The organism is Sinorhizobium garamanticum (assembly GCF_029892065.1).
GTDB classification, from domain to species: domain Bacteria; phylum Pseudomonadota; class Alphaproteobacteria; order Rhizobiales; family Rhizobiaceae; genus Sinorhizobium; species Sinorhizobium garamanticum.
The window spans coordinates 1-56970 of record NZ_CP120374.1 but is presented as its reverse complement, the minus strand read 5'-3'; the positions used below and the strand labels follow the sequence as shown (position 1 = coordinate 56970).

Sequence of the window (56970 nt, the reverse complement as noted above, 5' to 3'; positions counted from 1 at the left end):
GCGTCAAGAATGCAGGCAAGCAGCAAGGCGGCAGCCCACCTCGTTACTTGGACATCTCGCGGGAGCCTTGCCGCCGACCGCATGTCCGGCCCGGTTCCAGACGTCCGCGAAGGTCTACGCAACAGCGTTGCACTGAAACACACCATCAGCAAGACAACCCTTGAAAATCGGCGTGTGGCTTGCCAATTGGGGCAAACAATCAAGGAGGTCTGCAACGCGATGAGTGAAGTCGAAATGTCCGTCGAAAAACATGTCTTCGAAGCCGATGTGGCGCGGCTGCTCCATTTGATGGTGCACTCGGTCTACTCGGACAAGAACATCTTCCTTCGCGAACTGATTTCGAATGCGGCAGATGCCTGTGAGAAGCTGCGCTACGAGGCGATCGTCGCACCTGAGCTGCTCGCCAACGATCCCGCACCACGCATCACGTTGACGCTGGACGAAGACAAGGCGCGTCTCGCGGTCGAGGACAACGGCATCGGCATGAGCCGTGACGAACTGGTCGAATCCCTCGGCACCATTGCACGTTCCGGCACGCGCGCCTTCATGGAGCGGATCGAGGCAGCACAAGGCAAGGAAGGCGCACAGCTCATTGGCCAATTCGGTGTCGGTTTCTATTCCGCATTCATGGTGGCCGACAATGTCGACGTCATTTCCCGTCGTGCCGGCTCGGACAAGGCCTGGCATTGGGCGTCCGACGGCAAGGGTAGCTACACGGTTTCGGCGGTTGAACTCGCCGATGCTCCGGCGCGCGGCACGCGGATCACGCTGCACCTCATGGACGATGCCAAGACTTACACTTCGCGCTGGACGGTCGAGCGGATCGTCAGGGAGCAGTCCGGCCATGTGCCCGTACCGATCTCGATCGTCGAGAAGCCCGGCAGCGAACCCGCCCAGGTCGCGGACGGCACGGCTCTCTGGACAAAGCCGAAGAGCGAGATCTCCAAGGAAGATTATGCCGATTTCTACCGCAGCGTCGCCGGCCAGTATGATGAACCAGCCGTGACCGTTCACTTCCGGGCGGAAGGCCGCCACGAATATACCGCGCTCGCCTTCGTGCCGGGCTCCAAACCGTTCGATCTTTTCGATCCGGATCGCAAGGGGCGTATGAAACTCTACGTCAAGCGCGTCTTCATCACCGACGAGGCGGAATTGCTGCCCCGCTACCTGCGCTTCGTACGCGGCCTGATCGATACGGCCGATCTGCCCCTCAACGTCTCGCGCGAGATGATCCAGGAGAGCCCGCTCCTCGCCAGCATCCGGAAGGGGCTGACGAACCGGGTGCTGACCAGCATCGAGAAACTGGCGGAAAGCGAGCCGGAGGCCTTCGCCAAGGTCTGGGAAAACTTCGGCAGTGTCATCAAGGAAGGCATCTACGAGGATTTCGAGCGTCGTGCACAGCTCATCGCGCTTTCGCGCTTCCGCACCACCACGTCGGACGACAAGCCGCGCGCCTTGAGCGACTACGTCAAGGACATGAAGGAAGGGCAGACGGCGATCTACTACCTGGCTGGCGACAACCTTGCCCAATTGAAGGCCTCGCCGCAGCTCGAAGGTTTTCGTGCTCGCGGCATCGAAGTGTTGCTGCTCACCGATCCGGTCGACAGCTTCTGGGTGACCTCGGCGCCGGATTTCGAGGGCAAGCCGTTCAAGTCGATCACGCAAGGGGCGGCGGATCTTGCCGGTATCGCAAAGCAAGAGGCCGACGGGACGACGTCTGCGGAGACGAGCCAGACCGTCACCGAATTCGTGGCCTTCGCCAAGAGGGCGCTCGGCGAAGCGGTCTCCGATGTCAGGACCTCGGAGCGGTTGACGGAAAGCGCGGTCTGCCTCGTCGCGCCGGAGCACGGACCGGACCGGCAGCTCGAGAAGATGCTACAGGGTGCCGGTCGTATCGACAGCTCAGCAAAGCCGATCCTGGAGATCAATCCCGGCCACAGCCTCATCACCGCCATCGCTGCCTGCCCCGCCGAGGACGACGCATTCCGCGAGGACGCGGTGAAGCTCTTGCTCGACCAGGCGCGCGTCCTCGACGGCGACAAGCCGGAGGACCCGCGCGCTTTCGCCGAGCGGCTGTCGCGCGTCTTCAGCCGGGCTTTGAAGGGGTAAAGGTCGTCGCGGTTTTGCCCCTCATCCGACCTGCTGGCCACCTTCTCCCCGCAAGCGGGGCGAAGGGACGTGCGGCAGCGCCCGCGCCAAACTCCCCTAGGGTGAGGGGCAAAAGCGGCAAACTCGCAACGTGAAGCCTAGCCGATCTCACCCTTTTGCTTTCGGGGCCATTCCTATCTCGGCCAGCACTTCCGTCGTGTGCTCCCCAAGCCGGGGCACGCCGCGCTCAAGCGCGAGCGACGCGCCTGAGAACCGAAGCGGAGTCCTGACGCCCGGCGACGTACCGGCCGCGGCCCCGGTGTGCGGCGTGTCCACCCGCATCTGCCTATGAAGGATCTGCGGATCGGCGAAAACATCCGCCACCGTGTTGATCGGGCCGCCCGGGACACCCGCGGCTTCGAGTTTCGCCAGGAGCGCATCCCGCGCGAACTTCGCCGTTTCCGCGGCGAGTTCCGGCGTGAGGGTATCGCGATGCTGCACACGGCCGGCATTGGTCAGGTATCGCGCGTCTGACGCGAGATCCGCGCGACCGAGCACGTCGCAGAATTTGACGAACTGCCGGTCGTTTCCGACGGCGACGATCAAATGACCGTCAACGGTCGGAAAGACCTGGTAAGGCGCGATGTTCGGATGCGCATTGCCGAGACGCCGCGGCGCCTTGCCCGAGACGAGAAAATTCAGCGCCTGGTTGGCGAGCACGCCGGTCATGCAATCGAGCAGCGCCATGTCGATCTGCTGCCCCTCGCCGGTGCGCTCGCGCTGCGCAAGCGCCGCCTGCACGGCAATTACGCCGTAAAGCCCGGTAAAGATGTCTGCGAAGGCGACGCCGATCTTCTGCGGCTCGCGATCCGGTTCACCGGTCAGATCCATGATCCCGCTCATGCCCTGGACGATGTAGTCGTAGCCGGCGCGGTGGGCATACGGGCCGTCCTGGCCGAAGCCGGTTACGGAACAATAGATGAGCCGCGGGTTGATCTTCCTCAGGCTCTCATAGTCGAGCCCGTATTTGGCGAGACCGCCGACCTTGAAGTTTTCGAGGAGCACATCGGATTGTGCCGCCAGCCGCCGTACCGCCTCCTGCCCCTCCTCTGTCGTGAAGTCGAGCACGACCGAACGCTTGCCCCGATTGCAGGCGTGGAAATAGGCGGCGTCGAGCTTCTCGCCACTCTCGCCTTCCACGAAAGGTGGTCCCCAGGTTCGGGTATCGTCACCTGCCGGACTTTCGACCTTGATGACGTCGGCACCAAGATCGGCAAGTGTCTGGCCGATCCAGGGGCCGGCGAGGATGCGGGCGAGTTCGAGAACGCGAATACCTTTGAGCGGCGTTTCCATGACTGTAACGCTCAGAAGAACGCCTGCAGCCCGGTCTGGGCGCGGCCGAGGATCAGGGCATGAACGTCATGCGTACCCTCGTAAGTGTTGACGGTTTCCAGATTGAGCATGTGGCGCATCACCTGGTATTCCTCGGAGATGCCATTGCCGCCATGCATGTCGCGGGCCATCCGGGCAATATCAAGCGCTTTACCGCAATTGTTGCGCTTGACGATCGAGATCATTTCCGGAGCCATCCGGCCCTCGTCCATCAGCCGGCCGACACGGAGCGATCCCTGCAGGCCGAGCGTGATCTCGGTCTGCATGTCCGCAAGCTTCTTCTGGAAGAGCTGGGTCTGGGCGAGCGGACGGTTGAACTGCTTGCGATCGAGCCCGTATTGACGCGCGGCGTGCCAGCAGAATTCGGCCGCACCGAGCGCGCCCCAGGAGATGCCGTAGCGGGCGCGATTGAGGCAGCCGAAGGGACCCTTGAGCCCTTCGACATTCGGCAGCAGCGCATCCTCGCCAACCTCGACATTGTCGAGAACGATCTCGCCGGTGATCGATGCGCGCAGCGAAAGCTTGCCCGCGATCTTCGGCGCCGAAAGTCCCTTCATGCCCTTTTCCAACACGAAGCCGCGGATCGCGTTTCCATGGGCCTCCGACTTCGCCCAGACGACGAAGACATCGGCAAGCGGCGCGTTGGAGATCCACATCTTCGAGCCGATCAGCCGGTAACCACCGTCGGTCTTGATCGCCCGCGTCTTCATACCTGAGGGATCGGAGCCTGCGTCCGGCTCGGTGAGCCCGAAGCAGCCGATCCATTCACCGCTGATGAGCTTCGGAAGGTACCGCCGCTTTTGATCCTCGGAACCGTAAGCAAAGATCGGATAGATGACGAGCGACGACTGCACGCTCATCATCGAACGATAGCCGGAATCGACACGCTCGATTTCGCGGGCGACGAGGCCATAGGCGACATAGGACGCGCCGGCGCCGCCATAGCTTTCCGGCACGGTGACGCCGAGCAAGCCGAGATCGCCCATCTCGCGGAAGATCGTCGGGTCGGTCTTTTCCTCGCGATAAGCTTCGATCACGCGCGGCTGCAGCTTCTCCTGGGCGTAGGCGCGCGCCGTATCGCGGATCATCCGCTCGTCTTCGCTCAGTTGTTCCTCGAGCAGAAACGGATCGTCCCATTGGAACTGGATCTTTTCGGCCATGTCTCTCTCCCGTCATATTTTTCCGCCTGTCGTTATGGCAAGCGGGCTCAACGGTTTCAAACGAAATTGAGGCACTGCCTCATGCGTCCGGAGAATGGACCTTGCGCCCGAGGCGGTTCTTCTGATTATTCGCAAGCGCGATACAGAGATCGACACGCCCGCCGCCATGACCAACAATCGCCTCGAACGTTTTGCCCACAATCTCGACTGGAATCTGCTGCGCACCTTCGTCGTCGTCGTCGAGGAGGGCAGCATTACGGCAGCGGCCAACCGGCTGCTTCTGCAGCAGCCGGCCGTCAGCATGGCGTTGAAGCGGCTGGAGCAGACCGTCGGCCAGAAACTGATCGACCGGCGGCCGGGTCGGTTCAATCTCACCGAAGCGGGTGAGAAACTGCACGGCCAGTGCCGGGACATTTTCGCGGCGGTGGTTCGTCTGCCCAATGTGCTGGAGACCGCGGGCGAGGAGGTGACCGGCCATCTCAACATCCATTCGGTCAGCCATGCCCACAATCCGGCCTGGGACCGCAAGCTCGACGCTTTCTTCCGAATGCATCCGAAAGTGACGCTGTCGGTGACTGTCGCGACAACGGTTGATGTGCTCAGCGCCGTCGAGCGCAACATCGCCACGATGGGCCTTTGCGACGGCATCATTCCCGACGGATTGAACAAGAGCTTCCATATTCGCGAGCGATACGCACTTTATTGCGGGCGCGGCCATCCGCTGTTCGGTGTCGAAGGCGTCGATTTCAACGACCTGCGTGGCAACCCCTATATCGCCTTCATTGCCGACGTCCTTGGCGGGCAGCACATGAATTCGGTGACCGCCGTTCGCGCGATCGGCTCCTTCGGCCAGCAGGTCCGGGGCGTTTCCTGCAATGTCGAGGAGGTCATGCGGCTGATTTCCGCCAATGTCGGTATCGGCATGCTGCCCGATCATCTCGCGGGCCCGGCAGTCAAGGCCGGGCAGTTGTGGCAGTTGCCGCCCTACAGCGACCTTCCGACAACGGATGTCTTTCGAATCTCGAACCCGAACTCGATCCTCAATCCGGCCGAAGCCGCCTTTCTCGCGCATGTGGCGGACACGGAACCGCTGGATCATTGTCTCAGCCATAATCTGGATTGATAACGGCATTTCCAACTATAAATTTGAACGACGCTGATGGTCTCCTTATGGTCCGCGCGAGCGACCTAAGGAGCCCGGAATATGCGGAAATACGATGTGGTCATCATTGGCGGTGGAATTGCGGGCTTGTCGCTCGCCTATTTCCTCAGTCAGCACCGCTCGGTTGCCGTCATCGAACGGGAGGACGCGCTTGGTTACCACAGCACCGGCCGATCCGCCGCCGAGTTCGTCCTGAGGTACAACGCGCCGGAAGTGTGCGCGCTGGCGAGGATCGCCAAGGTTTTCTTCGATAAACCGCCGCAGGGCTTCAGCGATGTGCAGCTCTTGAAGCAGCGCGGCGGCGTGATGATTGCCAGCGACGATAAAATCGAACGGTTCGAAACGGCTCTGGCCGACGAACGCGCGTTCACGCCGGAGATCGAGCGTCTGACACCGGAACAGGCCGTGTCTCGCATTCCGATCCTCAAACCCGACTACGTTGCCGCCGCTTACCACGACCCGAATTTCTGGGACATCGAGGTGGAAAACCTGCTTCAAGGCTACACCAGGGGCGCCCGGCGGAACGGAAGCGAGATCCTGGAACGCCATGAGGTCTTGTCGGCCGAACGCGATGGAGCCGCCTGGATCCTGACGACGCCCGCCGGCGAGATCAGCGCGAAGGTCGTCGTTAACGCCGCCGGTGCCTGGGCCGATCCGGTCGCCACGCTCTTCGGGGTCGAACCGATCGGCATAGTTCCGCATCGCCGCACCGCCATTACCGTCGATCTCCCGGATGGGGTGGACGCGACAACCTTGCCGGAAATCAACGAGATAGACGAGGATTTTTACATGAAGCCGGAAGGCGGGCGACTGCTCGCCTCTCCGGCGGACGCCACGCCTTGCGAGCCGTCCGATGTCCAGCCGGAGGAGATCGATGTCGCCTGGGCTGCACATTACGTGGAAGAGGCCACCACCATCTCCGTGCGGAGGATCGCCAAGAGCTGGGCGGGCCTGCGCAGCTTCTCGGCCGACAAGCTGCCCGTCGTCGGCTTTGCGCCAGGGCGATCGGATTTCTTCTGGCTTGCCGGCCAGGGCGGCTACGGCATCCTCACGTCACCGTCGCTGGGGCAGCTTGCCGCAAGCCTCCTGATCGACACGCCCATGCCCAAGGCGTTTCGGAGCGAGGCGCTCGATCCCCGATCCTTCTCCCCTGCCCGCTTCCAAAAGTAGCAAGCGGGTCGACGCCGGCGCAGAGATACGACGGTGGCTTCGGCATCAGTCTCAGCTTTGCGCGGGAACATGATAAAGCCTTGAGCTGCGCGAACTGCTCTGACGCTCCGAACCTAGTTCGGTTCTAACCGCAGTAAGCGGTCAGTAGTCCCACCAGGCCGGGACCCAGCGATAGAGGTCGCCGGCGGCCGCCACACGGCCGACGGACGGGAACGGCATATGCGTGGAAACCAGCCACGAGCCGGTCTCCGCAAGCTCCCGCATAAGACGGAGCCGAACGCGGGTCGCCTCCTCCGGGTCGTGTTCGAAACCGTTGTGCCACTCGGGGTGGTCGAACGAAACCGGAAATATGGCGTCGCCGGCGAACATCAGCCGGTCGCCGCCAGACGCCAGGCGGACCACGCTGTGCCCAGGGGTGTGGCCGCCGGTGCGAGTGACGACCACGCCCGGTGCCACCTCGGACTGCTCATCAAAGGTCCGCAGATGGCTGCGATAAACGTCCAGGAACTGGATGGACGCTCGCCGGGCCAACTCCGCAAGCGCCGGCGGCATGGCCGTGCGGGAGAAATCGGGCGACTCCCAGAACTTGGTCTCTGCGGCGGACACGTGGACGCGAAGGTCCGGACGCAGCCGCTCCTTCACGCCTTCGACGAGGAGCCCGCCCACGTGGTCAAAGTGCATGTGCGTCAGCACCACGTCGGTCACGGACGCGAGATCGACGCCGGCGGCCTCCAGTCGATGAACAAACTGCCCGGCCCGCGGGAAGTCCGGGTACTCCTCCCCTAAACCACTGTCGATAAGTATCGTCTGGCCGCCGCTGCGCACTACGACCGCGTTCAGCGCCCAATCGAAGGCGTCCTTCGACAGGAACCTTTCGTCCAGCCAGGCCCCCCGGATTGCCGGGTCGGCGTTGGTGGCCATTGACTCGGCTGGCGGCGTTAGCACTCCATCGCTGATCACCAGCACGTCGATCTCGCCGACCCGCACCGCGTAGCGCGACGGAACCAGCTCATCAAGCCCCGGCCTATCGCGGTGTGAGGTGTTGTCCAAGCTCATGTTTGTCTTCTGCTGACCAATCGTGCGGGATTTTGTTTCTGCCTGTGACATGATGCGCTCCTATCTTGCGTGTCAGTTACGAGCCACGTCGCGGAATTTAAGTTGGAGCGTGTTGGCGGTCGAGCTACACCTAAGTTTGGGGCAGATTGTACTCGCGATGGACTGGGACGGCGGTTTCTCGCGCTTCGATATCACGTTGCCTGGCAGGCACTGACGCATGGTTTGATCATATCGCGAGCGTAGTTCAAACCGATGCCGTACCCACCACCATGTTCTTCAACGATCGACCGGGCGCCGTCGTAGGTTTCCTTGCGAGTCCAGTCGCGCTGCATTTCCAGCAAGATCTGTATCCACGATGTCATCTGAGCGCCGGACGCCTCCATGCGGCGGAGCGCGAGATCGTGGCTTACAGGGGTCAAACCACCGCACGCGTCCCCGACGACGAACACCTCGTAGCCTTCGACAAGGGCGGAAAGTACGAAAAACGATACGCAGGCTTCAGTAAGAATTCCGGACACAATGATGCGGCGACGTCCAGTAGCTTGAACCGCAACGCGAACCGCTTCGTCCTCCCAAGCGTTCATGCTTCGCCGGTCAATCACTGGCACGTCCGGGATGACAGCTTGGACAGCAGGCATAAGCGGTCCGCTGTAAACCTTCGTTGCAGACGTCGAGACAATGGTCGGCAGACCGAAGACCTGGGCTGTCTTCGCCAGGGCTATTGTGTTGTTCAAGAGCATCTGCCGGTCGATGGATTCCACGGCAAAAGCCAAGCCTGCCTGGTGATCGATCAGGACAAGCATGCATTCCTCGGGTGTCAAGAGGGGAGTTGCTGAGGTCATCGAAACGCTCTTTCCTGTGTGCCTATGCGTTGCTTGATCTTGCCGCGGCGCTTCCGTGACAAACGCTATCGACGCCCGGCATGAAGGCTGCGGCGGCAGCAACGTCCCTGGCCGTCAAGCAGCAACGTCGAGATCTCGAACGCCGGTTCATTTGAAGATGAGTCGATTGGCTCGACTAGATATGCCAAAGTTTGCCCCCGGAAGGGCTCCGAGCGTCTCGCGCCTCAAAAGCAGCTCGGTGGAATAAGTCCCCGGCCATCCCTCGTGCACCGTACCTCTCACGTCGCCGGCAAATGTGAAGGCCCAAACCTTTGTATACCTACCGCCGGGCCTTCGGGCTTTGTAGTTCTAGCGCCAAAGAGCCTCTTAGACGCTCCTCAAAAGGCTAAGGCATGCATATTGGCAGACGATACAAATCACTGACTTCCTCGCGTGGACAAGAAGAGAAACCGGCTGGATCTTTTTCTAGTCGTTCTCCGCGACGTTGCTCCTCGAAGTATCCGGATGGAGCTTTCTAACGATTCCAGGGCCGATCCTGACGATCGTAGCATCGGCACTCGCAATCAGCCTCGCGTTCAAGAATCAGCAGTGTTACGCGCGTTTATGACGGCTTATTCTATGCGGAGGACTCAGCACTGCCAGCTCTATTCTCGCAAACAAGCTTGCCTCGGCTCTGGGTGAATTGAATGAAGCAGGACAAGCGCGACCCGAACTGAAAGAGATATGTCAGTGGCATTAACTAAAGCCACTGGATTGGGCGGTCTCGGTTTGACCATTGTGCCGCACGTCGCGGCCGAAGCTCCCGGCAAGAATGGAGGTTTTCATGAATTCCCCGAAGAAGATCGCAAATTTCGGCGTGCCCTGGGAAAACGCATATGGCTACTCCCAGGCAGTGCAGGTCAAAGACATCATCTACGTTTCCGGCCAACTTAGTCACGATAAGGAGGGCAATCTCGTTGCACCCGCAAAGTTGGATTCGGCTGGCAGGCCGATAGATTTTTCGAGCATGGAAGCTCAGATGCGGCAGACCTACATCAATGCCGCAGCGGTTCTGGCCAAGTTCGGTGCTTCGCTCGACGAAGTTGTCGAAGAGACGCTATATGTACTCGACGTGGATGCCGCCTTTGCGGCCGCTGGCAAGGTCCGGAAAGAAATGTACGGAACCGAGATGCCACAATGCGCAAGCAACCTGATCGGCGTTTCCCGGCTGGCGTTTCCCGAACAACTGATCGAGGTCACGTTCCGGGCCGTGCTGCCGTCGTAGCCTGCTTCGCTCCGTCTGAGCCAACGCATCGACAAGTGTTCAGACGGATTGGGCTTTGAGCAGAACGGGATTATCAGTCGCGATGGTCAGGGCTGGGCACGCTGCGGGACGAGAGCAACTCTCCCCATAGTCGGCCGCCATGGGACTCGAAGTTCGAACCTAGATCCCGGCAAAGCCTTCTTCGTCCATGTCGCCGGCGCCCAAGGCCACGAACTGGTCCAAAAGCCACGAAGCGGCCGGCCCCGGCGGTGTGTCGCGCCGCCAAACGCCGGCGAAACGATAGATCCCGCCATTGTGGTCAGGGATGGCCAGTCGCATAAGCGTGCCGTCATCTAGATCGGGCTGGACCAAAGGCAGGGGCATGTTGCCCCAGCCGAGCCCCTGGCGCAGCAGCGCATGCTTCGCGCCGAGGTCGGCAAGCCTCCAGGTGCGGGGACTGAGTACGGCGAAGTCCTGCCCCTCGGTTAAGGGAGAGCGATCCGTCAGGACGAGTTGAACATGATTGCGCGCCTCTCCCGGCTCGATCCTCTCCATGCGTCCGAGCGGGTGGTCGGGCGCTGCCACCGGCACCATCGGCACCGACCCTGCCGCAACGCAGCGCACCCCTTCTACGGCCGTTGCCAGCGGGCCGGAAATGCCGATCACGGCCCTGCGTTCGAGCACCGCCGCGGTAACCGCGCCCAGGGATTCAACATGCAGGCACAGCGATACCGTCGGAAACGCCTCGGCGAAGGCACGCAGTGCCTTTCCGATCCTCTCCGCCGGCAGCATCACGTCGACGGCGACGTCCACCTCCGCCTCCAACCCGTCTATCAAACCCTTCACCTTGGCGCGTAGGCCATCGATTCCCTGGGCAAGCGCGCGCGCCTCCGCCAGCACCGTGCGTCCTGCGGCCGTCAGCTTGGGTTTGCGTGTACGGTCACGCTCGAACAACTCGAGCCCGAGTTGCGCTTCCAGATTGGAAATGCCGTAGCTGACGACGGAAACGGCCCGATTGAGCGTGCGGGCCGCTCCTGCAAAACTCCCGGCATCGACCACGGCCAGAAACACGCGAAGCTGCTCGAACGTTGGTGTGCCGGGATTTGCCATAGTTCAACTTTCTCGAACAAATACGTCACAATTATCTCACTTACTAAGAAAGCCGGCAAGCCGCTATACACGATCGAAACCGAGCCGTCAGGAACTGGCAAGTCGGAGACAAGGAGCGTTCGAACTGCCCGCGCTCGGGATCTGTGCTCGCCAAGGCGCGATCAGGTGAGCAAGGTTTCCAGATCCGGATCATCGCCACCCACAGAAAGAAAGTCCGTACTGGGTAAGCCGTTTCCAAGGCCGCTGCTGGCACTGAACGAACGAAGTGAGGAAGCTCATGTCAATCGGAACGCAAGTGACCGTTCTTCGATCAGAATCCATGTCCGTTGCTCACGTTCGCAGCGAACACGCTGTCAAGAAAGAGAGCATCGCAATCCCGAATTCGGACTCGTTCAGCACCATCGTTCAACTTCGCCCCTTCAAGGAACACCGTTTGTGGCGAAACGGACGGCTGGTGCATGACGGAAGCCACGCGCAAGGAGCATTGTCGATCACGCATCTTGCCGAGGATTGGCGCTGCGAGCATCGCTCGGCCTTTGACAACATCCGCTTTACGATCGACCGCAAGGTCTTGAGCGACTTTTTGCTCGACAACGGAAAGGCCAGTCCTCCCGATCTGAAGTGCGAGCCCGGGCAGATCGACCCTGTGATGTATCACCTTGGCCAAGCACTCCTGCCTGCCCTTGCAAATCCGGAGAACGCCGACAAGCTATATGTGGACCACATACTTCTTGCCTTTCAGGCTCATCTTGTAAGTCGTTACGGTGGCGTTGATCTGACGCCGGCCCGGCATGGCCTTTCCAGACGTCAATTGGCAGCGGCGACGGCATACCTTGCGGAACACGCGTCGCGCAAAATATCAACGGCCGAGGTGGCGTCGATATGCGACCTGTCCACAAGCCACTTCATTCGGGCATTCAAGAAATCGACGGGACGCACACCGCACCGGTGGTTGACCGAATACCGGATCCAAAAAGCCCAAGACCTGCTCCTGAGTGAGACGCCTATAGCCGAGATCGCGGTCAGTTGCGGCTTCACGGATCAAAGCCATCTGACACACGTATTCTCGTCCATTTGCCGTGTCTCGCCGGCTGTGTGGCGACGAATGCAGCGCAAATGAGGGGCCCTTCTTATGAACAGTGCGCTCCATGGAACGGCCGTCAGAGTCGCGGCCACCCGGTGGCAGACACCCCGCCCTTCTCAGGCGTCATCGGCTGTTCATGCTAGGCTGTTTGAAGGGTGGTTGCGAAGGTCGACGAAGAAACATCCCCCCGCCCGAGCAATTTTCGACAACCAGCGCAGTTATCTACAATCAGCATCCTCTCGCACGTATTAGGTTCTCGCCCAGTCCGGTAACTCTATGGAGGTCTCTATGCCGACGAATGCCACGCCGACTCCCGGTTCTCTTCTGATATCGCCGAAGGATCACACGCTGATCATGATCGATTTTCAGTCGCAAATGGCCTTTGCGACCAAGTCGATCGATACGGTGCAACTACGCAACAACGCCGCGCTGGTGGCACACGCCGCTGCGGGCTTCAAGGTGCCGACGATCCTCACGACTGTCGCCGAAAAAAGCTTCTCAGGCCCGATGTTCGGCGAGATCACCGAGGCCTTCCCGGGCCAGGCGCTGCTCGACCGCACCTCGATGAACACCTGGGAGGACGCAGCGGTGATCGAGGAGGTCAACCGGATCGGCAAGCCGCGGCTGGTCTTCTGCGGACTGTGGACCTCCGTCTGTATCGTCGGCCCGACGCTCTCGGCGCTCGACCAGGGGTTTGAAGTCTATGTGATTGCCGATGCCTGTGGCGACGTGTCGGAAGAGGCGCACGAGCGTGCCATGGAACGCATGGTCCAGGCCGGCGTTAGGCCGATGACCTCGCTGCAATATATGCTGGAACTGCAGCGCGACTGGGCCCGCACCGAGACCTACGACATGACGACGGGCATCGCAAAGAGGTTCGGCGGCGCCTACGGCCTCGGCATCATCTACGCCAAGTCCATGTTCGGTGCGTCCGAAGGACTCTAAACGCTCCCGGCTGCTTCAACCGTTCCGTCCGCATCGGGCGGAACGGCTCGTCTCGCCGAAAGGACCAGGCCGATGAAAATGTACCTGATATCGCTCGGCACCGGGCTGCTCGTGGGCATCATTTACAGCCTGCTCAACGTTCGCTCGCCGGCTCCACCGGTGATCGCATTGATCGGGCTTCTGGGCATGCTCATCGGCGAGCAGGCCGTGCCGGTTGTCAAACGCCTGATTTCGGGCAATCCAGTGAATGTTTCCTGGCTCAACAGCCGGTGCGTGCCGCATGTTTTCGGGGAACTGCCGACTGGCGTCGACCATAAGGATATGCCCGATCAATCACCGACACGGGAGATTGGCTGATGCCGACCCGTCGCGGCTTTCTGGGAGCGGCGTCCGCGCTGACGCTTCCCGGTCTATTTTCACCGGCGCGCGCCGCCGATCCCGTTTCGATTTCTGGAGACAAGCCAATGAGCGCCGATCTGATCCTCCATCATGGCCTGGTGACCACGCTCGACCGGACGAACCCGAACGCAACGGCCGTCGCCGTCAAGGACGGCAAGTTTCTTGCCGTCGGTGGCGATAACGAGATCACGGCGCTTGCCGGGCCGGGCACGAAAGTTATCGCCCTCAAGGGCCGGCGCGTGTTGCCGGGGCTCATCGACAACCACACCCACGTCGTGCGCGGCGGCCTGAACTTCAACATGGAACTGCGCTGGGACGGCATTCGTTCGCTGGCCGATGCGATGGATATGCTGAAGCGGCAAGTGGCGATCACACCAGCGCCGCAGTGGGTGCGCGTCGTCGGCGGCTTCACCGAGCACCAGTTCGAGGAAAAGCGCCTGCCGACGCTCGAAGAGATCAATGCGGTCGCCCCCGACACACCGGTCTTCCTGTTGCATCTTTACGATCGCGCGCTTCTGAACGCCGCGGCGCTGCGTGCCGTCGGCTACACCAGGGAAACCCCTAACCCGCCGGGCAGCGAGATTGCCCGCGACGCCAACGGCAATCCGACCGGCATGCTGATTGCCAGGCCGAACGCCGGCATTCTCTACGCGACGTTGGCCAAGGGCCCGAAGCTGCCCTTCGACTACCAGGTCAATTCCACGCGACATTTCATGCGCGAGCTCAATCGGCTGGGCGTCACCGGCGTCATCGATGCGGGCGGCGGTTTTCAGAACTATCCCGACGACTATGCGGTGATCCAGAAGCTCGCCGACGACGGCCAGATGACCGTTCGCCTTGCCTACAATCTCTTCACCCAGAAGCCGAAGCAGGAAAAGGAAGATTTCCTCAACTGGACGAAGTCGGTCAAATACAAGCAGGGCGACGACTATTTCCGCCACAACGGTGCCGGCGAGATGCTGGTGTTCTCCGCCGCCGACTTCGAGGACTTCCGAGAGCCGCGGCCGGACATGCCGCCGGAAATGGAGGGGGAACTCGAGGCGGTCGTGCGCATCCTTGCCGAGAACCGCTGGCCCTGGCGCCTGCACGCAACCTATGACGAGACGATCTCGCGCGCGCTCGATGTCTTCGAAAAGGTCAATCAGGATATTCCGCTCGAAGGCCTCAACTGGTTCTTCGATCACGCCGAAACGATCTCCGAGCGCTCGATCGACCGTATTGCCGCTCTCGGCGGCGGCATCGCCGTCCAGCACCGCATGGCCTATCAGGGCGAATATTTCGTCGAGCGCTATGGTCTCGCCGCGGCCGAAGCCACGCCGCCGGTCGCCCGCATGCTCGAAAAGGGCGTCAAGACGTCTGCGGGCACCGACGCCACGCGCGTCGCGTCCTATAATCCCTGGGTCTCGCTTTCCTGGATGGTCACTGGCCGCACCGTCGGTGGAATGCGCATCTATCCGCAACGCAATTGCCTCGACCGCGAAACGGCGCTGAGGATGTGGACCGAAAACGTCACCTGGTTCTCCAACGAGGAAGGCAAGAAGGGCCGCATCGAGAAAGGCCAGTTCGCAGACTTGATCGTCCCCGACAAGGATTTTTTCGCCTGCGCCGAGGACGAGATTTCGTTCCTCACTTCCGACCTGACCGTCGTCGACGGAAAAGTCGTTTACGCGGCGGGTGCCTTTGCCGACTATGACGAAAGCGACGTGCCGCCGGCCATGCCCGACTGGTCTCCGGTCAGAACCTACGCAGGCTACGCCGCCTGGGGCGAACCGGAGGGCGCTGGCAAGCGCTCGCTGCGCCGCACCGCAATCGCCACCTGTGGCTGCGCCAGCAATTGCGGCGTGCATGGCCACGACCATGCCGGCGCCTGGACGTCGAAGCTGCCGGTTTCCGATCTCAAGGGCTTCTGGGGCGCGCTTGGCTGCTCCTGCTGGGCTGTCTGAGGAAGGACGCGGCGATGACATCGGCTTCCACGATCGAAAACCGGCTCGCGGCCCGCGTAAGGCCGCTGTTCGGCGCACCGGCCTTGCGGCTCGTGGCGCTGCTTGCCCTGTGCTCCGCCTATATCCAGGGGCCCTTGACGAAGATCTTCGACTTCGGCGGGGCGATTGCCGAGATGAACCATTTTGGTCTCTATCCGGCGCCCTTCTTCGCCATTGCCGTGATCGTCTTCGAACTCGCCGCCTCGGCCATGGTTCTGAGCGGTTTCTTCCGCTGGCTCGCAGCACTTGCACTTGCCGCCTTCACGTTGGCGGCGACTTTCGTCGCCTTGCGCTTCTGGGAGCTCGCCCCAGGACAGGAACGTCTCATGGCGACCAACGCCTTCTTCGAGCATCTGGGTCTCGCCGGCGCGTTCCTGATCGTTGCTTGGCAAGACCTCCATGAGCGGAGGTCCCATCAGCCATGACGGACGCGACGGCCCCTTCCAGCAGCTTCGCGCCGCTTCGCCAGAAGGTCTTTGCGACGCTCTGGATTGCGACCGTCATCGGCAATACCGGCAGCTTCATCCGCGATGTCGCGAGCGCGTGGCTAGTGACCGACCTTTCCCCGGCCCCCGCCGCCGTCGCAACGATCCAGGCGGCCGCCACGCTTCCGATCTTCCTCCTGGCTATTCCGGCGGGCGTGCTCTCGGACATTCTCGACCGCCGCAAATTTCTGATCGTCATTCAGCTTATGCTTGCCTGCGTCAGCGTCTGCCTCCTGCTTCTCTCAGCGACCGGCCTCCAGTCGGTAAGTTCACTGATTGCGTTGACCTTCGCGGGAGGTGTCGGGGCCGCGCTGATGGCCCCGACCTGGCAGGCGATCGTGCCCGAACTCGTCGAGAAGAAAGACGTCAAGAGCGCCGTCGCACTGAATTCGCTGGGTATCAATATCGCGCGGTCGATCGGACCGGCGGTCGGCGGGGTGCTGCTCGCCTGGTTCGGCGCCGCCGTGACCTACGGCGTCGATGTCATCAGCTATCTCTTCGTCATCAGTGCGCTCGTCTGGTGGAAACGCCCGCCGGAGAGCGCGGACGCGCTTTCGGAGAAATTCGCCGGGGCCTTCCGGGCCGGCCTGCGCTACGCCAAAGCCAGTCACGAGCTTCATGTCGTCTTGCTGCGGGCGGCCGCATTCTTCGCATTCTCGAGCGCGGTATGGGCCCTCCTGCCTCTCGTCGCCCGCAATCTCCTCGGCGGCGATGCCGGCTACTACGGCATTCTGCTCGGCGCGGTCGGCGCCGGTGCGATCGGTGGTGCCGTTCTGATGCCGAAGTTGCGCGCCCGCTTTGATGCGGACACGCTTCTTCTTGGCGCCGCAGGCGTCACGGCTGCGGTCATGGCGGGGCTCTCGTTCAAGCCCCCCCAATGGATGGCACCTGTTGTGCTTCTCGCCCTTGGCGCCGCCTGGATCACCGCCCTGACGACACTCAACGGCGCCGCGCAATCGATCCTGCCGAACTGGGTGCGTGGCCGTTCCCTAGCCGTCTACCTGACGGTGTTCAACGGTGCGATGACCGCCGGCAGCCTTATTTGGGGTGTTGTCGCCGAGGCGGCTGGTGTTCCGCTCACATTGTTGATCGGCGCCGCTGGCCTGTTCGCCGTCGGCCTTCTCTTCCATCCGCTCAAGCTTCCGAGAGGCGAGGCCGATCTTGTCGCTTCCAACCATTGGCCGGAGCCGCTCACGGCCGAGCCCGTCGAGAATGATCGAGGCCCGGTCATGATCCTCATCGAATATCGGGTCGCAAGAGCCGACAGGGATGGATTTCTCAATGCCATCCATCGCCTGTCGCAGGAGCGGCGGCGCGATGGCGCCTATAGCTGGGGTGTAACGGAAGATGCGGCTGATCCCGAACGGATCGTCGAATGGTTCATGGTGGAGTCCTGGGCCGAGCACCTCAGACAGCATCGGCGAGTCTCAAAGGCGGACGCCGATGTGCAGCAGGAGGTTCTGCGCTTTCAGCAGGGACCGGAGGCACCGGTCGTGCGCCACTTCCTCGCGGTCAACCGGCCACGCACCAATCGCCGCAGTTAGCGGTTAAAGGAATCAGGAAACTGTTACAGACACCGGGTGTGGTGAACTGGTTCCCGTTGTCGGTGAGCACGGTGTGGATCTTGTGCGGGACGGCTGCGATCAAGCGCAGCAGGAACTCGCGCGAGACAGCGGTGGTGGCCTTCTCGTGTAGTTCGACAAAGGCGACTAGAAGCCAAACCCGCCAGGCGCACCTTGGGAAACATTCGGGAACCAAATGCCTTCGGCACCACGCCAGCCGACAATCGGAATGTCGCACTTGCGATCGAACTTGCCGATGGGCGCCTGGCGAATGCAATTCTCTGCGGTCTTGAATTTGTGACCGGGAATCTGGATCGTTTTGTCTTCCGCATAGGTGACAGCGAACGATGAGAGGGCCAGCGCCGCAATGGCGGACAGGGTGCTCTTGGGCATACTGCGTCCCCCTCGTTTCAGCAAATGCTTATTTTACATCACGCCGGGGAGGTTGGCTTTTAGCCTTTCCGAGCTAGATCGGGCGGAGCATGATCGGCATTTACTCCTTAGCCGCCTTGTTAACCCTCTACGGCGGCCTCCGCGTCGTCTACTGCATGTTTCCTTAAATCGTACTCGATTTAAGGGCAAAAACATGCAGCAATTCAAAGTGCTACAGCGTCCTTTGCGCGTCTGATAAGACGCGCGGCGCTGTAGGACATCGCTAGACTAAGCGCGATGGCCGGAGAGCTTCGACGCGTTTCTACGGCTCCAATTTCTTAGGCCGCCCGCGACCAAGCGCGCCTTCGGCACGGGCTTGCAGATAGGCGTAGATGTCGTCGATATAGGGAGCGAAATTAGGATCGTCGCCAAAGCCTTTCATGACTGAGGTGCCGCCACTGCTCCGACCGTTGCGGACGACGCGCCTGAACTCCTCGATTTCGAGCGGCCGGTCGACGAGCGAGGAAGCAAAAGTCGAGCCTATTCCGTCGGGGCCGTGGCAATGGTTGCAGCCGGCATTATAACGCCGATAGCCGTTATAAGTCCGCGCATCCGCCTTGCCGCCGACGACTCTGTAGAATCTGTCGGCGGCTGCCCCCTCCGCGAACATTCCCCCGCCCGCAAAGCTAAAGAAAACGACAGCGAACAGAACCAGGTACTGCAATCGACGCATGTCCCGTTGCCTCGACAGAGCTTCACGGTGTGTCGACCGCGATGCGATTGGCTTTGGACCTGCGTAGAAGATCTCAAACCCTCAGGTCCGGCGAAAGCCTCCACCGCTGCACGAAACGACCGGGATGCTCGTCGATCCAACGCGCGACGAATGCCTGCGCCTGCATGAAGGCGACGCCTGGGTTCTCGGCCAAATCCCGAACGATCTCCTCGCGGACCTCGCAAGCCTCAGGCGTATTCGACAGGCAAACTAACATAATGAGCGTGTAGAGCATCGTTCCCCCCTCTTTCCGAAGCTCTCATGCTGGCAGTGTTAACACCCCGGATTGTCAGTGACCGCCCGAGGATTCCGTACCGATCAAAAGGATCCGTCACTCATCGAGTACGGCGCTGGTCGTCACGCTGTCGAGCAGAGTGGCGCCCGGCTCATTCACGAGAAGGACTTCGCCATCGCGTATGATCTCGAAGTCGACAGAAGGCTGGCCGATCTCTTGAGGCACGGATATCATCAGCCGCTGCCCCGGTCCGAGCGTAGATACGAAGCGGACCGGCTGCTCGTCTGCTCCCGAGGCCAAGGTCGCAACCACCCGGTAGCCATCCTTTTCGACCGTGTAATACACAGCGCCATTAAAGCGGCCGAGATGAATGCTGTGGCCACTCCCTGGCGCCAGGTCCGACGCCGCCGCCGCGCCCGTCATGACGAGCAAGGCCGTTGCAAATGCGATAGAATGTTTGGTCATGGTTGTCCCTCCTCCGCGAGCCATCAACTGCCCAATTCAAAGGACTGCATAGTCCTCTGGAGATCGTATAAGACGCGCAGTGCGGCTGATTGTCTGTTCCCATGGTGACACGCGCAGCCTATGCGCGGATGAGCTCAGGCAAAATCGGTGCGGTCCCCCAATTTCCCGCAGCCGATCCCCTAATTTTCGCGAGTGCGCCTATTGCAGATCGTTAGCCGACAGCAGCCACGGCTCGCTGCGCAGGCGCAGGAGCACTTCCATCCGGTTGGCGGCGTTGAATTTGCCGAGCACCGCGGAAACCTGATGCTCTATCGTGCGCGGCGAGCGCGACAGGCGCCGGGCGGCTTCCTTGTTGCTCATGCCTTCAGCCATCAGGGCAAGCACCTGTTGTTCGTGCCGCGTCAGGCCAAGGGGGTGACGGCGCGCTGCCCCGTAAGGCCCTCTGCGGGCTTTCGGCAGCTGACCTGCTACACCCAGGCGCTGCGCCTGCTTTCGCGCTAGCGCGGCGGCGGGACGCGCCTCCAACGACTCGAATATGGTCACGGCACGAGCCAATGCAGGCCCGGTCTCGGCTCCGCGAACCTGCATCAGGGCAAGCGCCGCTTCATAGGGAAGCCCCAAGCGTTCACATTCCTTTGCCGCCGCCAGCGGATTGCCGCAGAGTTCGGCAGAGCGCCGCAAAGGAATCCGCGCGGACGATGTCGGCAGCGGAACAGCCATACCGCATCGCTGCCACCAGACGGCCAGTTCGCCCAAATCCCAGGCACGGAAATTGTCGAGATCCATCGCGGCAAGGGCTGTTAGCTGTTCGTGGCTGGCACTCTGGTCTTCAGCGAGCCAGGCGGCTTCGGTCAACGCTATGCGGACTGGCACGATCCGTTGGAGCTCGCCAGTTGCCAGTCCTTCCTGGAGCGCCTGCTGAAGAAGGGCCAAGCTGCCGGGCTCGCCCAGTCGCACGCGCACCCTTCCGAGCACGGTGAGGGCCGGCAGATGCATGACCATCGCCAGCCGTTCCAGGTTCATGACGCCCTGCGCAATGGTCTCGGCTTCTCTGAAACGGCCCTGCTCCATGCGAAGCTGCGCCTGCCGCCCGAGCAGGTATTGCGCCGCCGAATCGAGATCGTGCTTGGTCGCGAGCGCAGTGCCTTCGGCCAGCAAGCGTTCAGCCAGGGTAAAATCATTGGACGCAACAGCGCACTCGGCGAAGTTGGTGTACGCCCGCACGGCATGATCGTGAAATCCGTGCTCAAGCGCCAGCGCCAAGCTTTCCTCCAGCCGCTCGCGACCGCCCGGACGGTCGGCGAAAAGGAGCGCGGTGCCGACATTGTTCAGGGCGTGGACGCGCGTTTCGACCTCGCCAAGCTGATCGGCGAGAGCGATCGCGCGCAAGCCCCAGTCTATCGCTTCATCGAAACGATAGTGCAGCATATGGAACTGAGAGCGCGTGCTGTAAGCCATTGCCAATTCCGGCCCGGGCGGCAGCTTTTCCATTTCGCGCACCGCCTGGTCTGCGTAATCCTCCGCTGGCTCGCCTTCGCCGCGGCGCCAGTGCAGCCGCGACAGCCGGCACAGGTTAGGACCGATCTTGTCGGTGCGCCCCAGTTCGCGCCAGATCTGGATAGCGCGATGGTGCGCCTCGATCACCGGTTCATAGACAAGCAGCGCCAGTCCTGCCTCGTAGGCCCAACCCTCGTAAAGCTGGGCGGCCTGCTCCGGTGTGGCTTGCGCAACGTACTTCAGGGCCGCCGCCAAATGCGACGCGGCCTCCCGATGGGCGCCTAGCCGCGCAGCATGAGCGGCGGCCTGTGGCGCAAGTTCGAGGACTCGTGCCCCGTCGTCGGCTCCGGCGGCGTGATGGACCCGGCGCGAAAGCAGGGCAGACGCATGCGCCGTCGGGAGCTGCGATATCGCCGCCTCCACTTTTGCATGGAGCGACCTCTGAAAGCTCGGTGGCAGCCGGTCGAGCGTCGCCTGCCGGGCAAGTTCATGCCTAAACATCAGGGCGCCCTGATTGTCTCGCTGCAACAAGCCGCGCGCCACGCACTGGTCCACCAGTGGTTCGGCCTCGGCACCCAATAGAGCCCGGACCAGCCACCGCTCCACGCTGCCCGGCACGATGCTGATCACCTCGAGCACTTCCCGCTCACCGGCCGTCAGCCGCGAGAGACGCGCCCAGACCGCATCGCGTATGGAATCCGGCACGCGCCCCGGTTCGATTTCGCCGCTTGCCAGAAGTTCGGTGATGAAAAAGGGATTGCCCTCCGTAACGCGATAAAGATCGGCGCCGCAGCGACCCGCCTGGTCCGCCAATACGGTCACGGCTTCGGGAGACAGCGGTTCCAACGCAATACGGGTGACCGATGCGGACGGCAGGTCGCCCACTACATGTGTCAGCGGATGATCGGCGCCGATCTCATCGCTGCGCAGGCTGAGCACGAGCACGGCGTGGAGCGAGGAGATGCGGCGGCCGAGATATTTCACAAGATCGAGCGTGGCGTTGTCGGCCCAATGAACATCCTCGAAGATGAGTACAATCGCTTCACCGGCGTGCTGGAGTGCATTCAGGAGTGCCGGAAATAGCCGCTCGGGCGGAGCCGCCTGATCGAGCAGTGCTGCTACACGGGGGTCAAGCAATTGCCTCATGTCCTGCAATGGCCCTAGCGGGCACGGCGTAAAAAGCGCCTCGCACCACCCCCATAGGACCCGGCAGCCGTTGTCCACATGCGCCGCGAACGCGCGCAGGAGGGAGGTCTTGCCAATTCCCGCCTCGCCTTCGAGCAGCACTGTACTCCCGCGTCCGGCCGCAGCACTCCGCGCCGCACCCAGCAAAGCCTCGAGTGGACCCTGTCGATCGAGCAACATCGCGACACCCCCTTGAGAGTATAACAAGAAGATCGACCCTACACGATAAGCTTTATTCGAGTTTAATGTCGTATTTCGACAATAATAAGGATGACTTTTCGAATTTCTCTCCGGAAAAACCGAGTAATCCCCTTGTGGTTGCTTGGCATCGACACTGAAACCGGAGCGCGCACAGAGTTGCGAACAGCGAATTTATTGCAGATCGTAAACCGCTAGGTTGCAACAGACACAGTATAGAATTGAACCGCGGGTTGAGAACGGCCTGCAAGCCTCGGATTTCTTCGTGCCGCCACGTCGGGCCGTATGTGATCACGCGGCCCGCAGATTCGCCAGCAGGATCAGACAACCACCGACATGTGGATGATGCGAAGCGCTATCTTTTTGCGGTGTGATTGAGTGATCGTTGCTTGCAACTTTCAGGCAGGATCCGTCCCGTCCGTTTCTTGCCACCATTGAACCGCCTGTTCCGCTAGCGCCTCGACCGGCAGACTTGCGTCCACGGCAAGCGTCAGCGGCTCCTGATAAGGCGGCTCGAGCGTCTGGTATTGGCTTTCGATCAGGCTTGCCGGCATGAAGTGCCCCGGACGCGTAGCAACGCGTTCCGCGGCCAGATCTCGATCCAGATCGAGGAAGACGAACCCAAGCCTTGGTTCCCCCTGCCGGAGCAGGTCGCGGTAGCTCTTCCTGAGCGCTGAACAGGTGAGGACTGGACGTTCCCCGGCAGCAATTACCGAGGCGACTTCTTCGCTGAGGCGGCAAAGCCAGCCGTGCCGATCTTCGTCGGTAAGGGGGACGCCGGCACCCATCTTGGCAATATTGGCGGCGGGATGAAAAGCATCGCCCTCGATCAAGCGGCCTTGGTAGAGAGCGGCGATGGCGGCGCCGACGCTGCTCTTTCCACAGCCCGAAACGCCCATCACGACGATACCTCGTATTTGCTCGGCCATATTTATCCTCCTCAAGATAGCGCTGTCTCATCCAGCTCAAAAAATACCTCCGTGCCGATCGGCACGGAGGTGACTGGAAATGAACGTCCGAAATCGCCGATGAACCTCCTACAGCGCCGCGCGCCTTTTCGGACGCGCAAAGGACGCTGTAGCACTTTGAATCGCTGCATGTTTTTACCCTTAGATCGGGCCCGATTTAAGGGTACATGCAGTAGCGGCGAGATCGCATTCCTCGTAAGGTAGCGCTGTCTTAACGAAGCGAATCCGTATTGGCAAGCATCAAAGTACCATGCGTAAAGAAGCCTCCCGCGCCACAGGCCGCCCGACCCTCGCCGAGGTTGCACGGCTTGCCGGCGTCTCGCAGATCACCGCCTCGCGCGCATTGCGCGACGTCCCGACGGTCGATCCGGTGCTGGCGTCGAAGGTGCGCGAAGCCTCGAAAGCGTTAGGCTATGTGCCAAACCCGGCCGCACGCACGCTGGCCTCGGCGCGCAGCCAATCAGTCGTCGTCCTTGTCCCCGCCCTCTCAAACCAGCTGTTCATCGAAACGCTCGAAGCCATTCACAATGTTCTTCGCCCGCGCGGCTATGATGTCCTTATCGGAAACTCCCACTATTCCCGGGAGGAGGAAGAGGAGCTCATCCGCAATTATCTTGCCATCCAGCCTTGCGGGATCCTGCTCACCGGCTTCGATCGCACGGACGCATCCCTGCGCATGCTCGAAGCAAACAAGATTCCCTGCGTCCACATGATGGAGCTCACGAAAGCGGAGGACGTCTATTCGGTTGGTTTCTCGCAGGAGGACGCCGGAGCTGTGGCAGCGCGGCATCTTCTGGCAAGGGGAAAGCGGCGCCTCGCCTATGTCGCTGCTCAACTCGACGCCCGCGTCATACAACGCGGCGAAGGGTTCAAGCGCGCACTCGCCGAAGCGGGCGTGGATGCACTGGAGCTGGCGGTGCCCGACCCCTCGTCCGTCGGGCTCGGCGGTGAGCTCTTCGACCGGTTGCTGCGGCGGCATTCGGATGTCGACGGCATTTTCTTTTGCAATGACGACCTGGCCCATGGCGCGATCTTTGAAGCCCAGCGGCAAGGAATATCCGTTCCTGGCCGTGTCGCTTTCGTCGGCTTCAATGACCTGCCAATGTCGGCCCATATCGTTCCGCGACTGACCTCGATCCACACCCCGCGAGAAGATGTCGGCAAACATGCAGCGCGCTTGATGCTGGCATTGCTTGCAAGCGCTGAAGTTCCCGACAGGATGATCGACCTGGGATTTGAACTTGTTGTTCGCGAGAGCAGCTGACGGCGGCTTGTGTCGACGCGAAGATCGCGTGCGTTGGCCTCACTACTGCTGTCGCGTATCATGCAGCATCCGGAATGATGTCCTGCAACAGCTCTCGGGATGTCCGGCGAACACTGCTACGCTGTGCGCCGAAGAGCTCCGACCTTCCGATCTAGGGGATCTGCGGCATGCTCCCGACGAACGTTCACCAACGGAGTCGTATCCAATGGGCGATCATAAGCATCACCACCATCACGGGCAGCAGGGCGCGACGAAGCCAAGCCGTGATGCAGGTCCTCAGGCGGAAGACGTCGTCTACACGTGCCCCATGCATCCGCAGGTGCGCCAGATCGGCCCGGGCAATTGCCCGATCTGCGGCATGGCGCTCGAACCGGAGGTAGCGACGGCAGAAACCGGCCCGGGCGCCGAACTCGTCGACATGAGGCGCCAGTTTTGGATCGGACTGGTGTTGACGATACCGGTGCTTGTTCTCGAGATGGGCGGTCATGTCGCCGATCTGCATATGCTGCTTGGGGCGCAGACATCGAACTGGCTGCAATTGCTCTTTGCCACGCCGGTGGTGCTGTGGGCAGGCGCGCCATTCTTCGCGCGGGCATGGCGGTCCGTCGTCAACCGACATCTCAACATGTTCACGCTGATCGCGATGGGAACCGGCGTTGCCTGGATCTACAGCGCGGTCGCAACCGCTGCGCCAGGCCGCTTCCCCGCGACCTTCAGCGGCGCGGATGGCTCGATTGCGGTCTACTTCGAGGCCGCCGCCGTCATTACGGTGCTTGTCCTTCTCGGGCAGGTGCTGGAGTTGCAGGCGCGCGAGCAGACGGGAGGCGCGATCCGCGCGCTTCTGGATCTCGCCCCGAAAACTGCCCGTCGCATCCGCGACGACGGCGGCGACGAGGACGTGCCGCTCGAAGCCGTTGTCGTCGGAGATCGGCTGCGGGTGCGGCCCGGCGAGAAGGTCCCGGTCGACGGCGTCCTCGTCGAGGGGCGCAGTTCGGTCGATGAATCAATGATTACCGGAGAATCGATGCCGGTTACCAAGGAGGTCGGCGCCAGCCTAATTGGCGGGACGATGAACCGCACAGGCGGGTTCGTCATGGAAGCGGGGAAGGTCGGGCGCGATACCATGCTGTCGCAGATCGTGCGCATGGTTGCGGATGCCCAGCGTTCGCGCGCTCCGATCCAGCGCCTTGCCGACGAGGTCTCCGGCTGGTTCGTGCCGGTCGTTATTGCAATTGCCGTGATTGCGTTTCTCACATGGATGGCGGTCGGACCAGAGCCGCGTTTTGCGCACGGGCTTGTCGCCGCAGTCGCCGTACTCATCATCGCGTGTCCCTGCGCTCTCGGCCTCGCCACCCCCATGTCGATCATGGTGGGCGTCGGACGGGGCGCCAGGCTCGGCGTGCTGATCAAGAACGCCGAGGCGTTGGAGCGCTTTCAGAAGGTCGAAACCCTCGTGGTCGACAAAACAGGAACCCTGACGGAGGGCAAACCCAAGGTGACGTCGATCGAGGTCGCGGACGGCTTCTCCGAGGCCGAATTGCTCCGTCTCGCCGCCACCCTGGAACGCGCGAGCGAACATCCGCTCGCGGCGGCGATCGTGGAAGCCGCCCATGAACGCGACTTGGACCTCGGCAAAGCGGAGGATTTCGATAGTCCGGTCGGCAAAGGCGTGACCGGCTCCGTCGACGGACGCAAGCTCGTCATCGGCAACCACCGCATAATGGTAGAGGAAAAGGTGGACGTTTCCTCCCTCAGCGAAAAGGCGGAAGCCTTGCGAGGTGAAGGGGCGACCGTGATCTTTGCCGCCGTCGATGGCCGCGTCGGCGGGCTTTTTGCCATCTCCGATCCGATCAAGTCGACCACACCCGCCGCCGTCGAGGCGCTGGTCAAGGAAGGTGTCCGGGTGGTCATGCTGACCGGAGACAACAACACCACGGCGCATGCGGTTGCCAGAAGGCTTGGCATCAAGGAAGTCGAGGCCGAAATCCTGCCGGACCACAAAAGCGAGATCGTCGCGCGATTGCGCCAGGAGGGCCGGATCGTTGCCATGGCCGGGGACGGGGTGAACGATGCCCCCGCCCTTGCCGCGGCCGATGTCGGCATTGCCATGGGGATCGGAACGGACGTTGCGATCGAGAGCGCCGGTGTGACGTTACTCAAAGGCGATCTTCAAGGCATCGCGCGAGCACGGCAGCTCAGCCATGCCACGATGAAGAACATCCGGCAAAATCTGTTCTTCGCCTTCATCTACAACGCCGCAGGCGTGCCAGTTGCCGCCGGCGTCCTTTATCCGGCTTTCGGGCTCCTTCTGTCACCGATCATCGCGGCCGCGGCCATGGCTCTCTCTTCCGTCAGCGTCATCGGTAACGCTCTGAGACTGAGGCATGCGCAGATATGAAATTGGAAAGAAACATCACGGTTTTTCAAAGCGTTAGACCATTTCATTGTTTCAAACGAAACAATGAAAAGGTCTAAGTTGTAGGTTGCGCCGGCGACCGTGCCACTTCCTGTTGAAGGTTCAAGATCTCCGAGGCGATTTGTTCGGCGCTGCGGGCGGCGTCGATCCGCCTCCAGCCCATCTCGCCGCTGTCGCGAGCCAGTTGCCCGGACAGAACGTCGAGGTTCGCATCCGAAGGCCCCCCGCTTCGGGAGGCAACGCGGCCACGCAAAAGCGCCGGCTCCGCATCCAGCCACACGGCGGTGAACGGGGTGCCGAGATCGCCTGCAAGCCTTTCCACCAGGTCGCGATTGTCCAGCCTGTCGAACACCGCATCGACAATCACACTGCCTCCTGCGGCCAGGAGCAAGCGGGCCCTCTCTGCCATTTGGCGATAGACCTTTTCCGATACCTCGGGACGGTAGGCCGAGCGCGGCAGTCTGGTTTCCGCGGAGACGCCATGCATGGCCTTTCTGACGCGATCACTTTCGACAATCCTGGCACCCGGCGGCGCACCCACCTGCGCAGCTAATGTCTCTGCCACGGTTGTCTTGCCGGATCCGCTCAATCCACCAATGGCGGTCAGCCGCGCTGGCATTGGCTCGATCAGCGAGCGGGCCAAGTCGAAGTAGGATCTCGCTTCGGCAACGAGTTTCGCCGAAGCCTCCCCGCTTTCTTCCACCTGTGTCGCGGTGACGTGCGCCCTGACGGCCGCGCGAATAGCCATCAGGTACGGCAGGAGCGTGAAACCGTCCTCGTCATCCGAATCGTCCAGGTATCGATTCATGACCAGGTTTGCGAGATCCGGGAAGCCGCGATGCCAAAGATCCATCAGGAGAAAGGCGAGGTCATAAAGTGTGTCGACCGTGGCGATCTGATCGTTGAACTCGATGCAATCGAACAACCGTGGCTCGCCCTCGAACAGGCAGATGTTACGCAGATGCAGATCGCCGTGGCAGCGCCTGACCTTTCCTGCCGCCTCGCGCCGATCGAGCAGTGCCGCATGGCGCGCGAGGCCCCTCTCGAATGCGAGAGTGAAGGCGGCGAGCTCGTCCGGTCGAAAGACCCGGCTCGTTGCAAAACCCGCGGCATTGATGCGGAGAACTCCGGCGATATTAGCAGCGCCTCCCCCCTCGTGGACGACCGGCGCCGCGCGATGAAAGCGTGCGATCATCTGCGCAGCCACAGTCATGAGCTCACGGGTCAACCTGCCCGCGACCGCCATTCGGTCGAAGAGCGAGCGCTGATCGAAACGCACCATTTCAACCACTGAGTCGACCAATTCCCCACGGCCGTCAAACGTCAGGGCGCCGTCCTTCTCGCGAGTTATTCGTCGAACGCCGAGATACAGCCGAGGCGCAGTCGCAGCGTTGAGCTCCACCTCCTTCCGGCAGGCATCGAGCCGCAGGCTCGCCGTCGAGAAATCGACATAGGGCAGCTTGACCGCGCGCTTCATCTTGAAGGCCCGCCCGCCGACGAGGAAGATGCGGGAAATATGCGTCTCCATCGTTTCGACCGGCTCGGTGGTGCCATGAGAAGCGGGAGCGCTGAGAAAAGCGACCGCCGCGGTCTGGTCTTCCGCTATCACGCATGCCTCCTGTTTTCTCCGACTGTGCCATCGAACGCCGTTTGGGGATCGTTCTCATTGATACCCGATCAACCAAAGCAGTCATCAAAGGAAACCCTCAACCGGCGGAAGCGTTTCACGAAGGAGCACGCCGCGCCCAGATCGCTCGGCTCATGCGGGTTGATACAGCTCAATGCAGGACGCGGTCACTCGCTTAGCCTGACGGCCGAAGCGCAACCACTCTTCAACGGAGAACGCTCATGCCCTTCAAGACAATTCTCACCGTCACAGGAGTCGACGGTTCAGACAGCGATCTGCAAACTGCAGCCGATCTTTGCAGCCAAGCGGGTGCACATCTTTTTGTCCTGGTCGTCGCCATGGCTCCGCCTCCGCCGATCGGAGAGTATGCCACCGCCTCCACAATATGGCTGGAACAACGCGATCGCGATCGCGAGCAGCTTGAAGCTTCCGCGAACCACGCGCGCGAAACGATGTCCCGCACGAATGTCTCTTTCCAGGTCGACGGCATCTACGCGGAAGGCGGGACGGCGGACCGGGAGATTGGCGACCGCGCACTCTATGCCGATCTGGTCTTGATTGGATCAAGCGTTCTGGGCCAAGCGGACCTGAAGCGGCAGGTGATCAACGGAAGCCTCTTTCAGGCAATGCGCCCAATCATGCTCATCCCGACCGGCAGCAAGCCGAGTCTTCGGCCGAAGACGGTCCTGCTTGCCTGGGACTCGCGCGCGGAAGCTGCACGCGCGGCGCGCGAGGCTCTCGAACTCATGACGAAGGCGACCTCGGTCCACGTGACCTTGGTCGACCCGGAGGCAGCTCCTGGGAAGAGCGGCGAGGAGCCCGGCGCCGATGTCGCCGCCTATCTCGCTCGCCACGGCATCAACGTAACGGTCGATCAGTTGCCGAGCGCCGGCCGTCCTGTCGCGAGCGTGCTGCAGCAGCATGCTGTCGACATTTCTGCCGACATGATCGTCATGGGGGCGTACGGGCATTCGCGTGTGCGCGAGCTGATCTTCGGCGGGGTCACGAAAACGATGCTCGACGATGCCGCCATCCCCATCTTGATGGCCCGTTGAGCGCCCCGCTGACGAGACTGGCGGAAACCAGACGGCCTACTGCATGTTTCCTTAAATCGTAGCCGATTTAGGGGCAAAAACATGCAGCAATTCAAAGTGCTACAGCGTCCTTTGCGCGTCTCAAAAGACGCGCGGCGCTGTAGCCAACCGTTCGCGGAACGGATCGAGGGAGGATCGACGCCGAACGGAAGACGGCAAGACGCGCCAAGATAGGTAAGGATCTGGTAAAGTTGCCGATATCGGACACCGAATGATACTTCTCGGATGGGGCACCGCCCCTCCGGACGGAGATCGCAACAGACGACGCCAATTGGAGGTTGCACCAATGAGCGAAGCTTGGGACCTGTCGATTTCACCCGAAAAAGTCTGCTATTTCATAGTCAAGGCCCGCGAATTCGACGTCAAGGATGCCGTGACGGACCCCGACCCGGCATCCAACGCATCCGACGACAACATGGCCTCGGTACTTGAGGATCAACCGGACGATCCTGTCGAGGCCGAACTTGCAAGCGCGATTTGGGCGCTCAACGAAGACGAGCAGATCGATCTGGTCGCTTTGACCTGGCTCGGCCGCGGCGACGGCAAGTTGGAAGACTGGGACGATATTCGTGCTCAGGCGACCGAGTCCCACAATAACCGGACCGCCGCCTACCTGCTCGGCATACCGTTGCTGGCGGACTACCTGGAAGAGGCGCTGGCGCAATTCGGCGAGTCCTGCCAGGACTACGAAATGGGGCGCCTCTGAGGTTCGCTGTGCGCTGTGACGAAGGCGAAGGCGTTGCTTGCGGAGGCAGATACCCACCGCTCGAAATCGGAAGGCGATTGATTTACGTCAATAATTACAATTATTTAACTGGGCGTTCATCGCCCTACTGGTCGCGCTGGGGCGCGGGATCCAGCTTGGTCTCGAACTCCTGATCGGCGCGGATATCATCGCGACCTTCACGTCGCCTCCCACGTGGGAGAGTTTCGGCTTACTGGGGTTGATTGTGCTGATACGAACCTTCTTGAGCTTCTCGCTCGCGGCAGAGATCGACGGCGAGTGGCCGTGGCAAAGGCAGCGGAGCAAGAAGGCGGCGAGTACCAGCGACGCGAACGATTAAGCGAAGGCCGTAGATTCCTTCGGCGAAGGCCCCTTGTAGAGCGGGTGTCCCGGCCGCTTCGTCGCCGCCGGCCGAGACTTCGATTAGATGTCGCGGCCGGTATATTAGGCCGCTCGTACAGCCGCGTTGAGCGGGATCTCGATATCGACCTCCAGGGTTGAGACCTGTTCACCGCGGTCCATCTTGACGCTCACCTTATCGCCGTCGACCTGGACGTGCTTGGCGATGACCGCGAGGATCTCTTCCCGGAGCACCGCCACGAGGTCCGAATGCCCGACGGACGCTCGCTCATGCGCGAGCAGGACCTGCAGACGCTCGCGCGCCGTCGGCGCCGATGTCTGTTTGCTGAAGAAACGGAATATGCTCATGCTGCCCTCCGACCGAATATCTTGCCGAACAGCCCGCGCTTTTCGCCGGGAATGATCATCGGTACCGTTTCGCCCGCGAGGCGGCGAGCGGCGTCGAGATAGGCGAGCGCCGGGGCGCTGCGGGCGTCGGCGAGTGTGACCGGCGCGCCGAGGTTGGAGGCGCGCAGAACATCCGTGCTCTCAGGGACGATGCCGAGCAGCGGGATCGACAGGATCTCGAGGACGTCATCGACCTTCAGCATGTCGCCTCGCTCGGCGCGAGCTGCGTCATAGCGCGTCAGGAGCAGATGTTTTTCCACCCGCTCGCCGCGCTCGGCTCTCTCGGTCTTGGCGTCGAGAAGGCCGATGATGCGATCCGAATCGCGGACCGAAGAGACTTCCGGGTTGGTGACGATGACGGCGACATCGGCGTGGCGCATGGCGAGCGTGGCACCGCGCTCGATTCCGGCCGGGCTGTCGCAGATGATCCAGTCGAAGTGCTTCTTCAACTCGGCCATCACCTTTTCGACGCCCTCGGCCGTCAGGCTGTCCTTGTCGCGGGTCTGCGATGCCGGCAGCAGGAAGAGCGTTTCGAGCCGCTTGTCGCGGATCAACGCCTGCGGCAGCTTGGCGTCGCCTTGTATGACATTGACCAGGTCGTAGACGACGCGCCGCTCCGCGCCCATGACCAGATCGAGATTGCGCAGGCCGACGTCAAAATCGACGACCACCGTCTTCTCGTTTCTCTGCGCCAATGCCGCACCGAGTGCGGCGGTAGACGTCGTCTTGCCGACGCCGCCTTTACCCGATGTAACCACGATTACTTTCGCCATCTTGCACTCCCGTTTCCCGGCCGGCAGCCGGCTCAGTTTAGTCTCTCTGCCATGATTGAATCGCCTTCGAGCCAGAGCTGCACCGCCTGCCCGCGAAGGTGTGGCGCCATGTCGTCGGCGGTCTTGTAGACACCGTCGATTGCCAGCAATTCTGCTTCAAGCTTACGGCAGAAGATGCGCGCCGAGGCATTGCCCACGGATCCTGCCAGCGCCCGTCCCCGCAGCGTACCGTAGATGTGAACCGAACCACCCGCGATGATTTCCGCGCCCGAGGCAACCGACCCGATGACGGTGACGTCACCCTCGGGAAAGATTACCGATTGCCCGGAACGGACGGGTTCCTTGATGATGATCGAAGGCATTGCCCTGACCACCTGCGGTTCGGGACGAGCGGCAGGTTCTGCCGGCTTGCCTTCACCGGATTTGGCCGATTCCGCGGCCTGCTCGGCCGACGGAACCTCGAAATCGGGAGCGGGCCGGCCGCCCTTCATGGCCGGGGGCATGCCCGGCTCGAACAGTGACGGACGCCCGCCTTCGATGCCCATGATGCGCACGTTGCGTTTCGCGAGCTCGCCGATCAGCGCCTTGAGTTGCGCCCGGTCGATCTCGACGTCTTCCACGTCGAGGACGACCGGCCTGCCCAGGAAAAACCCCGCCGAACGCGAGGCCAAGTCGTCGAGCCGGGTAAGCCATCCGTCGAGTGGCAGTTCCGGAGAAAGCACGAGCGCCAGGAATGAGCGGCCCTTGATACGGATCGAGCGAGTATCTGTTAGCACTTTGGTCATCTACATTAATTTTCGGTTGCTAAGATTTACGTGAACCGTGGTTAACAAAGGGTTAACCGAGGCACCCTGCATGAAGCTGGAGGGCCGGATTTGGCAGCCAAAAAACGCCCCCGAAGACGCAACGTCACGCGCGGCAAGAACGATGATTTGCCGGTGCTGCGGCGATCTCGGCGTGGGACGCGGTCAAGCCTGCGCCTAAGTCGGGCCGGCGATCACCTGGCACTCTTTCGTCCCCAAATTCGGTGCGCTTCGATTCGCTGCCCGCCATCCGCCGACGAATCGTCGGCGCTTTCAGCGCAAGTTCGCTCCCTGACCAGCGTTGGGACAAGCCTGCCTACGCTGAGTCGTCTGCGGCCACACCGCTGGATCTCTGGGGAACTGTCTGCGCAACGCCGCTATTGTAGTTCTGATCACTTGTCCCCGCCGCACTACAGCGCCGCGCGTCTAATCAGACGCGCAAAGGTCGCTGTAGTGCTTTGAGTTTCTGCATGATTTTGTCCTTAAATCGGTTCCGATTTAAGCGATCATGCACCAGGCTCCCGACGCAGATAAGAGAGATCGATAGGAAGCCGCCTCCCGGGCAGTGAAACGCCGCTCTTCGAAACCCACATGGCGGGCGGAACCGGCTCTCGGAGCCGCGCCAGCAGTTCTGAGGAGACCACAAGCGGGGCGTCGAGCGACTTGGCCAGTGTTTCAAGGCGTTGCGCCACGTTCACCGCATCGCCGATCACCGTGAACTCGCTGTGACAGCCGCTGTCGAGGACACCGCCGACGACAGTGCCATAGTGCAGCCCAATTGCAGCATCGAGAGCGGGATAGCCCTTCCGAACGGCGTGGTTCCTCCAGTCGTTCAGTGTTTCGACCAGGTCAAGCGCGCATGCGAGCGCCCGATCCGCATCGTCTTCCCTGGCCCGCGGCTGTCCGAAAACGGACATGACCCCGTCGCCGATGAACTTGTCCACCGTCCCACCATGATCGAAGATCGTTTGAGAGACGGGCTGGCGGTATTCCGCGAGCACGGATGCAAGCTCCCGGGCGGACGCGGTTTCGGCGAAGCTGGTGAAGTCGCGCAGGTCGACGAACATGATCGCCGCGTTTCGGCGCTCCAGGCCGAGGGTTTCGCCGCGCTCCTGCAATTCCGAAACGATGAAAGGCGAGAAAAAACGCGAGAGATTGAGGCCCCGCTGATCCGCCTTCAGTGCCTCTTTGCGCGTCCGGTCGTGATCCCGCGCAAGCAGGTATATCGCGAAGGCGGTGAATCCAAAGCTCACGGGTAGGCCAAGGTCCTGATTGAAGAAAGACGCGAGCAGCGACACGGCATCGGCCGTGTGATGCCTGACAGCCGTGATCGCCAGCATGGACACCCAGGTAACGAGCACGATGGCGGCGAAGACGAGCACCAGACGACGGTCGTGCTTCAGGCCGACGTGGACGAGCAGGATGAAAGCGACCACCAGGCTCGTGGTCGTCAGGTTGTGGTTCTCGGCGACCGGTCCGGCAATGATATGCGCGTAGGCGATCATCGTGACCAGCAGGGCGTCGAGAACGACAAACAGTGTCTTGAGCCAGGAGCGGCCGGGGATATATCGCGCGGCCGTGGCCGACGCGATGCTGATGATGAAATAGCTGACGACTACGACAACGTGCGTGCCCTCGTTCCCCTCGTTGCCGGCAAGCAGGAGGTTGGCGAGCAGGATAACGAAGGCAACGAACCGCAGGAGGATCGAGCGGATTTCTGTTGCGAAGTCCCATTCATGATGAAGCGAAGACGTCATATCGAAACGCGTGTGTTAGGCTTTTCGTGTCCGGCCGGAGGACGATAGGACGCGACCAAGTTACGGCCGCGTCCCTTCGTCTTTACTTGACTTCCGTAACGGTAAGCTTGCCGTCGACGCGCTCGGCGACGAACTCGATCTTCGCGCCTTCCTTCAGCTGCTCCAGGATGGCGTCGTCCCGGACGCGGAACACCATGGTCATCGCAGGCATGTCGAGGGATTTGAGTTCCTCATGGATCAGCGTGACCTTCTTGGCCTTTGCGTCGACCTTTTTGACGGTGCCCTTGGTGAACTCGGCGGCGAGAGCGCCGTAGGCGGTACCGAGAGCGAGAGCGGAGGCGAGGGTGAGTTTGATCAGCGTTCTCATATCAGACTCCTTCAATTGATTATTTTCCGAGGACTGTGACGTCGCCGTGCATGCCGGCGTCGTAGTGGCCGGGGACCAGGCAGGCGATCTTGAACATGCCGCCGTTGGTGAATTTCCAGATGACCTCGCCGGATTCGCCGGCGGCGAGGCGGATCGCGTTCGGATCGTCGTGCTCCATGTCGGGGAACTTCTCCATCACCGCCCTGTGCTCCATGATCTTGTCTTCCTGGTCGAGCACGAACTCGTGGTCGAGCTCGCCGGCGTTCCTGATCGCGAAGACAATGGTCTGGCCCTTGCGGACCTTGAAGGCCGACGGCGTGAAGATCATCTTGCCGTCGTCGGTCTCCTTCATCGTGACCCGGATCGTCTGGGTGGCATCGGCCTTGTTCCCGGGCTCGCCGACAGCCATGGCTTCGCCGTGCCCGCCTGCGTGATTGCCGGAGGCGAGCGCCGTGGTGGCGAGCGCGGCGACGAGAAGTCCGAAGATTGCAGCTTTCATTGTGTGGTCCTTGGGTTGGTTGAACATCGGCATGTGGGATCAACCGTGCTTGGAGTGTTTTGGCGTGATCCGGGTCTTCGCGTCCTTGGCCTTGGTCCAGTCGGGAAGCTCGCCCGTCCACTCCCAGGCCTGGGTTCCGGGTGGGTTTTCGTACCAGCCGGGGTCGGAATAATCGCCCGCCGAGATGCCCTCGCGCACCTTGACGACCGAGAACATGCCGCCCATTTCGATGGGGCCGTGCGGACCCCAGCCGGTCATCATCGGCACGGTGTTCTCGGGGATTTCCATTTCCATCTCGCCCATGTCGGCCATGCCTTTGGTCCCCATCGGCATGTATTCCGGCTGGAGCTTCTTGATCTTCTCGGCGACCTGCTTCTTGTCGACGCCAATGAAGGTCGGGATGTCATGCCCCATGGCGTTCATCGTGTGGTGCGACTTGTGGCAATGGATCGCCCAGTCGCCGACGTATTTGGCGTCGAACTCGTAGGCCCGCATCGCGCCGACCGGGATATCGATGCTGACTTCCGGCCAGCGGGCCTCCGGCCGCACCCAGCCGCCGTCGGTGCAGGTGACCTCGAAGTCGTAGCCGTGCATGTGGATCGGATGGTTGGTCATGGTGAGGTTGCCCACCCGCACGCGCACCCGGTCGTTCTTGCAAACGACGAGCGGGCTGATGTCGGGAAACACGCGGCTGTTCCAGCACCACATGTTGAAGTCGGTCATCTCCATGACGCGCGGCACATAGGAGCCGGGATCGATGTCATAGGCGTTGAGGAGGAAAACGAAGTCCCTGTCGACCGGCATGAACTTCGGATCCTTGGGATGCACGACGAAGAAGCCCATCATCCCCATCGCCATCTGCACCATCTCGTCGGAATGCGGGTGGTACATGAAGGTGCCCGACTTCACGAGGTCGAACTCGTAGACGAAGGTCTTGCCGACCGGGATGTGCGGCTGTGTCAGCCCGCCGACTCCATCCATGCCGGACGGCACGAGCATGCCGTGCCAATGCACCGTCGTATGCTCCGGCAGCTTGTTGGTGACGAAGATGCGCACCCGGTCGCCCTCGACCGCTTCGATCGTCGGACCCGGCGACTGGCCGTTATAGCCCCAGAGATAGGCGGTCATGCCTTCCGCCATTTCACGCTCGACCGGTTCGGCGACAAGATGGAATTCCTTGACGCCGTTGTTCATCCGGTAAGGCAGCGTCCAGCCGTTGAGGGTGACGACGGGATTGTAGTCGGGTCCGGACGTCGGCCTGACCGGGGTTTGCGTCTCCGCCGTCTCCATCACGGCTGCCTCGGGCAGGCCCATATTGGAGGTCTTCGCCCAGGCGGCGGTCGACACCAGTGCGGCGCTCGCGCCGAGTAACTGTCTTCTGTTAAACATTGCCTGTTCCTTTCCTCAGTGACCGCCACCGCCGTTTTCGGCGGCCGCCGCGATTTCCGTCTCGCCGGAGGCCGCTCTTGCGCCGCCGCCGTAGATCGCCGGGGCAAGATTGGCCTCGGCCAGCCAGAAGTCGCGCTTGGCATTGACCGCGAGCAGGATCGAATTGACCTTGTCGCGGCTGTCGGCGAGCAGTTCGAACGTGTTGGTGATCATCGCGTTGTAGGTAAGGAGGGATTCCTCCTCGATCTTCGTGCGCAGCGGCACAACGCTGTTCCGGTAGTGCCGGGCGATGTCGTAGTTGGCGCGGTACGCCTGGTAGGCGGCACGTGCCTCCGAGCGGACGTTGACGGCCTTCTCCGCGAGCAGGTTCGCCGACCGCATATAGGCGAGTTCCGCCTTGCGCATCCGGGCCTTGCCACTGTCGAAGATCGGGATGACGAACTCCAGTTCGGCCTGGCCGGTCGTTTCGGTCTCGACCTTGCCGTCCTCCTTCTCCCGTTCGGTCTCGAAGCCGGTCAGAAGTTCGAGGTCGGTAACGTAGCGGGTCGCTTCGGTCAGCTTGTAGGACTTGGCCGTCGCTTCGAGATCGAGCTTCGCCATCTGGAGATCGACGCGGCGCTGCAGCGCTTCCGCCTCGATCAGGTCGCGCTTCATCAATCCCGTCGGTAGGGGCGGCAGCCGGTTCGGCACCTCATAGTCGATGTCCGAGCCCCAGAGTCCCATCAGCCGCGTCAGTTCTTCCTTGGCGAGCCGAGCCTCCAGTCGCGCCTTGGCGGATTGTCCCGCCAGCTCGGCATAGAAGACGTGCTCGCGGGCCTGGGAGCCCTTGGTCATCGCCCCGGTCTCGCCGAGCTTCTGGGCGAGCTCCGAGGCGGCGCCGGCCGCTGCCTGCGCTTGGTTGAGCTGGCCGACTGTTTCCCAGGCGGCGACGGCGTTGATCCAGGCGCGACGGGTGTCAACGGCGAGTTGCAGCGTGCGCTGCGCCGCCTTCAACTGCGCCTGCCGGAAGCGGGTGTCGGCGATGGCGACGTTCCGTTCCCGCGTCGCGAGCGCCAGGATGTTGGAAGCGATCATGCCCTCGACCGACCTGAAGGCCTCGATTCCCGGCGCTCCGATGCCGTTGAAACCGATGGCGACGGTCGGATTGACCAGCATGCTCTGCTGCCACGCGTCGGCGGCCGAGTCGCCGAGGTCGGCATAAGCGGCCTGCAGACCCTTGTTGTTCAGAAGGGCGACCTGCACGGCCGTCTCGACGTCGACCGTCTTCCTCGCCATCAGCGTCTTCACCCGGTCGGAGACGGCGCGGGCCTGCTCCTGATTCTGCACCCAGACGGTGTGCTTGCCGGTGACCTCCGCCATCTTCGCCTCGACGGAGGAGAACCCGGCGTTCTTCGCCGCATACTCGCTGGCCGACACACAGCCGCCGAGCACCAGCGGAAGGCCGAGCACTGCAGCCAGTTTCAAGTTGCTTCTGATCATGGCGCGTCTCCTTCCGGAGCCTGCGCGTCATTCTGGTTGCGCCACGGTTTGGGATCGACCGGGACACGATGAGTGTAGCCCGAGACCGGGCTCGTATAACTGAGGGGGCGAACTCCTGCCTGGGAGGTAGCAAGATCGCCCGAAACAATGACATCGGGAGGCAATGTGGCAGCGCATCCACTGGCAAACAGCGGCAAGGCGGCCACGACAAACAAAGGTCGCATGGTTATATCCGAATGGGAACTGCAACGGCGCTTGAGCGCAAAACACGCGCTCGCAGACGCACGGATTCGACCCGCGAGGACGGGTGCGTCCTATTCAGATATTCGGGGGGCGGTGCAGCGGCGGCAGTTCGCCTGTGGCCTGGGCGTCGTCTACGAACTCGCGGATCGAAGCCACACGCGGGCCGCCGACCGCGTCAGCGTCGGCAACAATGGCCATGCTGACGCAGAAGCCCTGGCAGCAGTCGGTCTTCGCCAGCTTCTCGGCGTCGTCCGGGGAGGACTGGTCGCGATCGCCGTGCATATGGTCGCCACTCGCGACCTCGTGGTGGTCGCTCGACTGGGAGAGCTCGAGATCGGACCACGCCCCATGCATGGCGGCGGAAGCGGTCGGCAGAGAGTATCCCGCCAGTGATACGACAATCACCAAGCGGATCAGAATCAGCATCTTCTGCAATGTGATTCGAAACATACCCATGCCTCGCAGGACTAGCATCGGTCCCGAAGTTGTCAATTGTCAGTTCGTATAGATACCGCGGCGAGCCCAGCCGCGCCGTCGATGTGATGCTGGATATCGGTGTAATGGTTCCAACGATGGTAAGGTCAAGCGGGAAAATGCAGCGCAGTAAGAGGCCGATTTTTGGGAACCAACGCTGATCGCTCAGGGGCAAGGACACGCGCCGTCGACCGCGCGTGGAGGGGCACCCATTGAAGATCACCAGCCAACATTCGTGATCTGGAACGAGGCGCGCGGTCTCGGGCCGGCGGAGCGATGGCTTGTGGATCGGTTCAGGTTGGTGAGAAGGGCCACGCCGGCTCGCGGCTGTGAACTGTTACAGAAACGACAAGAAACTGACATTTGGCGTTCATCTGGCGCGGCTATGGCAGGTGTCATACCGATGACCGGTCCCCCTAAAAAGGAACTGCTGCCAATGTTTCAGTTGAAGAATGTAACCCGCCGGTTTGGCACGAAACCAGCCGTCAGCTCGGTTACCTTCGACATCCCGCAGGGCCAGATGGTCGGCATTATCGGCCGCTCGGGTGCCGGCAAGTCGACGCTGCTGCGCATGATCAATCGGCTGGTCGATCTCTCGTCCGGCTCGATCGAATTCGCAGGCACGGAAGTCTCCTCGCTCCGCGGTGCGGCGCTGCGCAACTGGCAACGCGATTGCGCGATGATCTTCCAGCAGTTCAACCTCGTGCCGCGGCTCGACGTCTTGACCAACGTCCTGCTCGGCCGCCTCAACCATCGCTCGACCGCACTCAGCATCCTCAACATGTTTACGCGCGAGGAGCGGATCATGGCGATTGGCGCACTCGAACGCCTTGGCATCGAGCAGACGGCGTTGCAGCCGGCCGGCACGCTTTCCGGCGGCCAGCAGCAGCGCGTCGCGATCGCCCGCGCCCTGATGCAGCAGCCGAAGGTGCTCCTGGCCGATGAGCCGATCGCCTCGCTCGACCCGCTCAATGCCAAGATCGTCATGGATGCGCTGCGCGACATCAACGAGCGCGACGGCATCACCGTCATCACCAACCTGCACACCCTCGATACCGCGCGAAACTATTGCGAGCGGATCATCGGCATGGCGCATGGGCGCGTCGTCTTCGACGGACAACCGAAGGATCTGACAGCCGCAGCCGTCGCCGCGATCTACGGTGCGGACACGGCCATTGAAGAATCGATGACCTCGACAAGCATCAACATTCCCGCGGCAGCCCCGCAGGAACAAACAGCATCGGCCGGCTTCAAGCCGCTGGCACTGGCCGGCCACTGAGGCACGCCAGGATCGAAGGCCCGCGTCAAGGGCACCTCTTTGAAACCGACACGGATCCGGCGCGGGCCGGAAAAACGGGAGACGAACCTCATGTTGAAGAAAGCTCTTTTGGGCGCTGTTGCGCTCCTCGCCCTCGTCGGCCAGGCCCAGGCCGAAGACCTCAAGGAATTCCGCATTGGCATCCTTGGCGGCGAAAACGAAGCCGACCGCCTGCGCAACTTCCAGTGCCTGGTCGACAAGCTCCCGGCTGCTATCGGCGTCGAAAAAGTCTCGCTGTTCCCGGCCGCCGACTATGACGGCGTCATCCAGGGCCTGCTCGGCGGTACGCTCGACTACGCCGAACTCGGCGCTTCCGGCTATGCCAAGATCTACCTCGCCAAGGCAGACGCCGTCGAGCCGATCCTGACAACGGTCCAGACCGACGGTTCCACCGGCTACCACTCGATCATGGTTGCCCGCAAGGACTCCGGCATCACCAAGCTCGAAGACCTCAAGGGCAAGAAGCTCGGCTTCGCCGATCCGGACTCGACCTCCGGCTATCTCGTCCCGCTCGTCACGCTTCCGGAAGCGATCGGCGCGCCGGTCAAGGAATTCTTCGGTGAAACCGGCTTCGGCGGCGGCCACGAGAACCTCGTTCTCGAAGTCGTGAAGGGTACCTTCGATGCCGGCACAACCTTCGGTTCGGGCATCGGCGAATTCAAGGACGGCTACACCTCGGGCAACCTGCGCAAGATGGTCGACAAGGGCGTCCTCGACATGAACGACCTCGTCGAGCTCTGGAAGTCGCCGCTGATCCCGAACGGCCCGATCGTCGTGCGCACCTCGATGAACGACGACATGAAGGCGAAGTTCAAGCAGTTCATGATGGACCTGCCGAAAACCGATGCCGCTTGCTTCTCGGCCATCCAGGGCGGTGACTTCACAGGCTTCACCGAAGTCAATGCCGATTTCTACAAGCCGATCATCGACGCTCGCAAGGCAACGATCGGCGGCTGATCGCCAAGGCATCAGATACGCGCTGGCCATGTTGCAGCGCCGCACAGCGGCGCTGCAACGAGTTTGAGCTGCTGCATGATTTTATCCTTAGATCGAGTTCGACTTAGGAATCATGCAGTAGCGGCCAGCGTTTGATTGTCCGGGACTGCCACAAGCATCCATCTCAAGAGGCCGGCACGCGCCGGAAATCCCATGGCCACTTCCGTGCTTTCCCGGCAGCTCAGCGAGAGCGGCGCTCTGGTAGAGCGTCACTGGCAGGAGCTCAATGCCCGCCGCCGCCTTTATACCTTCCTGGGTCTGGCGCTCCTCGCTCTGACGCTGTTCGCCTCGCTCTGGTTCGCAAACGACTCGAATGCCGGCAAGTTCTTTGAGCGCCTGCCGCATTTCTTCGATTTCGTCGGCGATCTGGTCCCTCGCGACGCCATGGAAATCGTGCGTGCCATGTTCGACCTGCCGTCACCATATGACGACGGCAGCTTCAAGTACAACTATCCGGACGGCCGGCTTTATCTCACCGACAGCCTCTACATCCCGGAATATTTTCACAAGATGCTGGAGACGGTGAACATCGCCATCTTCTCGACAATGGTCGGCGTCTTCTTCGGCTTTATCCTCTCGTTCCTGGCTGCACGCAATCTCATGCCCAATCCCTGGATCAGGGGGCCGGTGCGCCGGTTGATGGAGATCCTGCGCGCCTTCCCCGAAGTGGTTATCGCCGGCTTCTTCCTGGCAATCCTCTCGCTTGGGCCCATTCCCGCGATCGCGGCGGTGTCGATCCACACGATCGGCGCGCTTGGCAAATTGTTCTTCGAGGTCGTCGAGAACGCCGACATGAAGCCTGAAGAGGGCTTGCGCGCCGCCGGCGCCAACTGGATCGAGCGGGTCTGGTTCGGCATCGTTCCGCAGGTTCTCCCGAATTTCACCAGTTATTTCCTGCTTCGCCTTGAGATCAATGTGCGCGCCTCGACGATCATAGGCGCGGTCGGCGGCGGCGGTATCGGCGAGTTGTTGCGCCTGTCGATCGGCCAAGGTCACGAGGCGAAGACGATCGCGATCGTGATTCTGTTGTTCACGACGATCTTCGCCGTCGACCAGTTTTCCGCATGGCTCCGCCGCCGCCTTGTCGGCGATCAGGCCTTCCAGCTTGCCCAGTAGGAGCGCACCATGACCGCCTCGACCAAGCCGAGCCTCCTTGAAATGGAAGCAATCGCTGCGCGCCATCCGCACCTCCTGCAATCCTCCTCAAGAAAGAGGCTGAAAGCGGCACTGATCGGCATCGGCGTGCTGCTCTACATGGTCTTCAGCTGGTGGTTCTTTTCGATCGGCCATGTGCTTGCCAACGCCAATTGGGGCATCGCCGGCACCTATCTCGCCGACTGGGTCTCCTATGAGGTCCGGCCGGAGATTGCGATCGCGGCCGATGGTACAATGGCCGTCTCCTATGCACGCAATTCGCCGCTCGGCCCCAATCCCAGGCCCGATTGGGTCACGCTCGAGAAGAAGACCGTAACCCGAACGATAGAGGCGCCAGCCCCTGCTCAGGCGCCGAAGCCGAAGGCAAGTTCATCCTTCAATTTCATGGCGCCGAACGCCGCACTCGGTGGTGCCCAGGCGGCTCAAGCACAGAACCGCGTCGAGACGCGCAATGAAGAAGTCGTTGTTCGCGCGCTGATCACCTACGATCGCTCGACGAATATCGAAATCGCCGACGGCTTGGTAAAAGCGACGCACGGCGGCGAGACGCTGACGATGACCGTCGACGGCGCCGAGACGGTAACGCCGCAAGGCCCCCTGCCCCGCTGGGCCACGCAGAAGCGGCCGGGAGAAAAGGTCACGCTCTCCTTCGGCCTCACCGGCTGGGCCGAGGTCGAAGGCGACGAAGTCTCGATCCGCAATCGTTTCTTCGGCTGGGCGAACTTCCTCTTCGACACGAACTCGCCGTTCTTCGGCAAGCCCTACGGCGAAGTGGTATCGCTGATTATCTCCGGCGAGCGGATCGATCCGGCACGCTCCAACCTTTCGCTTGCCTGGAATAACATTCTCTACAATGCGGAGTGGCAGCATCTCGACGTCTGGACCAAGCTGTTGCAGACGGTTGTCATGGCGTTCGTCGGCACCCTCTTCGCATCGCTGATCGCCTTTCCGCTCTGCTTTCTCGCCGCGCGCAACATCACACCGAACCTTTTCGCCAACCAGCTCGCCAAGCGCTTCTTCGATTTCCTGCGGTCGGTGGACATGTTCATCTGGGCGCTGTTCTTCACGCGCGCCTTTGGCCCCGGGCCGCTTGCCGGCATGTCGGCGATCTTCTTCACCGACACCGGCACACTCGGCAAGCTCTATTCCGAAGCGCTCGAAAACATTGACGACAAGCAGCGCGAAGGCGTGAAATCCGTCGGCGCGACGCCGATCGCGGTACAGCGCTTCGGCGTGCTGCCGCAGGTCCTGCCGGTCTTTGCCAGCCAGGCGCTCTACTTCTGGGAATCGAACACCCGATCGGCGACGATCATCGGCGCCGTCGGTGCCGGCGGCATCGGACTCAAATTGTGGGAGGCGATGCGCACCAACTCCGATTGGGAAAATGTCGCCTATATGGTGCTTTTGATCTTGATGGTTGTCTTCATTTTCGACAGCATCTCAAACGCGTGCCGCTCGCGGCTGATGGGGCGCGGGGCGCATTAGGTCATGAATGTGAATTGGAGCGGGATGCGGGCGGAAAACCGCGCACACTTCTCCTCATCCCGCTCCGACCCGAATTGCGTTTCGCACCGAAGTCATCATGATGTTGTCATGCAAATCGGCTAGCTGCGCATCGCACCCCCCGCGAACATCGACCCGCCGGACGGCGGGCCGGTCGATACAGAAAGTGAGACCCGTGCGTTATGCAATCTACTTCGCGCCGCCGGCCGATGACCGGCTGACGCAGACCGCAGCCCGTTGGCTTGGCCGCGACGCCTTTGTCGATGGAGCACTGAGCTGGACGGAAGTCCCGGCGCTTGGGCGCGAAAATCAGATGGTGTTGACGGCAGATCCGCGCCGATACGGCTTTCACGGTACGCTGAAGGCGCCGTTCGAACTCGCGGAAGGCAAGAGTGAAGCGGATCTGCTGGCGGCCTTCGACGAGTTTGCGGCGGAGATCGAGGCGTTCGACGTGCCGCAGATCGTGTTGCACCAGATCGGCCCCTTTTTCGCACTTGTCCCGGCCGAAGACTGCGCTCCTCTTCGCAACCTGGCGGAACAGGCCGTACGCCGTTTCGAGCCCTTCCGGGCGCCGCTGACCGACGCCGATATCGCTCGCCGCACTCCGGAGAAGCTTGCGCCGCGGCAGCGCGAATATCTTACAACGTGGGGTTACCCTTACGTCTTTGAGGAATTTCTCTTCCACCTGACGCTGACGGGGCCGGTGCCGAAGGAGACGCAAACAGTGATGCGCGAGACGCTGACCGTCGCATTCGAGGCGTTCATTGGCAAGCCGCTCGAGGTTTCGACCATTGCACTTTTCGTCGAGCCTCATCGCGGCGCGCCGTTCACCGTCCATTCCCTGCTGCCGCTTGGCGGCGCATCCCAACGAAAGATCGCATGAGATGAGCAAAGAACAGGTTTTGAGCAACGCCCGCATCGTTCTGGAGGACAGGATCGTCAACGGTTCCGTCCTCATCCGCGACGGCCGGATTGCCGATATTTCGGAAGGGGCAAGCAGCACGGGCGAAGATTTCGAAGGCGACTACCTGCTGCCCGGCCTGATCGAACTTCACACCGATCACCTGGAGGCGCATTACTCGCCGCGCCCGGGCGTGCGCTGGCTGAAGATCGCGGCGATCCAGGCCCACGACGCCCAGGTCGTCACCTCCGGCATTACCACGGTCTTCGACTGTCTGCGTCTGGGTTCGGACGAGGACGGCGGCTTCCAGAAGGGCGAGATGCGAAGCATGGCCGACGCCTTGGCACAGGCCAAGGAGGAGGGGCGCCTGCGCGCCGACCACCTCATCCACCTGCGTTGCGAAGTTTCGACCTCCGACGTCCTCGATCATTACGAGGATTTTCAAGGCGACCCGCAAGTTCGACTCGTCTCGCTGATGGACCATGCGCCGGGACAGCGCCAGTTCCAGACGATGGATCAGTATACGCTCTACTACAAGACGAAGCGCGGCCTTTCGGACGAGGCTTTCGCCGAGTTCGTCGAGCGTCAGCAGGCGCTTTCCGCCCGGTACGCCACACCTCATCGCACGGCGCTGGCAAAGGCCTGCGCTACGCGCGGCATCACCATCGCAAGCCATGACGACGCGACGGTCGAGCATGTCGAGGAATCGATCGGCTACGGCATCCGTCTGGCGGAATTCCCGACGAGCTTCGAGGCGGCGGAAGCCTCGCATCGCGCCGGATTGAGCGTTCTGATGGGCGCGCCGAATATCGTGCGCGGCAAGTCCCATTCCGGCAACATCGCCGCCCGCGACCTCGCCGAGCGCGGCGTGCTCGACGTGCTTTCGTCCGATTATGTCCCCTTCAGCCTCATCCATGCGCCCTTCATTCTGGCTGATGAGGTCGAGGCGATCGGCCTTCCGCAGGCGATCGCCATGGTTACGGCGACGCCGGCGCGCACCGTCGGTCTCGCCGATCGCGGCCGGATCGCCGTCGGGCTGCGCGCCGATATCGCGCGCGTCCACCGCCCGCAGGGAATTCCAGTTGTTCGCTCCGTCTGGCGCGAAGGACGGCGTGTCGCATGACCGCGGTCGGACAGGGGCGTGGAGCGCTCATCGTCGTCGTCGGCCCAAGCGGGGCAGGCAAGGACAGCGTCATGGGCTTCGCCGCACGCCATTTCGCGCATCGTCCGGATATCCTCTTCGTGCGGCGCGTGATCACGCGTCCGTCGGATGCCGGTAGTGAAGTGCATGAAAGCGTCTCGACCGCGGAGTTCGACGACATGAAGCGAAGCGGTGCCTTCGCGGTTTCGTGGCAGGCGCATGGTTTGAGCTACGGCATTCCGAGCGAGATCGCCGGCAAGGTCGCGAGCGGCATGACAGCGATCGTCAACGGCAGCCGCGCCGCTCTCCCGGCCATTCGCGCGGCCTTCGGCACCATCGCCGTCGCGCTCGTGACCGCGGACCCGCCGGTGCTGGCGAAGCGCTTGGCCGAACGGGGGCGCGAGAGCGAGGAGGACGTGTTGCGCCGACTCACGCGGCAGACGCCCGAGATCGTCGCCGGACCCGATGTGACGGTGATCGACAATAGCGGCCGGCTTGAGATCGCCGGAAATCGTTTTGTCGCACTCGTCGAGCGGCATTGCGCGGCGTTGCATCATCCGGCCTGAGCAAGAACGAAGGATCGCGAACGTCGCGACGCCGGCCCCAATAGTCCTGGGCTTTTTCGTGCAGCGCCCGTAGGCAGGCAACAGACCTTGCCCACAGACAGCCTACCGCATGATTCCTCAAATCGGATTCGATTTGAGGAATCATGCAGTAATTCAACGTGCTGCAGCGATCTTTGCGCGTCTCAAAAGACGGGCGGCGCTGTCGTCGAGACCACGATCGGTTCCCCGGCGAACATGGCTATTGTCGACGCCTTGCGCCAGTGCCTCCTCCGCCGCGTCCTCGATCGTCTTCACCATCGGCATGTCCACGGCGGCGGCGACGATGGAATCAAGAAGGCCCGGGAAACGACTGTCGAGATCGTCCCTGCGCAGCGTGATCAGCCGGCTGGTGCCAGAGACCTCGGTGCGAGTGATGCCCGCTTCGCGCAGCTTGGCCAGATGGTAGCTGATATTGGTCTTGGAACCGAAATCCGTGAAGTTCAGGCACATAGTCGGCCGGCCCTCGCGGCGGGCGAGATAGCCCACAATCGCCAGGCGAGTCGGGTCGCCCAAGGCGGCGAGAACGTTGGACAGGGTGATCTGATCGGCGGTGGGATGTGGTAGGGTCATGGTAGTTGTGCGGGGCATCCAGTTAAATATGCCACGTCCGCCGCCTTAAAAGGACCGGCAAACGTTCCGTATGTTGACATGGCCACCGGTAAAGTTCAATAGTTCAATATATTTTGAACAAAGGGCACCCATATATGGACAAGCGCCTTATCTGGCTCGCTGTCGGCTCCTTCACGATGAGCACAGTCGGCTTCGTTTTTTCGAGCCTTCTGCCATCGATCGCGGCCGACACACACACGACCATCCCGCATGCGGGGCACCTGATCACTGTGTTCTCGCTTTCCTACGCCATCGGCGCGCCGCTGCTTTCCGCGCTAGCCGGAGCGGCTGACAGGCGGCGGCTGCTTGTGGCTGCGATGCTTGCCTTCGTGGCGGGCAACTGGATTGCTGCGACAAGTGTCTCGTTCACCACACTGCTGCTTGCCCAAATCGTGATGGGAATGGCGAGTGGACTGTTTGCTGCCACCGCCCAGGCGACGGCGGTTTCGCTGGCCGGCCCGGAGCATCGCGCGCTGGCAATCTCGATCGTCGTGGGCGGTACCACCTTCGCAGTGGCGCTGGGTGCCCCTCTCGGCGCGCTGATCGCCGCCTTCTGGGGCTGGCGTGGCACGTTCTGGGCGGTCGCCTTGCTCGGGCTCGCCTGCGCCACAGTGTTGTGGCTGCGTCTGCCGCGGGGCCTCAGCGGAACGAAGCTGACGCTTTCCGAACGCTTCAGCGCCATCGGCCTCCCGGGCGTGGCCTCGTCGCTGATGGTGACCTTTCTCTATCTTGCCGGCGCCTTCGTGATCATCTCCTATCTCGCGCCGCTGGCGATCGACGGAGCGGGGCTTTCGAAAATGGCGCTGCCAGGCCTGCTACTTGCTTTCGGCGTGGGCGCGGTGATCGGCAACCTTTCCAGCGGCTTTTTGGCCGACCGGGTCGGCGCGACGCGCGTGGTGGTGCTTTCGCTGATGTCGGCGCTGGTGGTGTCGCTGGTAATTGCCCTCGGGCTCAACCTCCTGCCGCGCGACCTCGCCGGCCTGCTGCTGATCGGCATCATGGTGCCGTGGGGCATCATCGGCTGGGCGTTCCCGCCGGCCCAGGCGAGCCGCCTCGTCGGCTTCGCGCCGGAGATGGCGCATCTGACACTGTCGCTCAACGCCTCGGCTATCTATCTCGGCATCGCCAGTGGCACCGCGATCGGTGGGCGGGTGCTGGAAAACACGGCCGCAGCCAACCTCGGCTTCTTCGCGGCACTGTTTCCGGTGGCAGCACTCGCCGCCCTCTACGTGGGCCTGCGCTCCTACCGGCGGCGCTTCGCGGCCACCCTGGCGGAATAGTTCAACCTCAAATGAAGCCGGCGCGTGGCACAAAGAGCCCATCCGCGCCGGCCAACGCAACGCAGGCGCGGACGCCAAACTCGGTGGGATCGCTGAGCGGGATCTGATTTCGCCGATCGCAAACCCTGCCGATTGAACCGGCCAAACCGCACTCACGCCAAGCACTTCGACGCTCTCCGCCTCCGATCGATCCCAATCCGGAGGGCGTGCTGGCTGACCGCGACTGTGCTGCACAATCTGCCTCCTGCACCGTGGACATGTTCAAACAAACGGTGCGCGGACGCGGTCGCCAAGGTCGCCGCTCGACGGCACAACCCCGCCGAGCGTCAGCATGTATCGCCCCGCTGCCGGCGACAACCATCCCCCCAACTGACGGCCCAAATCTCAGACGCCTGCGGCCGGGACCTTCCATGTCGCAAGATCACCCTATGTTCTCTGGCATCAGACCGATCCGGGACCTCGTGCCGTGACGTCGTGAATTTACACTTGTCATTGGCTATATTATGTATATACATTATCGCAACAGAAGGGCGGTAACTATGGACGGAAACAGGAGCGCGAGTTCAGGCAAGACCAGCCTCTGGCGCAACGCGCGCCTTGCGACGCTTCGCGAGGATATGGGCCCGCTCGGCATCATCGAGAACGGCGCCGTGGCCACACGCGGCGACCGGATCATATATGCCGGCTCCGAGAATGACCTGCCCGCGGACCTCTCCCGGGCCGATCAAGTCTTCAATTGCGAAGGCCGCTGGATGACGCCGGCGCTCATCGACTGCCACACCCATATCGTCCATGGCGGCAACCGCGCGCGTGAATTCCAGCTGCGGCTCGAAGGTGCCACTTACGAGGAGATCGCGCGCGCCGGCGGTGGCATTGCCTCGACGGTGAAGGCGACCAATGCCCTGTCGGTCGAGGAACTGGTGCGAGCAGCACTTCCGAGGCTCGACACGCTGCTTGGCGAGGGAGTCGCAACGGTCGAGGTGAAGTCCGGCTATGGCCTGAACATCGAGGCCGAGCTGAAGATGCTGCGAGCCGCGCGCCGGCTGCAGGAGTTGCGCCCCGTGCGCATCGTGACGAGCTATCTCGCCGCGCACGCGACACCTCCCGAATATAAGGGGCGCAACGGCGACTATATCGCCGATGTCGTGCTGCCGGGCCTGGAAAGCGCCCACGCCGAGGGCCTGGTCGACGCAGTCGACGGCTTCTGCGAAGGCATCGCCTTCTCTCCCGCCGAGATCGGCCGTGTCTTCGATGCCGCGAAGGCGCTCGGCCTGTCGGTCAAGCTCCACGCGGAGCAGCTTTCGGATCTTGGCGGCGCCAAGCTCGCGGCCTCCTATGGCGCGCTTTCGGCCGACCATCTCGAATATCTCGACGCGGAAGGCGCAGCGGCACTGGCAAAGGCCGGAACCGTCGCCGTGCTTCTGCCCGGTGCATTCTATACGCTTCGGGAAAGGCAACTGCCGCCGGTCGAAGCGCTGCGCGCTGCCGGCACGCGCATCGCCATTGCGACGGACTGCAATCCGGGCACCTCGCCGCTGACGTCGGTGCTTCTGACCATGAACATGTCGGCGACGCTCTTCCGGCTGACCGTCGGCGAATGCCTGGCGGGCGTCACGCGCGAGGCCGCACGCGCGCTCGGAATCCTCGACAAGACCGGCACGATCGAGGTCGGCAAATTCGCGGACCTCGCGATTTGGAACATCGATGAGCCTGCCGAACTTATCTACCGGATAGGCTTCAATCCGCTGCATCAGCGCATCTTTGGAGGCGAAAGAATCGGCCAATGACTATCGTACTTAAGCCAGGCTCCGTTCCGCTCAAGGATCTGGAGACGATCTACTGGACCCGGGAACCGGCCCGCCTCGATCCCACCTTCGACGCCGCCATTGCAAAAAGCGCCGCTCGCATCGCCGAAATCGCTGCCGGCAATGCCCCGGTTTACGGCATCAACACCGGCTTCGGCAAACTTGCCTCGATCAAGATCGACAGCGCCGACGTGACGACGCTGCAGCGCAACCTCATCCTGTCGCATTGCTGCGGCGTGGGTGCGCCTCTGCCGGAAAACATCGTCCGGCTGATCATGGCGCTGAAGCTCGTCTCGCTCGGCCGCGGCGCTTCGGGCGTTCGCCTCGAACTCGTCCGCCTGATCGAGGCGATGCAGGAACGGGGCGTGATCCCGCTGATCCCGGAAAAGGGTTCGGTCGGCGCATCGGGCGACCTTGCGCCGCTTGCGCACATGGCGGCCGTGATGATGGGCCACGGAGAAGCGTTCTTCGATGGTGCGCGCATGCCGGGCGGAGCCGCGCTTGAAAAGGCCGGACTTTCGCCCGTGACACTCGCCGCGAAGGAAGGCCTCGCCCTGATCAACGGCACGCAGGCGTCCAGCGCCCTGGCGCTCGCCGGCCTCTTCCGTGCCCATCGCGCCGCGCAGGCGGCGCTCATCACCGGGGCGCTTTCGACCGATGCCGCAATGGGATCGTCCGCACCCTTCCATCCCGACATCCACACGCTGCGCGGCCATCGGGGCCAGATCGACACCGCGGCCGCCCTTCGCCAATTGCTCGAGGGATCCGTGATCCGGCAGAGCCATATCGAGGGCGACGAACGGGTGCAGGATCCCTACTGCATCCGCTGTCAGCCGCAAGTCGACGGCGCCTGCCTCGACCTCCTGCGCTCCGTCGCCGCATCGCTCACGATCGAGGCCAACGCCGTCACCGACAATCCGCTGGTGCTATCGGATAACTCCGTCGTCTCGGGCGGCAATTTCCACGCCGAACCGGTGGCCTTCGCTGCCGACCAGATCGCGCTTGCGGTTTGCGAAATCGGCGCGATCGCGCAGCGCCGCATCGCGCTTCTTGTCGATCCCGCGCTCAGCTATGGCCTGCCGGCGTTCCTGGCCAAGAAGCCAGGGCTCAACTCGGGCCTGATGATCGCCGAAGTCACCTCCGCCGCGCTGATGTCGGAAAACAAGCAACTCGCGCATCCGGCTTCTGTCGACTCGACGCCGACATCGGCCAATCAGGAAGACCACGTGTCGATGGCCTGCCACGGAGCGCGCCGCCTGCTGCAGATGACCGACAACCTGTTCTCGATCATCGGCATCGAGGCCCTGACAGCCGTCCAGGGCGTCGAGTTCCGGGCGCCGCTGACGACGAGCGCGGAACTGTCGAAGGCAGTGGCTGCCGTACGCAGTGTGTCGCCGACGATCGAAGAGGACCGCTACATGGCCGACGATCTGAAGGCGGCTGGCGAGCTCATCGCGTCCGGCGCGCTCAACGCCGCCGTCTCCGATGGCATCCTTCCGAAGCTGGGTCTCTGACATGGCCGTTTTCGAAGTCCGTCGGGGCACCTCGCCCGTCATCCTTGGCTTTCCCCACACGGGCACCGACGTGCCCGCACCGATCTGGGAGCGGTTGAACGACAACGGTCGCATCCTCGCCGACACGGACTGGCACATCCACGAGCTCTACGAAGGACTTCTGCCGGAAGCCACGACCGTGCGCGCGACCTTCCACCGCTACGTCATCGACGCCAACCGCGACCCGGAAGGCGTGAGCCTCTATCCCGGCCAGAACACCACCGGCCTCGTGCCGGAAACCGATTTCGATGGCGTGTCGATCTGGAAGGAGGATCAGGCACCGACGGAGACCGACATTGCGACAAGGCTTCGCGATTTCCATGCTCCTTATCACGCGGCACTCGCCGCCGAGATCGAGCGCGTCAAGGCGATCCATGGCGTGGCGGTGCTCTACGACTGCCACTCGATCCGCTCGCACATTCCCTTCCTCTTCGAAGGCAAGCTGCCCGACTTCAATATCGGCACGGATATGGGCAAGACCTGCGGCGCCGAAATAGAAACGGCAACGACAGATATCGCCGCTTCGGCAGAGGGTTACAACAGCATCTTGAACGGCCGCTTCAAGGGCGGCTGGACCACCCGTCACTATGGCCGGCCCGAAACGGGTGTCCACGCGATCCAGATGGAACTTGCGCAGTCCACACACCTGGCGACCGAAGCGTCGCCGTTCTCGCTGGATTCCGCGAAGGCCGAACGCCTCCGCACCCATCTCAAGGCCATCCTGAAACGCATCGAAACAACGGCATTCGCCCTCAAACTGACAGGGAGTGAGGCATGAACGTGAATAATCCGCGCCATAATATCCGCGAGGTGCGCAGCCCGCGTGGTATCGAGATCAGCGCCAAGAGCTGGCTGACCGAAGCGCCGCTGCGCATGCTGATGAACAATCTCGACCCAGAGGTCGCCGAGAACCCGCACGAACTCGTCGTCTATGGCGGCATCGGCCGCGCCGCCCGCACCTGGGCGGACTTCGACCGGATCGTCGCAACGCTCAAGGATCTCAACGAGGACGAAACGCTGCTCGTCCAGTCCGGCAAGCCGGTCGGCGTCTTCCGCACCCACAAGGATGCGCCGCGCGTGCTGATCGCCAATTCCAACCTCGTGCCGCACTGGGCGACCTGGGACCATTTCAACGAGCTGGATAAGAAGGGTCTCGCCATGTACGGCCAGATGACCGCCGGCTCGTGGATCTATATCGGCTCGCAGGGCATCGTGCAGGGGACCTACGAGACCTTCGTCGAGGCCGGTCGCCAGCATTATGGCGGCAACCTCAAGGGCAAGTGGGTGCTGACCGGCGGCCTCGGCGGCATGGGCGGCGCACAGCCGCTTGCCGCGGTCATGGCCGGCGTCTGCTGCCTTGCCGTCGAATGCAATCCGGACTCGATCGATTTCCGCCTGCGCACCCGCTATCTCGACGCCAAGGCCGAGACGCTGGACGAAGCGATGGAGATGATCGATCGCTGGACCAAGGCGGGCGAAGCGAAATCCGTCGGCCTGCTCGGCAACACGGCGGAAATCCTCCCCGAAATGGTTCGCCGCGGCATTCGGCCCGACCTGGTCACCGACCAGACCTCCGCCCACGATCCGGTCAACGGCTACCTGCCGAAGGGCTGGACGATGGGCCAGTGGAAGGAAAAACGCGTCAGCGACCCGAAGGCCGTCGAAAAGGCAGCACGCGCATCGATGCGCGAGCACGTCGAGGCGATGATCGCCTTCCAGAAGATGGGCGTCCCCACCTTCGACTACGGCAACAACATCCGCCAGATCGCCAAGGACGAGGGTCTTGAAAACGCCTTTGCCTTCCCGGGCTTCGTGCCGGCCTATATTCGCCCGCTGTTCTGCCGCGGCATCGGCCCGTTCCGCTGGGCGGCGCTGTCGGGCGACCCGGAGGACATCCGCAAGACCGACGCCAAGGTGAAGGAACTGCTGCCGGACAACAAGCACCTGCACAACTGGCTGGACATGGCCAAGGAACGCATCGCCTACCAGGGCCTGCCGGCGCGCATATGCTGGGTCGGCCTCGGCGACCGTCACCGCCTCGGCCTTGCCTTCAACGAAATGGTTCGCAAGGGCGAACTCAGCGCTCCGATCGTCATCGGCCGCGACCACCTCGATTCCGGCTCCGTCGCTTCGCCGAACCGCGAGACGGAAGCGATGAAGGACGGTTCCGATGCCGTTTCGGACTGGCCGCTCCTGAATGCGCTGCTGAACACGGCTTCCGGCGCGACCTGGGTCTCACTCCACCACGGCGGCGGCGTCGGCATGGGCTTCTCGCAGCATTCGGGCGTCGTGATCTGCTGCGACGGCAGCGAGGACGCCGACCGGCGGATCGAGCGCGTATTGTGGAACGACCCAGCAACCGGCGTCATGCGCCATGCCGATGCCGGCTACGACATTGCCATCGACTGCGCCAAGGAGAAGGGCCTGCGCCTGCCCGGCATTCTCGGGAACTGACGAAAGACGCGGGAGGCCGCCATTGCGGCCTCCCGCAGTTCCTTCACTGCGACATGCCCCCCGCGGACGCCGTCGAGGAACAACAGCAAAGCGCCGCCCCGCCACCCCCGCAGTGCGCCAATGAGCGCGGCACTTTAGCGGGAGCGTAGCAGCCCGGCGCGTCGTGCCGCCTTCACGAATGCCCTTCTTGCTTCTTGCGGCCGTCTCCAGCCGTCCAAGGCGTTGCGGCAGACCCGACAGGCTGCGCGATAGGCTCGCCCTCGCGCGCCTTCGGGCCACTGGGCAAGGCACTCCAGCGCTTCCCAGGAATTGGCGATAACTCGCTCCTCGGCGGTGGCCAGGCGTAATCTCACCGGAACGGGAAATCGAATATCGTTCATCACCTGCTCGGTCCTACGGATCAGATCGATTTGCTGCCTCCAGCTTGCGAACGAGCATCAAGCGCGCCGGCTCTACTAGCGGCGACGATCGCCTCGGTATCGGGTGCGAGGAGATTGGCCCGTCGCGCGAAGGCGACAAACGTCCCGCGAGCGGTCTCGACATCAATCTCGCCCGCAAATGCTGCTCTGCAGGCCTTGAGCGCGATGGCATGCGTTGGATTTCGTTTCGATGGCGGCCACTCATTCAGCCAGGCATAGGCCTCTCTCACGCCGTGGATCTCAGCCGGAAACCCGAGCCCCACAAGGATTGTGACTGGATGTCGAAAGCAATCGTGTTCCATCGTTCTCCTCCATTCACGCGACATCAAAAAGAATTGCGGATTGCGATGTGCCGAGCAGCCATCATGCCCTCGCCTCCTCCTCGGCGCGGGTGACGGCCCTCGGGTCCGGCCTCATCGGAGCCACGTTTTGGGTCCGGAGCCACGTTTTTGGCTCCTGCCACCTGCACCAGTCCAACGTTCAAACGCTGCCCCCAATTCCGGCGCAACCCATGTTTTGGTTCACAGATCCACCGACGGTCCGCGCCCGCCGCGGGCGCGGACCGTCGGTTCCGTCAGAAGTCCATGCCGCCTCCCGGCATCGGCGGCACGGGCGCCTCCTTCTTCGGCTTCTCGGCAACCATTGCCTCGGTGGTAATCAGCAGGCCGGCGACCGAGGCAGCGTCCTGCAACGCAGTGCGAACGACCTTCACCGGGTCAATTACGCCCTGATCGTAAAGATCACCGAACTCGTTGGTCTGGGCGTTCCAGCCATAGCCAAATTCGGTCTTCTCGCGCAGCTTGCCGACGATGATCGAGCCCTCAGCACCCGCGTTCTCGGCGATCTGGCGCACCGGCGCCTCGATTGCACGGCGGACGATCTCAATGCCGTGTTTCTGGTCGGCATTCTCGGTCTGGATGCTGTCAAGTGCCTTGACGGCTCTCAGCAAGGCGACACCGCCGCCGGGCAGCACGCCTTCTTCGACCGCCGCCCGCGTGGCATGCATGGCGTCGTCGACGCGGTCCTTGCGTTCCTTCACCTCGACCTCGGTCGAGCCGCCGACGCGGATGACGGCAACGCCGCCGGCAAGCTTGGCCAGCCGCTCCTGCAGCTTCTCGCGATCGTAGTCCGACGTGGTTTCCGCGATCTGCGCCTTGATCTGGGCGACGCGGCCCTGAATCTCGCTCTTCGAGCCCGCGCCGTCGACGATGGTTGTGTTTTCCTTCTCGATGACGACGTTCTTGGCGCGGCCAAGCATATTGAGCGTCACATTCTCGAGCTTGATGCCGAGATCTTCAGAGATTGCGGTTCCGCCCGTGAGGATCGCTATATCCTCCAGCATCGCCTTGCGGCGATCGCCGAAGCCTGGGGCCTTGACAGCCGCAACCTTCAGACCGCCGCGCAGCTTGTTGACGACGAGCGTCGCCAGCGCTTCGCCTTCGACATCCTCCGCGATGATCAGAAGCGGCTTGCCCGATTGGACCACGGCTTCAAGGACCGGAAGCAGTGCCTGCAGGTTCGAGAGCTTCTTGTCGTGGATCAGGATGTAGGGTTCCTCGAGCTCAACCCGCATCTTGTCCTGGTTGGTGATGAAATACGGCGAGAGATAACCGCGGTCGAACTGCATGCCCTCGACGACTTCCAACTCTGTCACCGCCGTCTTGGCTTCCTCAACGGTGATGACGCCTTCATTACCGACCTTCTCGACCGCCTCGGCGAGGAAGCGACCAATCTCGGTGTCGCCATTGGCCGAGATCGTCCCGACCTGAGCAATCTCGTCGTTTTTGGTGACTTTACGCGCGTTTGTCTTCAATTCCTCAACGATGGCATCTACAGCCTTGTCGATGCCGCGTTTCAGGTCCATCGGGTTCATGCCCGATGCCACGGCCTTCGCACCTTCCTTGACGATCGCCTGGGCGAGAACCGTTGCCGTCGTGGTGCCATCGCCGGCGACGTCACTGGTTTTCGACGCCACTTCGCGCACCATCTGGGCGCCCATGTTTTCGAACTTGTCCTCGAGTTCGATCTCCTTGGCGACCGTGACGCCGTCCTTGGTGATCCGGGGAGCGCCGAACGATTTGTCGAGCACCACGTTGCGTCCCTTCGGGCCAAGCGTCACCTTGACGGCATTGGCGAGGACGTCGACGCCGCGCAGCATCTTCTCGCGGGCGTCGGAATGGAACCTCACTTCCTTGGCAGCCAT

General features: G+C 62.3%; 51 protein-coding genes and 3 pseudogenes. 27 read left to right on the top strand and 27 right to left on the bottom strand.

The genetic code is table 11. The features are described 5' to 3' along the window. Positions 1–219 precede the first annotated feature (219 nt). On the top strand, positions 220–2109 hold the full coding sequence (gene htpG, locus PZN02_RS20245; RefSeq protein ID WP_280662469.1) for a molecular chaperone HtpG: 1890 nt from the start codon (positions 220–222) through the stop codon (positions 2107–2109). A 147-nt stretch (positions 2110–2256) separates the two neighbouring features. On the opposite strand, the gene PZN02_RS20240 is transcribed toward htpG, so the two are convergent. Both PZN02_RS20240 and PZN02_RS20235 read right to left on the bottom strand, forming a co-directional pair. Then, positions 2257–3441 (bottom strand): CaiB/BaiF CoA transferase family protein, encoded by a 1185-nt coding sequence (locus PZN02_RS20240; RefSeq protein ID WP_280662468.1) that lies wholly within the window; start codon positions 3439–3441, stop codon positions 2257–2259. Between the two features lie 11 nt (positions 3442–3452). Then, the gene (locus tag PZN02_RS20235; RefSeq protein WP_280662467.1) at positions 3453–4640 is read right to left on the bottom strand and encodes an acyl-CoA dehydrogenase; all 1188 of its coding nucleotides are present in this window, start codon (positions 4638–4640) and stop codon (positions 3453–3455) included. A gap of 166 nt (positions 4641–4806) precedes the next feature. Between PZN02_RS20235 and PZN02_RS20230 the strand changes: the two genes are divergently transcribed. Continuing rightward, a complete protein-coding gene (locus tag PZN02_RS20230) occupies positions 4807–5763 on the top strand; it encodes a LysR family transcriptional regulator (protein WP_342394737.1) in 957 nt (318 codons plus the stop codon). An 81-nt stretch (positions 5764–5844) separates the two neighbouring features. Continuing rightward, positions 5845–6972: an NAD(P)/FAD-dependent oxidoreductase gene (locus PZN02_RS20225; RefSeq protein ID WP_280662465.1), complete on the top strand. Its 1128-nt coding sequence runs from the start codon at positions 5845–5847 to the stop codon at positions 6970–6972. Positions 6973–7113: 141 nt separating this feature from the next. Here PZN02_RS20225 and PZN02_RS20220 read toward each other — a convergent pair whose 3' ends face one another. Beyond that, entirely contained in the window at positions 7114–8079 is a 966-nt protein-coding gene (locus tag PZN02_RS20220; protein WP_280662464.1) for an MBL fold metallo-hydrolase, read from the bottom strand. Between the two features lie 140 nt (positions 8080–8219). Then, positions 8220–8831, bottom strand: coding sequence for a hydrolase (locus PZN02_RS20215; protein ID WP_280662463.1), 612 nt, complete (start codon positions 8829–8831; stop codon positions 8220–8222). Positions 8832–9693: 862 nt separating this feature from the next. Here PZN02_RS20215 and PZN02_RS20210 point away from each other — a divergent pair. Further along, a complete protein-coding gene (locus tag PZN02_RS20210; protein WP_280662462.1) occupies positions 9694–10134 on the top strand; it encodes a RidA family protein in 441 nt (146 codons plus the stop codon). A 159-nt stretch (positions 10135–10293) separates the two neighbouring features. On the opposite strand, the gene PZN02_RS20205 is transcribed toward PZN02_RS20210, so the two are convergent. After that, a complete protein-coding gene (locus PZN02_RS20205; RefSeq protein ID WP_280662461.1) occupies positions 10294–11223 on the bottom strand; it encodes a LysR family transcriptional regulator in 930 nt (309 codons plus the stop codon). Between the two features lie 277 nt (positions 11224–11500). On the opposite strand from PZN02_RS20205, the gene PZN02_RS20200 reads away from it, so the two are divergent. The 6 genes from PZN02_RS20200 to PZN02_RS20175 all read left to right on the top strand — a co-directional run bounded on the left by PZN02_RS20200 (position 11501) and on the right by PZN02_RS20175 (position 17662). Beyond that, entirely contained in the window at positions 11501–12343 is an 843-nt protein-coding gene (locus PZN02_RS20200; RefSeq protein ID WP_280662460.1) for an AraC family transcriptional regulator, read from the top strand. 252 nt (positions 12344–12595) lie between these two features. Then, a complete protein-coding gene (locus PZN02_RS20195; RefSeq protein ID WP_280662459.1) occupies positions 12596–13252 on the top strand; it encodes a hydrolase in 657 nt (218 codons plus the stop codon). 72 nt (positions 13253–13324) lie between these two features. Then, positions 13325–13609, top strand: coding sequence for a XapX domain-containing protein (locus tag PZN02_RS20190; protein ID WP_280662458.1), 285 nt, complete (start codon positions 13325–13327; stop codon positions 13607–13609). Continuing rightward, positions 13609–15594 carry an amidohydrolase gene (locus PZN02_RS20185; protein WP_280662457.1) on the top strand — a complete coding sequence of 662 codons (1986 nt, stop codon included), beginning with the start codon at positions 13609–13611 and terminating at the stop codon, positions 15592–15594. The genes PZN02_RS20190 and PZN02_RS20185 overlap by 1 nt, the downstream gene beginning before the upstream one ends. Before the next feature lie 14 nt (positions 15595–15608). Continuing rightward, positions 15609–16058 carry a DoxX family protein gene (locus PZN02_RS20180; protein WP_280662456.1) on the top strand — a complete coding sequence of 150 codons (450 nt, stop codon included), beginning with the start codon at positions 15609–15611 and terminating at the stop codon, positions 16056–16058. Continuing rightward, positions 16055–17662, top strand: coding sequence for an MFS transporter (locus PZN02_RS20175; protein ID WP_280662455.1), 1608 nt, complete (start codon positions 16055–16057; stop codon positions 17660–17662). Before PZN02_RS20180 ends, PZN02_RS20175 begins: the two co-directional genes overlap by 4 nt. A gap of 40 nt (positions 17663–17702) precedes the next feature. On the opposite strand, the pseudogene PZN02_RS20170 reads toward PZN02_RS20175, so the two are convergent. From PZN02_RS20170 to PZN02_RS20140, 7 genes and pseudogenes are all read right to left on the bottom strand, one after another. Beyond that, a pseudogene (locus tag PZN02_RS20170) lies at positions 17703–17825 on the bottom strand (IS481 family transposase); the annotation flags it as partial. 2 nt (positions 17826–17827) lie between these two features. Further along, complete coding sequence (locus tag PZN02_RS20165; protein WP_280662454.1) at positions 17828–18073, bottom strand: hypothetical protein; 246 nt, start codon at positions 18071–18073, stop codon at positions 17828–17830. 301 nt (positions 18074–18374) lie between these two features. Further along, a complete protein-coding gene (locus tag PZN02_RS20160; RefSeq protein WP_280662453.1) occupies positions 18375–18785 on the bottom strand; it encodes a c-type cytochrome in 411 nt (136 codons plus the stop codon). A 73-nt stretch (positions 18786–18858) separates the two neighbouring features. Next, positions 18859–19059 carry a hypothetical protein gene (locus PZN02_RS20155; RefSeq protein WP_280662452.1) on the bottom strand — a complete coding sequence of 67 codons (201 nt, stop codon included), beginning with the start codon at positions 19057–19059 and terminating at the stop codon, positions 18859–18861. 96 nt (positions 19060–19155) lie between these two features. Continuing rightward, positions 19156–19524 (bottom strand): hypothetical protein, encoded by a 369-nt coding sequence (locus tag PZN02_RS20150; protein ID WP_280662451.1) that lies wholly within the window; start codon positions 19522–19524, stop codon positions 19156–19158. Positions 19525–19722: 198 nt separating this feature from the next. Further along, positions 19723–22386 carry an ATP-binding protein gene (locus PZN02_RS20145; RefSeq protein ID WP_280662450.1) on the bottom strand — a complete coding sequence of 888 codons (2664 nt, stop codon included), beginning with the start codon at positions 22384–22386 and terminating at the stop codon, positions 19723–19725. A gap of 416 nt (positions 22387–22802) precedes the next feature. Next, the gene (locus PZN02_RS20140) at positions 22803–23333 is read right to left on the bottom strand and encodes a gluconokinase (RefSeq protein WP_280662449.1); all 531 of its coding nucleotides are present in this window, start codon (positions 23331–23333) and stop codon (positions 22803–22805) included. Positions 23334–23622: 289 nt separating this feature from the next. Here PZN02_RS20140 and gntR point away from each other — a divergent pair, with 289 nt between their 5' ends. Together gntR and PZN02_RS20130 are read left to right on the top strand one after the other, a co-directional pair. Next, positions 23623–24636, top strand: a complete 1014-nt coding sequence (gene gntR / locus PZN02_RS20135; RefSeq protein ID WP_280662448.1) for an HTH-type transcriptional regulator GntR — start codon at positions 23623–23625, stop codon at positions 24634–24636. A gap of 205 nt (positions 24637–24841) precedes the next feature. Beyond that, positions 24842–27034 (top strand): copper-transporting P-type ATPase, encoded by a 2193-nt coding sequence (locus PZN02_RS20130; RefSeq protein ID WP_280662447.1) that lies wholly within the window; start codon positions 24842–24844, stop codon positions 27032–27034. A gap of 73 nt (positions 27035–27107) precedes the next feature. Here PZN02_RS20130 and PZN02_RS20125 read toward each other — a convergent pair whose 3' ends face one another. After that, positions 27108–28661 carry a bifunctional aminoglycoside phosphotransferase/ATP-binding protein gene (locus PZN02_RS20125; protein ID WP_280662446.1) on the bottom strand — a complete coding sequence of 518 codons (1554 nt, stop codon included), beginning with the start codon at positions 28659–28661 and terminating at the stop codon, positions 27108–27110. Between the two features lie 239 nt (positions 28662–28900). On the opposite strand from PZN02_RS20125, the gene PZN02_RS20120 reads away from it, so the two are divergent. The 3 genes and pseudogenes from PZN02_RS20120 to PZN02_RS20110 all read left to right on the top strand — a co-directional run. Beyond that, positions 28901–29734, top strand: coding sequence for a universal stress protein (locus tag PZN02_RS20120; RefSeq protein WP_280662445.1), 834 nt, complete (start codon positions 28901–28903; stop codon positions 29732–29734). A 325-nt stretch (positions 29735–30059) separates the two neighbouring features. Beyond that, the gene (locus PZN02_RS20115) at positions 30060–30479 is read left to right on the top strand and encodes a DUF3775 domain-containing protein (protein WP_280662444.1); all 420 of its coding nucleotides are present in this window, start codon (positions 30060–30062) and stop codon (positions 30477–30479) included. A gap of 136 nt (positions 30480–30615) precedes the next feature. After that, a pseudogene (locus PZN02_RS20110) lies at positions 30616–30837 on the top strand (DUF1622 domain-containing protein); the annotation flags it as partial. Between the two features lie 104 nt (positions 30838–30941). On the opposite strand, the gene minE reads toward PZN02_RS20110, so the two are convergent. The 10 genes from minE to PZN02_RS20060 form a co-directional block, all read right to left on the bottom strand. Further along, positions 30942–31205: a cell division topological specificity factor MinE gene (gene minE / locus PZN02_RS20105; RefSeq protein ID WP_280662443.1), complete on the bottom strand. Its 264-nt coding sequence runs from the start codon at positions 31203–31205 to the stop codon at positions 30942–30944. Beyond that, entirely contained in the window at positions 31202–32017 is an 816-nt protein-coding gene (gene minD / locus PZN02_RS20100; protein WP_280662442.1) for a septum site-determining protein MinD, read from the bottom strand. The genes minE and minD overlap by 4 nt, the downstream gene beginning before the upstream one ends. 32 nt (positions 32018–32049) lie before the next feature. Then, entirely contained in the window at positions 32050–32802 is a 753-nt protein-coding gene (gene minC, locus PZN02_RS20095; protein ID WP_280662441.1) for a septum site-determining protein MinC, read from the bottom strand. A gap of 524 nt (positions 32803–33326) precedes the next feature. Further along, positions 33327–34577: an adenylate/guanylate cyclase domain-containing protein gene (locus PZN02_RS20090; protein ID WP_280662440.1), complete on the bottom strand. Its 1251-nt coding sequence runs from the start codon at positions 34575–34577 to the stop codon at positions 33327–33329. A gap of 82 nt (positions 34578–34659) precedes the next feature. Then, positions 34660–34944, bottom strand: a complete 285-nt coding sequence (locus tag PZN02_RS20085) for a copper-binding protein (RefSeq protein WP_280662439.1) — start codon at positions 34942–34944, stop codon at positions 34660–34662. A 19-nt stretch (positions 34945–34963) separates the two neighbouring features. Beyond that, on the bottom strand, positions 34964–35443 hold the full coding sequence (locus PZN02_RS20080; protein ID WP_280662438.1) for a cupredoxin domain-containing protein: 480 nt from the start codon (positions 35441–35443) through the stop codon (positions 34964–34966). A gap of 39 nt (positions 35444–35482) precedes the next feature. Next, on the bottom strand, positions 35483–36832 hold the full coding sequence (locus PZN02_RS20075) for a multicopper oxidase family protein (protein WP_280662437.1): 1350 nt from the start codon (positions 36830–36832) through the stop codon (positions 35483–35485). Positions 36833–36847: 15 nt separating this feature from the next. Next, complete coding sequence (locus PZN02_RS20070; RefSeq protein WP_280662436.1) at positions 36848–38311, bottom strand: TolC family protein; 1464 nt, start codon at positions 38309–38311, stop codon at positions 36848–36850. Further along, entirely contained in the window at positions 38308–38535 is a 228-nt protein-coding gene (locus PZN02_RS20065; RefSeq protein WP_280662435.1) for a hypothetical protein, read from the bottom strand. The genes PZN02_RS20070 and PZN02_RS20065 overlap by 4 nt, the downstream gene beginning before the upstream one ends. 94 nt (positions 38536–38629) lie before the next feature. Next, positions 38630–39010, bottom strand: coding sequence for a hypothetical protein (locus tag PZN02_RS20060; protein ID WP_280662434.1), 381 nt, complete (start codon positions 39008–39010; stop codon positions 38630–38632). A gap of 454 nt (positions 39011–39464) precedes the next feature. Here PZN02_RS20060 and phnC point away from each other — a divergent pair, with 454 nt between their 5' ends. From phnC to phnN, 7 genes are all read left to right on the top strand, one after another. Then, a complete protein-coding gene (gene phnC / locus PZN02_RS20055; protein ID WP_280662433.1) occupies positions 39465–40307 on the top strand; it encodes a phosphonate ABC transporter ATP-binding protein in 843 nt (280 codons plus the stop codon). Between the two features lie 90 nt (positions 40308–40397). Then, complete coding sequence (gene phnD / locus PZN02_RS20050; protein ID WP_280662432.1) at positions 40398–41303, top strand: phosphonate ABC transporter substrate-binding protein; 906 nt, start codon at positions 40398–40400, stop codon at positions 41301–41303. A gap of 192 nt (positions 41304–41495) precedes the next feature. Then, on the top strand, positions 41496–42458 hold the full coding sequence (gene phnE, locus PZN02_RS20045; RefSeq protein WP_280662431.1) for a phosphonate ABC transporter, permease protein PhnE: 963 nt from the start codon (positions 41496–41498) through the stop codon (positions 42456–42458). A 9-nt stretch (positions 42459–42467) separates the two neighbouring features. Continuing rightward, positions 42468–43982 (top strand): phosphonate ABC transporter, permease protein PhnE, encoded by a 1515-nt coding sequence (gene phnE, locus PZN02_RS20040; RefSeq protein ID WP_280662430.1) that lies wholly within the window; start codon positions 42468–42470, stop codon positions 43980–43982. Between the two features lie 193 nt (positions 43983–44175). Next, entirely contained in the window at positions 44176–44883 is a 708-nt protein-coding gene (locus PZN02_RS20035; RefSeq protein ID WP_280662429.1) for a DUF1045 domain-containing protein, read from the top strand. Between the two features lies 1 nt (position 44884). Then, the gene (locus PZN02_RS20030; protein WP_280662428.1) at positions 44885–46024 is read left to right on the top strand and encodes an alpha-D-ribose 1-methylphosphonate 5-triphosphate diphosphatase; all 1140 of its coding nucleotides are present in this window, start codon (positions 44885–44887) and stop codon (positions 46022–46024) included. After that, positions 46021–46608 (top strand): phosphonate metabolism protein/1,5-bisphosphokinase (PRPP-forming) PhnN, encoded by a 588-nt coding sequence (phnN, locus tag PZN02_RS20025; RefSeq protein WP_280662427.1) that lies wholly within the window; start codon positions 46021–46023, stop codon positions 46606–46608. The genes PZN02_RS20030 and phnN overlap by 4 nt, the downstream gene beginning before the upstream one ends. 249 nt (positions 46609–46857) lie before the next feature. On the opposite strand, the pseudogene PZN02_RS20020 reads toward phnN, so the two are convergent. Then, positions 46858–47217: pseudogene (locus PZN02_RS20020) on the bottom strand (ArsR/SmtB family transcription factor); the annotation flags it as partial. Positions 47218–47351: 134 nt separating this feature from the next. Between PZN02_RS20020 and PZN02_RS20015 the strand changes: the two are divergent. The 5 genes from PZN02_RS20015 to hutU all read left to right on the top strand — a co-directional run bounded on the left by PZN02_RS20015 (position 47352) and on the right by hutU (position 54348). Next, the gene (locus PZN02_RS20015; protein ID WP_280662426.1) at positions 47352–48536 is read left to right on the top strand and encodes an MFS transporter; all 1185 of its coding nucleotides are present in this window, start codon (positions 47352–47354) and stop codon (positions 48534–48536) included. 539 nt (positions 48537–49075) lie between these two features. After that, a complete protein-coding gene (hutI, locus tag PZN02_RS20010) occupies positions 49076–50323 on the top strand; it encodes an imidazolonepropionase (protein WP_280662425.1) in 1248 nt (415 codons plus the stop codon). Then, positions 50320–51855, top strand: a complete 1536-nt coding sequence (hutH, locus tag PZN02_RS20005; RefSeq protein ID WP_280662424.1) for a histidine ammonia-lyase — start codon at positions 50320–50322, stop codon at positions 51853–51855. Before hutI ends, hutH begins: the two co-directional genes overlap by 4 nt. 1 nt (position 51856) lies before the next feature. Continuing rightward, positions 51857–52672, top strand: a complete 816-nt coding sequence (gene hutG, locus PZN02_RS20000; protein ID WP_280662423.1) for an N-formylglutamate deformylase — start codon at positions 51857–51859, stop codon at positions 52670–52672. Between the two features lie 2 nt (positions 52673–52674). Continuing rightward, positions 52675–54348: a urocanate hydratase gene (hutU, locus tag PZN02_RS19995; RefSeq protein ID WP_280663315.1), complete on the top strand. Its 1674-nt coding sequence runs from the start codon at positions 52675–52677 to the stop codon at positions 54346–54348. Between the two features lie 134 nt (positions 54349–54482). Here hutU and PZN02_RS19990 read toward each other — a convergent pair whose 3' ends face one another. From PZN02_RS19990 to groL, 3 genes are all read right to left on the bottom strand, one after another. After that, positions 54483–54728, bottom strand: coding sequence for a DUF982 domain-containing protein (locus PZN02_RS19990; protein ID WP_280663314.1), 246 nt, complete (start codon positions 54726–54728; stop codon positions 54483–54485). A 20-nt stretch (positions 54729–54748) separates the two neighbouring features. Continuing rightward, a complete protein-coding gene (locus tag PZN02_RS19985; protein WP_280662422.1) occupies positions 54749–55069 on the bottom strand; it encodes a DUF982 domain-containing protein in 321 nt (106 codons plus the stop codon). Positions 55070–55341: 272 nt separating this feature from the next. Then, positions 55342–56970, bottom strand: coding sequence for a chaperonin GroEL (gene groL / locus PZN02_RS19980; protein ID WP_280662421.1), 1629 nt, complete (start codon positions 56968–56970; stop codon positions 55342–55344).

Bases quoted from the DNA above. Each gene is read 5' to 3' on its own strand.
- htpG (WP_280662469.1), top strand. From the start codon at position 220: ATGAGTGAAGTCGAAATGTCCGTCGAAAAACATGTCTTCGAAGCCGAT.
- PZN02_RS20240 (WP_280662468.1), bottom strand. From the start codon at position 3,441: ATGGAAACGCCGCTCAAAGGTATTCGCGTTCTCGAACTCGCCCGCATC.
- PZN02_RS20235 (WP_280662467.1), bottom strand. From the start codon at position 4,640: ATGGCCGAAAAGATCCAGTTCCAATGGGACGATCCGTTTCTGCTCGAG.
- PZN02_RS20230 (WP_342394737.1), top strand. From the start codon at position 4,807: ATGACCAACAATCGCCTCGAACGTTTTGCCCACAATCTCGACTGGAAT.
- PZN02_RS20225 (WP_280662465.1), top strand. From the start codon at position 5,845: ATGCGGAAATACGATGTGGTCATCATTGGCGGTGGAATTGCGGGCTTG.
- PZN02_RS20220 (WP_280662464.1), bottom strand. From the start codon at position 8,079: ATGTCACAGGCAGAAACAAAATCCCGCACGATTGGTCAGCAGAAGACA.
- PZN02_RS20215 (WP_280662463.1), bottom strand. From the start codon at position 8,831: ATGCTTGTCCTGATCGATCACCAGGCAGGCTTGGCTTTTGCCGTGGAA.
- PZN02_RS20210 (WP_280662462.1), top strand. From the start codon at position 9,694: ATGAATTCCCCGAAGAAGATCGCAAATTTCGGCGTGCCCTGGGAAAAC.
- PZN02_RS20205 (WP_280662461.1), bottom strand. From the start codon at position 11,223: ATGGCAAATCCCGGCACACCAACGTTCGAGCAGCTTCGCGTGTTTCTG.
- PZN02_RS20200 (WP_280662460.1), top strand. From the start codon at position 11,501: ATGTCAATCGGAACGCAAGTGACCGTTCTTCGATCAGAATCCATGTCC.
- PZN02_RS20195 (WP_280662459.1), top strand. From the start codon at position 12,596: ATGCCGACGAATGCCACGCCGACTCCCGGTTCTCTTCTGATATCGCCG.
- PZN02_RS20190 (WP_280662458.1), top strand. From the start codon at position 13,325: ATGAAAATGTACCTGATATCGCTCGGCACCGGGCTGCTCGTGGGCATC.
- PZN02_RS20185 (WP_280662457.1), top strand. From the start codon at position 13,609: ATGCCGACCCGTCGCGGCTTTCTGGGAGCGGCGTCCGCGCTGACGCTT.
- PZN02_RS20180 (WP_280662456.1), top strand. From the start codon at position 15,609: ATGACATCGGCTTCCACGATCGAAAACCGGCTCGCGGCCCGCGTAAGG.
- PZN02_RS20175 (WP_280662455.1), top strand. From the start codon at position 16,055: ATGACGGACGCGACGGCCCCTTCCAGCAGCTTCGCGCCGCTTCGCCAG.
- PZN02_RS20165 (WP_280662454.1), bottom strand. From the start codon at position 18,073: ATGCCCAAGAGCACCCTGTCCGCCATTGCGGCGCTGGCCCTCTCATCG.
- PZN02_RS20160 (WP_280662453.1), bottom strand. From the start codon at position 18,785: ATGCGTCGATTGCAGTACCTGGTTCTGTTCGCTGTCGTTTTCTTTAGC.
- PZN02_RS20155 (WP_280662452.1), bottom strand. From the start codon at position 19,059: ATGCTCTACACGCTCATTATGTTAGTTTGCCTGTCGAATACGCCTGAG.
- PZN02_RS20150 (WP_280662451.1), bottom strand. From the start codon at position 19,524: ATGACCAAACATTCTATCGCATTTGCAACGGCCTTGCTCGTCATGACG.
- PZN02_RS20145 (WP_280662450.1), bottom strand. From the start codon at position 22,386: ATGTTGCTCGATCGACAGGGTCCACTCGAGGCTTTGCTGGGTGCGGCG.
- PZN02_RS20140 (WP_280662449.1), bottom strand. From the start codon at position 23,333: ATGGCCGAGCAAATACGAGGTATCGTCGTGATGGGCGTTTCGGGCTGT.
- gntR (WP_280662448.1), top strand. From the start codon at position 23,623: ATGCGTAAAGAAGCCTCCCGCGCCACAGGCCGCCCGACCCTCGCCGAG.
- PZN02_RS20130 (WP_280662447.1), top strand. From the start codon at position 24,842: ATGGGCGATCATAAGCATCACCACCATCACGGGCAGCAGGGCGCGACG.
- PZN02_RS20120 (WP_280662445.1), top strand. From the start codon at position 28,901: ATGCCCTTCAAGACAATTCTCACCGTCACAGGAGTCGACGGTTCAGAC.
- PZN02_RS20115 (WP_280662444.1), top strand. From the start codon at position 30,060: ATGAGCGAAGCTTGGGACCTGTCGATTTCACCCGAAAAAGTCTGCTAT.
- minE (WP_280662443.1), bottom strand. From the start codon at position 31,205: ATGAGCATATTCCGTTTCTTCAGCAAACAGACATCGGCGCCGACGGCG.
- minD (WP_280662442.1), bottom strand. From the start codon at position 32,017: ATGGCGAAAGTAATCGTGGTTACATCGGGTAAAGGCGGCGTCGGCAAG.
- minC (WP_280662441.1), bottom strand. From the start codon at position 32,802: ATGACCAAAGTGCTAACAGATACTCGCTCGATCCGTATCAAGGGCCGC.
- PZN02_RS20090 (WP_280662440.1), bottom strand. From the start codon at position 34,577: ATGACGTCTTCGCTTCATCATGAATGGGACTTCGCAACAGAAATCCGC.
- PZN02_RS20085 (WP_280662439.1), bottom strand. From the start codon at position 34,944: ATGAGAACGCTGATCAAACTCACCCTCGCCTCCGCTCTCGCTCTCGGT.
- PZN02_RS20080 (WP_280662438.1), bottom strand. From the start codon at position 35,443: ATGAAAGCTGCAATCTTCGGACTTCTCGTCGCCGCGCTCGCCACCACG.
- PZN02_RS20075 (WP_280662437.1), bottom strand. From the start codon at position 36,832: ATGTTTAACAGAAGACAGTTACTCGGCGCGAGCGCCGCACTGGTGTCG.
- PZN02_RS20070 (WP_280662436.1), bottom strand. From the start codon at position 38,311: ATGATCAGAAGCAACTTGAAACTGGCTGCAGTGCTCGGCCTTCCGCTG.
- PZN02_RS20065 (WP_280662435.1), bottom strand. From the start codon at position 38,535: ATGCGACCTTTGTTTGTCGTGGCCGCCTTGCCGCTGTTTGCCAGTGGA.
- PZN02_RS20060 (WP_280662434.1), bottom strand. From the start codon at position 39,010: ATGGGTATGTTTCGAATCACATTGCAGAAGATGCTGATTCTGATCCGC.
- phnC (WP_280662433.1), top strand. From the start codon at position 39,465: ATGTTTCAGTTGAAGAATGTAACCCGCCGGTTTGGCACGAAACCAGCC.
- phnD (WP_280662432.1), top strand. From the start codon at position 40,398: ATGTTGAAGAAAGCTCTTTTGGGCGCTGTTGCGCTCCTCGCCCTCGTC.
- phnE (WP_280662431.1), top strand. From the start codon at position 41,496: ATGGCCACTTCCGTGCTTTCCCGGCAGCTCAGCGAGAGCGGCGCTCTG.
- phnE (WP_280662430.1), top strand. From the start codon at position 42,468: ATGACCGCCTCGACCAAGCCGAGCCTCCTTGAAATGGAAGCAATCGCT.
- PZN02_RS20030 (WP_280662428.1), top strand. From the start codon at position 44,885: ATGAGCAAAGAACAGGTTTTGAGCAACGCCCGCATCGTTCTGGAGGAC.
- phnN (WP_280662427.1), top strand. From the start codon at position 46,021: ATGACCGCGGTCGGACAGGGGCGTGGAGCGCTCATCGTCGTCGTCGGC.
- PZN02_RS20015 (WP_280662426.1), top strand. From the start codon at position 47,352: ATGGACAAGCGCCTTATCTGGCTCGCTGTCGGCTCCTTCACGATGAGC.
- hutI (WP_280662425.1), top strand. From the start codon at position 49,076: ATGGACGGAAACAGGAGCGCGAGTTCAGGCAAGACCAGCCTCTGGCGC.
- hutH (WP_280662424.1), top strand. From the start codon at position 50,320: ATGACTATCGTACTTAAGCCAGGCTCCGTTCCGCTCAAGGATCTGGAG.
- hutG (WP_280662423.1), top strand. From the start codon at position 51,857: ATGGCCGTTTTCGAAGTCCGTCGGGGCACCTCGCCCGTCATCCTTGGC.
- PZN02_RS19990 (WP_280663314.1), bottom strand. From the start codon at position 54,728: ATGAACGATATTCGATTTCCCGTTCCGGTGAGATTACGCCTGGCCACC.
- PZN02_RS19985 (WP_280662422.1), bottom strand. From the start codon at position 55,069: ATGGAACACGATTGCTTTCGACATCCAGTCACAATCCTTGTGGGGCTC.
- groL (WP_280662421.1), bottom strand. From the start codon at position 56,970: ATGGCTGCCAAGGAAGTGAGGTTCCATTCCGACGCCCGCGAGAAGATG.